This is a genomic window from Nocardia sp. NPDC005978 (assembly GCF_040614455.1).
GTDB lineage: Bacteria > Actinomycetota > Actinomycetes > Mycobacteriales > Mycobacteriaceae > Nocardia.
The window spans coordinates 1-56410 of record NZ_JBEXUS010000010.1; the positions used below are offsets into that span (position 1 = coordinate 1).

General features: G+C 69.1%; 52 protein-coding genes, 4 tRNA genes and 1 riboswitch (1 of these 57 cut by a window edge). Of the genes, 22 read left to right on the plus strand and 34 right to left on the minus strand.

Translation table 11 applies throughout. From position 1 onward, the window contains the following. Nucleotides 1-30: 30 nt before the first annotated feature. From ABZ319_RS06480 to ABZ319_RS06505, 6 genes are all read right to left on the minus strand, one after another. The gene (locus ABZ319_RS06480) at nt 31-1560 is read right to left on the minus strand and encodes an FAD-dependent monooxygenase (RefSeq protein WP_354985301.1); all 1530 of its coding nucleotides are present in this window, start codon (nt 1558-1560) and stop codon (nt 31-33) included. An 86-nt stretch (nt 1561-1646) separates the two neighbouring features. Continuing rightward, the gene (locus ABZ319_RS06485) at nt 1647-2342 is read right to left on the minus strand and encodes a (2Fe-2S) ferredoxin domain-containing protein (RefSeq protein ID WP_354985302.1); all 696 of its coding nucleotides are present in this window, start codon (nt 2340-2342) and stop codon (nt 1647-1649) included. Beyond that, entirely contained in the window at nt 2339-3127 is a 789-nt protein-coding gene (locus ABZ319_RS06490) for an ABC transporter ATP-binding protein (RefSeq protein WP_354985303.1), read from the minus strand. Before ABZ319_RS06490 ends, ABZ319_RS06485 begins: the two co-directional genes overlap by 4 nt. Beyond that, nucleotides 3124-4119 carry an iron chelate uptake ABC transporter family permease subunit gene (locus ABZ319_RS06495; protein WP_354985304.1) on the minus strand — a complete coding sequence of 332 codons (996 nt, stop codon included), beginning with the start codon at nt 4117-4119 and terminating at the stop codon, nt 3124-3126. The genes ABZ319_RS06490 and ABZ319_RS06495 overlap by 4 nt, the downstream gene beginning before the upstream one ends. A gap of 68 nt (nt 4120-4187) precedes the next feature. Beyond that, nucleotides 4188-5186, minus strand: a complete 999-nt coding sequence (locus ABZ319_RS06500) for an iron ABC transporter permease (protein WP_354985305.1) — start codon at nt 5184-5186, stop codon at nt 4188-4190. Then, the gene (locus tag ABZ319_RS06505; RefSeq protein ID WP_354985306.1) at nt 5183-6220 is read right to left on the minus strand and encodes an ABC transporter substrate-binding protein; all 1038 of its coding nucleotides are present in this window, start codon (nt 6218-6220) and stop codon (nt 5183-5185) included. Before ABZ319_RS06505 ends, ABZ319_RS06500 begins: the two co-directional genes overlap by 4 nt. A gap of 28 nt (nt 6221-6248) precedes the next feature. Then, a riboswitch (cobalamin riboswitch) is annotated at nt 6249-6443 on the minus strand. A 173-nt stretch (nt 6444-6616) separates the two neighbouring features. Between ABZ319_RS06505 and ABZ319_RS06510 the strand changes: the two genes are divergently transcribed. Then, nucleotides 6617-6988 carry a DUF4267 domain-containing protein gene (locus ABZ319_RS06510; protein WP_354985307.1) on the plus strand — a complete coding sequence of 124 codons (372 nt, stop codon included), beginning with the start codon at nt 6617-6619 and terminating at the stop codon, nt 6986-6988. A gap of 55 nt (nt 6989-7043) precedes the next feature. Here ABZ319_RS06510 and ABZ319_RS06515 read toward each other — a convergent pair whose 3' ends face one another. Then, nucleotides 7044-7667, minus strand: coding sequence for a MerR family transcriptional regulator (locus tag ABZ319_RS06515; protein ID WP_354985308.1), 624 nt, complete (start codon nt 7665-7667; stop codon nt 7044-7046). 115 nt (nt 7668-7782) lie between these two features. On the opposite strand from ABZ319_RS06515, the gene ABZ319_RS06520 reads away from it, so the two are divergent. After that, nucleotides 7783-8199, plus strand: coding sequence for a hypothetical protein (locus ABZ319_RS06520; protein WP_354985403.1), 417 nt, complete (start codon nt 7783-7785; stop codon nt 8197-8199). Nucleotides 8200-8393: 194 nt separating this feature from the next. Here ABZ319_RS06520 and ABZ319_RS06525 read toward each other — a convergent pair. The 7 genes from ABZ319_RS06525 to ABZ319_RS06555 all read right to left on the minus strand — a co-directional run bounded on the left by ABZ319_RS06525 (nt 8394) and on the right by ABZ319_RS06555 (nt 13572). Beyond that, nucleotides 8394-8466: transfer RNA gene (locus ABZ319_RS06525), tRNA-Glu, on the minus strand. Nucleotides 8467-8477: 11 nt separating this feature from the next. Next, nucleotides 8478-8553, minus strand: a tRNA-Glu gene (locus ABZ319_RS06530). Nucleotides 8554-8570: 17 nt separating this feature from the next. Next, nucleotides 8571-8643: transfer RNA gene (locus ABZ319_RS06535), tRNA-Pro, on the minus strand. Between the two features lie 281 nt (nt 8644-8924). Continuing rightward, on the minus strand, nt 8925-9725 hold the full coding sequence (locus ABZ319_RS06540) for an SDR family oxidoreductase (RefSeq protein ID WP_354985309.1): 801 nt from the start codon (nt 9723-9725) through the stop codon (nt 8925-8927). Between the two features lie 31 nt (nt 9726-9756). After that, nucleotides 9757-10788, minus strand: a complete 1032-nt coding sequence (locus ABZ319_RS06545; RefSeq protein WP_354985404.1) for an alpha/beta hydrolase fold domain-containing protein — start codon at nt 10786-10788, stop codon at nt 9757-9759. A gap of 213 nt (nt 10789-11001) precedes the next feature. Further along, on the minus strand, nt 11002-12186 hold the full coding sequence (locus tag ABZ319_RS06550; protein WP_354985310.1) for a helix-turn-helix domain-containing protein: 1185 nt from the start codon (nt 12184-12186) through the stop codon (nt 11002-11004). Between the two features lie 90 nt (nt 12187-12276). Further along, on the minus strand, nt 12277-13572 hold the full coding sequence (locus ABZ319_RS06555; protein ID WP_354985311.1) for a lipase family protein: 1296 nt from the start codon (nt 13570-13572) through the stop codon (nt 12277-12279). A 227-nt stretch (nt 13573-13799) separates the two neighbouring features. Between ABZ319_RS06555 and ABZ319_RS06560 the strand changes: the two genes are divergently transcribed. Further along, nucleotides 13800-14807, plus strand: a complete 1008-nt coding sequence (locus tag ABZ319_RS06560; protein ID WP_354985312.1) for an MsnO8 family LLM class oxidoreductase — start codon at nt 13800-13802, stop codon at nt 14805-14807. A gap of 242 nt (nt 14808-15049) precedes the next feature. Here ABZ319_RS06560 and ABZ319_RS06565 read toward each other — a convergent pair whose 3' ends face one another. The 3 genes from ABZ319_RS06565 to ABZ319_RS06575 form a co-directional block, all read right to left on the minus strand. Further along, complete coding sequence (locus ABZ319_RS06565) at nt 15050-15967, minus strand: nitroreductase/quinone reductase family protein (protein ID WP_354985313.1); 918 nt, start codon at nt 15965-15967, stop codon at nt 15050-15052. A gap of 360 nt (nt 15968-16327) precedes the next feature. After that, nucleotides 16328-18010: an ATP-binding cassette domain-containing protein gene (locus tag ABZ319_RS06570; protein WP_354985314.1), complete on the minus strand. Its 1683-nt coding sequence runs from the start codon at nt 18008-18010 to the stop codon at nt 16328-16330. Nucleotides 18011-18095: 85 nt separating this feature from the next. Continuing rightward, complete coding sequence (locus ABZ319_RS06575) at nt 18096-20237, minus strand: acyltransferase family protein (RefSeq protein ID WP_354985315.1); 2142 nt, start codon at nt 20235-20237, stop codon at nt 18096-18098. A 574-nt stretch (nt 20238-20811) separates the two neighbouring features. Between ABZ319_RS06575 and ABZ319_RS06580 the strand changes: the two genes are divergently transcribed. After that, the gene (locus ABZ319_RS06580) at nt 20812-21294 is read left to right on the plus strand and encodes a TrkA C-terminal domain-containing protein (RefSeq protein ID WP_354985316.1); all 483 of its coding nucleotides are present in this window, start codon (nt 20812-20814) and stop codon (nt 21292-21294) included. 7 nt (nt 21295-21301) lie between these two features. Then, nucleotides 21302-22483 carry a cation:proton antiporter gene (locus ABZ319_RS06585; protein ID WP_354985317.1) on the plus strand — a complete coding sequence of 394 codons (1182 nt, stop codon included), beginning with the start codon at nt 21302-21304 and terminating at the stop codon, nt 22481-22483. Between the two features lie 32 nt (nt 22484-22515). Here the strand turns inward: ABZ319_RS06585 and ABZ319_RS06590 are convergent, their stop codons facing one another. After that, nucleotides 22516-23400 (minus strand): RNA polymerase sigma factor SigF, encoded by an 885-nt coding sequence (locus ABZ319_RS06590; protein WP_354985318.1) that lies wholly within the window; start codon nt 23398-23400, stop codon nt 22516-22518. Between the two features lie 872 nt (nt 23401-24272). Between ABZ319_RS06590 and ABZ319_RS06595 the strand changes: the two genes are divergently transcribed. From ABZ319_RS06595 to ABZ319_RS06605, 3 genes are read left to right on the plus strand one after another with little or no spacing between them, the layout of a single operon-like run. Beyond that, on the plus strand, nt 24273-25445 hold the full coding sequence (locus ABZ319_RS06595) for a SpoIIE family protein phosphatase (RefSeq protein ID WP_354985405.1): 1173 nt from the start codon (nt 24273-24275) through the stop codon (nt 25443-25445). Beyond that, nucleotides 25442-27067 (plus strand): CHASE3 domain-containing protein, encoded by a 1626-nt coding sequence (locus tag ABZ319_RS06600; protein WP_354985319.1) that lies wholly within the window; start codon nt 25442-25444, stop codon nt 27065-27067. Before ABZ319_RS06595 ends, ABZ319_RS06600 begins: the two co-directional genes overlap by 4 nt. Continuing rightward, complete coding sequence (locus ABZ319_RS06605; RefSeq protein ID WP_354985320.1) at nt 27064-27507, plus strand: response regulator; 444 nt, start codon at nt 27064-27066, stop codon at nt 27505-27507. The genes ABZ319_RS06600 and ABZ319_RS06605 overlap by 4 nt, the downstream gene beginning before the upstream one ends. Before the next feature lie 50 nt (nt 27508-27557). On the opposite strand, the gene ABZ319_RS06610 is transcribed toward ABZ319_RS06605, so the two are convergent. Beyond that, nucleotides 27558-28397, minus strand: a complete 840-nt coding sequence (locus tag ABZ319_RS06610) for an RNA polymerase sigma factor SigF (protein WP_354985321.1) — start codon at nt 28395-28397, stop codon at nt 27558-27560. Between the two features lie 189 nt (nt 28398-28586). Between ABZ319_RS06610 and ABZ319_RS06615 the strand changes: the two genes are divergently transcribed. After that, the gene (locus tag ABZ319_RS06615; protein WP_354985322.1) at nt 28587-28994 is read left to right on the plus strand and encodes an anti-sigma factor; all 408 of its coding nucleotides are present in this window, start codon (nt 28587-28589) and stop codon (nt 28992-28994) included. A gap of 49 nt (nt 28995-29043) precedes the next feature. On the opposite strand, the gene ABZ319_RS06620 is transcribed toward ABZ319_RS06615, so the two are convergent. From ABZ319_RS06620 to ABZ319_RS06630, 3 genes are all read right to left on the minus strand, one after another. Continuing rightward, entirely contained in the window at nt 29044-29379 is a 336-nt protein-coding gene (locus ABZ319_RS06620; RefSeq protein ID WP_354985323.1) for an STAS domain-containing protein, read from the minus strand. 304 nt (nt 29380-29683) lie between these two features. Continuing rightward, the gene (locus ABZ319_RS06625; RefSeq protein WP_354985324.1) at nt 29684-30622 is read right to left on the minus strand and encodes a sensor histidine kinase; all 939 of its coding nucleotides are present in this window, start codon (nt 30620-30622) and stop codon (nt 29684-29686) included. Nucleotides 30623-30743: 121 nt separating this feature from the next. After that, nucleotides 30744-31277 (minus strand): anti-sigma factor, encoded by a 534-nt coding sequence (locus ABZ319_RS06630; protein ID WP_354985325.1) that lies wholly within the window; start codon nt 31275-31277, stop codon nt 30744-30746. 344 nt (nt 31278-31621) lie between these two features. On the opposite strand from ABZ319_RS06630, the gene ABZ319_RS06635 reads away from it, so the two are divergent. Genes ABZ319_RS06635 through ABZ319_RS06655 form a run of 5 tightly spaced genes read left to right on the plus strand, consistent with a single transcriptional unit; the run spans nt 31622 to nt 37362 of the window. After that, entirely contained in the window at nt 31622-32599 is a 978-nt protein-coding gene (locus ABZ319_RS06635; RefSeq protein ID WP_354985326.1) for an ornithine cyclodeaminase, read from the plus strand. After that, the gene (locus ABZ319_RS06640; protein ID WP_354985327.1) at nt 32596-33936 is read left to right on the plus strand and encodes an alanine racemase; all 1341 of its coding nucleotides are present in this window, start codon (nt 32596-32598) and stop codon (nt 33934-33936) included. Before ABZ319_RS06635 ends, ABZ319_RS06640 begins: the two co-directional genes overlap by 4 nt. Next, nucleotides 33933-35003, plus strand: a complete 1071-nt coding sequence (locus ABZ319_RS06645) for a cysteine synthase family protein (protein ID WP_354985328.1) — start codon at nt 33933-33935, stop codon at nt 35001-35003. Before ABZ319_RS06640 ends, ABZ319_RS06645 begins: the two co-directional genes overlap by 4 nt. Beyond that, nucleotides 35000-36394, plus strand: a complete 1395-nt coding sequence (locus ABZ319_RS06650) for an MATE family efflux transporter (RefSeq protein WP_354985329.1) — start codon at nt 35000-35002, stop codon at nt 36392-36394. The genes ABZ319_RS06645 and ABZ319_RS06650 overlap by 4 nt, the downstream gene beginning before the upstream one ends. Nucleotides 36395-36441: 47 nt before the next feature. Further along, nucleotides 36442-37362, plus strand: coding sequence for a carbon-nitrogen hydrolase family protein (locus ABZ319_RS06655; protein ID WP_354985330.1), 921 nt, complete (start codon nt 36442-36444; stop codon nt 37360-37362). Between the two features lie 111 nt (nt 37363-37473). Here the strand turns inward: ABZ319_RS06655 and ABZ319_RS06660 are convergent, their stop codons facing one another. The 3 genes from ABZ319_RS06660 to ABZ319_RS06670 form a co-directional block, all read right to left on the minus strand. Then, a complete protein-coding gene (locus ABZ319_RS06660; protein ID WP_354985331.1) occupies nt 37474-38766 on the minus strand; it encodes a family 1 glycosylhydrolase in 1293 nt (430 codons plus the stop codon). A 62-nt stretch (nt 38767-38828) separates the two neighbouring features. After that, the gene (locus ABZ319_RS06665; protein ID WP_354985332.1) at nt 38829-40163 is read right to left on the minus strand and encodes an MFS transporter; all 1335 of its coding nucleotides are present in this window, start codon (nt 40161-40163) and stop codon (nt 38829-38831) included. Between the two features lie 420 nt (nt 40164-40583). Continuing rightward, entirely contained in the window at nt 40584-41303 is a 720-nt protein-coding gene (locus tag ABZ319_RS06670) for a TetR/AcrR family transcriptional regulator C-terminal domain-containing protein (protein WP_354985333.1), read from the minus strand. A 122-nt stretch (nt 41304-41425) separates the two neighbouring features. On the opposite strand from ABZ319_RS06670, the gene ABZ319_RS06675 reads away from it, so the two are divergent. After that, on the plus strand, nt 41426-41986 hold the full coding sequence (locus tag ABZ319_RS06675) for an ester cyclase (RefSeq protein WP_354985334.1): 561 nt from the start codon (nt 41426-41428) through the stop codon (nt 41984-41986). Nucleotides 41987-41991: 5 nt separating this feature from the next. After that, nucleotides 41992-42804: an MBL fold metallo-hydrolase gene (locus ABZ319_RS06680; RefSeq protein ID WP_354985406.1), complete on the plus strand. Its 813-nt coding sequence runs from the start codon at nt 41992-41994 to the stop codon at nt 42802-42804. Nucleotides 42805-42854: 50 nt separating this feature from the next. Here ABZ319_RS06680 and ABZ319_RS06685 read toward each other — a convergent pair whose 3' ends face one another. Next, nucleotides 42855-43367, minus strand: coding sequence for a hypothetical protein (locus ABZ319_RS06685; RefSeq protein WP_354985335.1), 513 nt, complete (start codon nt 43365-43367; stop codon nt 42855-42857). A gap of 560 nt (nt 43368-43927) precedes the next feature. Here ABZ319_RS06685 and ABZ319_RS06690 point away from each other — a divergent pair. Next, the gene (locus ABZ319_RS06690; protein ID WP_354985336.1) at nt 43928-44905 is read left to right on the plus strand and encodes a helix-turn-helix domain-containing protein; all 978 of its coding nucleotides are present in this window, start codon (nt 43928-43930) and stop codon (nt 44903-44905) included. Nucleotides 44906-44996: 91 nt separating this feature from the next. Here the strand turns inward: ABZ319_RS06690 and ABZ319_RS06695 are convergent, their stop codons facing one another. Then, the gene (locus ABZ319_RS06695; protein ID WP_354985337.1) at nt 44997-45407 is read right to left on the minus strand and encodes a hypothetical protein; all 411 of its coding nucleotides are present in this window, start codon (nt 45405-45407) and stop codon (nt 44997-44999) included. A 509-nt stretch (nt 45408-45916) separates the two neighbouring features. Here ABZ319_RS06695 and ABZ319_RS06700 point away from each other — a divergent pair. Together ABZ319_RS06700 and ABZ319_RS06705 are read left to right on the plus strand one after the other, a co-directional pair. Further along, entirely contained in the window at nt 45917-47548 is a 1632-nt protein-coding gene (locus ABZ319_RS06700; RefSeq protein ID WP_354985338.1) for an ABC-F family ATP-binding cassette domain-containing protein, read from the plus strand. Nucleotides 47549-47860: 312 nt separating this feature from the next. Continuing rightward, on the plus strand, nt 47861-48124 hold the full coding sequence (locus ABZ319_RS06705; RefSeq protein ID WP_354985339.1) for a helix-turn-helix domain-containing protein: 264 nt from the start codon (nt 47861-47863) through the stop codon (nt 48122-48124). 60 nt (nt 48125-48184) lie between these two features. Here the strand turns inward: ABZ319_RS06705 and ABZ319_RS06710 are convergent, their stop codons facing one another. The 4 genes from ABZ319_RS06710 to ABZ319_RS06725 all read right to left on the minus strand — a co-directional run bounded on the left by ABZ319_RS06710 (nt 48185) and on the right by ABZ319_RS06725 (nt 50779). Further along, nucleotides 48185-49147, minus strand: a complete 963-nt coding sequence (locus ABZ319_RS06710) for a hypothetical protein (RefSeq protein ID WP_354985340.1) — start codon at nt 49145-49147, stop codon at nt 48185-48187. 15 nt (nt 49148-49162) lie between these two features. Next, nucleotides 49163-49624, minus strand: coding sequence for a hypothetical protein (locus ABZ319_RS06715; RefSeq protein ID WP_354985341.1), 462 nt, complete (start codon nt 49622-49624; stop codon nt 49163-49165). A 169-nt stretch (nt 49625-49793) separates the two neighbouring features. Then, the gene (locus ABZ319_RS06720) at nt 49794-50246 is read right to left on the minus strand and encodes an acyl-CoA thioesterase (RefSeq protein WP_354985342.1); all 453 of its coding nucleotides are present in this window, start codon (nt 50244-50246) and stop codon (nt 49794-49796) included. A 110-nt stretch (nt 50247-50356) separates the two neighbouring features. Next, entirely contained in the window at nt 50357-50779 is a 423-nt protein-coding gene (locus ABZ319_RS06725; RefSeq protein ID WP_354985407.1) for a cupin domain-containing protein, read from the minus strand. Between the two features lie 145 nt (nt 50780-50924). Between ABZ319_RS06725 and ABZ319_RS06730 the strand changes: the two genes are divergently transcribed. Then, the gene (locus tag ABZ319_RS06730) at nt 50925-51434 is read left to right on the plus strand and encodes a MarR family transcriptional regulator (protein ID WP_354985343.1); all 510 of its coding nucleotides are present in this window, start codon (nt 50925-50927) and stop codon (nt 51432-51434) included. Between the two features lie 42 nt (nt 51435-51476). Here ABZ319_RS06730 and ABZ319_RS06735 read toward each other — a convergent pair. The 3 genes from ABZ319_RS06735 to ABZ319_RS06745 form a co-directional block, all read right to left on the minus strand. Then, nucleotides 51477-51548: transfer RNA gene (locus ABZ319_RS06735), tRNA-Val, on the minus strand. 41 nt (nt 51549-51589) lie between these two features. Next, nucleotides 51590-52156: a helix-turn-helix domain-containing protein gene (locus ABZ319_RS06740; protein WP_354985344.1), complete on the minus strand. Its 567-nt coding sequence runs from the start codon at nt 52154-52156 to the stop codon at nt 51590-51592. Between the two features lie 243 nt (nt 52157-52399). Beyond that, complete coding sequence (locus tag ABZ319_RS06745) at nt 52400-55192, minus strand: aconitate hydratase (RefSeq protein WP_354985345.1); 2793 nt, start codon at nt 55190-55192, stop codon at nt 52400-52402. Between the two features lie 288 nt (nt 55193-55480). Here ABZ319_RS06745 and ABZ319_RS06750 point away from each other — a divergent pair, with 288 nt between their 5' ends. Beyond that, nucleotides 55481-56041, plus strand: coding sequence for a DUF6676 family protein (locus ABZ319_RS06750; protein WP_354985346.1), 561 nt, complete (start codon nt 55481-55483; stop codon nt 56039-56041). A gap of 345 nt (nt 56042-56386) precedes the next feature. After that, nucleotides 56387-56410 carry the 5' portion of an NlpC/P60 family protein gene (locus ABZ319_RS06755; RefSeq protein ID WP_354985347.1) on the plus strand. The gene runs 1392 nt beyond the window's last position, so only the first 24 of its 1416 coding nucleotides appear in the window; it begins with the start codon at nt 56387-56389; the stop codon falls past the right edge of the window.

Consider the following 56410-nt stretch of genomic DNA (forward strand, 5'->3'; position numbering starts at 1 on the left):
GGTCGGTGACCGGCGCACCACCGCATCGGGTCAGGGCGTGCCGAACCAGGCGGTCAGGGCAGCGCGCAGGGATTCGCCCGCGGTATCGGCGGATTCGTCGATGCGCGCGGCCCAGGCGACATGGGCGTCGGGGCGGATGAGCAGGGCGTCGGCGGGGCGATCCGCGGTCTTGCCGGTGCGGATCTCGACCCTTTCCCGCCAGTCGCTCGCGGCGGTGTGCAGGTCGGGGCGGTCGGTGAGGATGAGCAGGACCGGGCGGGCGGCGTGCATCAGGGTCGCGACGTCGGTGACGCCGTCCTCGGTGTGCAGGGTGAGGTCGGGGGCGAAGGCGCCGGCCAGGGGGTGGGGGTTCGCGCCGGGCATGGGGTAGCGAATGTCGTTGTGCCCGACCAGGTTGCCCAGGCGTTCGAGCGGCTGCTCGTCGGTCAGCAGTTCCTGGACCACGGTCCGCAGGGCGTCGGCGGCCGGATCGTGCCCGCGGCGCAGGGCCACCTGGGCGCGAGTTTGCAGGCGGGCCCGGGCGCCCGCGAGATGACGTTCGTCGTGGTAGGTGTTTACCAGACCGGCGGGGGCCCGGCCCTGTACGTCGGCGGCCAGTTTCCACGCGAGATTGACCGTGTCGAGCATGCCCACGTTCAGCGCGGTGCCGGTGGCCGGGAACAGGTGCGCGGCGTCGCCGGCCACCAGAATCCGCCCGGCGCTGTACCTTTCGGCCTGCCGGTCCTTGAAGGTGAAGCGCGAGAGCCGGGTCGAACCGGTCAGCGGCAGCTCCGCGCCCAGCACCCGCGTGATGCTCGCACCGAGTTCGGCCAGGGTCAGCGGTTCGTCATCGTCGTATTCGGCGGTCTCGTCCTCGGTGGTCATGAGCGAGAGCCCGCCGGGCGTGGCGGCGAACGCGAACGCGCCGCGCTCGGTGCGGGTGAAGCCCGCGTGCACCACGCCCAGCCCGGGGACCTCGATGTCGCCGTTCTCGAGCACGGTGACCGCGTCGGAGACCGTGACCGCGGCGAATCGGTTGACCTGCGGGTAGGTCGTGCCCGGGAAGTCGATTCCGGCCAGCTCGCGAATCCGGCTGCGGCCGCCGTCGCAGCCCACCAGGTAGCGGGCGCTGACCCGGTATTCGCCGTCGGGCCCGCGCACCTCGGCGGTCACCGTGCCGGGGTCCTGGCTCACCCCGATCACCTGATTGGCCCGCCGGATCTCCGCACCGAGGTCGCTCGCGTGCGCGTCCAGGATGCGCTCGATCTCCCGCTGCGGCAGCGGCAGCGCCCGCATGGGCGGCTCCGCCATGTTCGTGAGGTCCAGGTACACGTCGCCGAAGGGGAAGCGCGCCGCGACGTGCGGGTCACCGCTCGCCGCCTCGAAACGCTCGAGCAGTCCGCGGTAGCGCAGCAGATCCAGGATGCGCCCGCCGATGCCGCTGGCCTTGGGCACGTCCCGGATCGCGGGCTGACGTTCGAGCACCAGCGTCCGCACACCCGCGAGCCGCAGTTCACCGGCCAGCATCAGGCCGCTCGGTCCCGCGCCCACAATGATCACGTCGGTGTCCAGCACAGGCATTCTCAGTACTCCATTTCCGCCGGGTTTCGGCTACGGCGGATGATTCTGCGGTATCACCGGGGTCTTGCCGCAAGCCCCCGGGTGCGCTATATGTTGAGAGTGGGAAGGGGCTGCGGCCCTTCATTTCCGGCTATCGTCCACTTCGGACGGAAAATCTCCTCGCTTGTCCCGGCAGCGTCCGCCGGCTCGGATCGCGGCGCGCGCGAATGCCATTCGCCGCCGGGATAGGTGATGTACAGCGGCCCCAGGTTGCAGGGGTTGAGGCAGCCGGTCGGGGTGACCAGCGCGTCGGGGTTGTCGCGCCGCAACTCCCGGTAGAGCTCGCCCGCGCCGTAGACGGTGCAGCGCGGACCGCGGCAGACCAGGATGTGCGCATTGTGCTCGGGCAGCTGCGACCAGGCCGGACTGCGGAAGGCGCGCGGGCTCGCCGAGATCGGCGCGCCGTCCTCTTTCATGCGGACCCGGACCGCGTCGAGGAATTCCGCGGTGGTGTCGATGCCCGCGGTGAGTCGCACCTCCAGTTCGGCCCCGCGGCTCTCCCGCCAATTCGCCACCGCGCGTGCGATCCAGGTCTCCAGATAGCGGTCTCGGGGCACCGCCAGCGGAACGAGCGTGACCGGCACGCCGTCGCGCAGCGCGTCGTCGAGCACATCGTGGATCGTCGGCTCGTCCTGATCGAGGACCGCGTACCCGATTCCGCAGGCGTCGGCCAGGCGTTGCACGGCAACGAGATCCACCCCGGACGGCGTGGGGCGGGCGACGAGCACGTGCCTGCGGCTCATGCGGCGCGCCCCGGCCGCGGGGCCGGAATCACCAGCGGGGTTCCGGTCAGCGGATCCTCGATCACCGCGCACTCCAGATCGAAGACCTCGAACATGATCTCGGGCCGCACGATCCGCGCCGGAGCGCCCTGGGCGATCACCCGGCCGTCCTTCATGGCCACGATGTGGTCAGCGTAGCGGGCCGCCAGATTCACATCGTGCAGGACCGCGACGATGGTGCGGGGCAACAGGGTTCGCAGCACGTCGAGGATGTCGAGCTGATGAGCCAGGTCCAGGAAGGTGGTCGGCTCGTCCAGCAGCATCACCTCCGGATCCTGGGCGATGGCCAGCGCCAGCCAGACCCGCTGCCGTTGCCCGCCCGACAGCTCGTCCAGCGTCCGGTCGAGCAGCTCCAGGGTTCCGGTGGCGGACAACGCTTTCCGGACCGCCGCGTCATCGGCCGCCGACCACTGCCGGAACCAGCGCTGATGCGGATGCCGGCCCCGGCCGACGAGATCGCCCACCGTGATTCCGTCGGGTGCGACGGGCTGTTGCGGCAGCATGCCGAGGCGGCGCGCCAGTGTTCGAGCCGGCAAGCGGGCGATGTCGGCTCCGTCGAGCAGCACCGAGCCGGTGGCCGGTGGCAGCAGGCGGGCCAGCCCGCGCAGCAGCGTCGACTTTCCGCAGCCGTTGCGGCCGACGACGACGGTGAATTGCCCGGCGGGGAAATCCAGTTCGGCGTCGGTGACGACGGTGGCGCCGCGGTAGGCGAGGCCGAGTCCGGCGGTGGTCAGATGTGCGGTCATCCAGCGTGTCCGATCCGGGTTGCGCGGGCGAGGAGATAGACGAGAACGGGGGCGCCGAGAATCGCGGTGACCACCCCGACCGGGAGCTCGGCGGGGAACAGGCGGCGTGCGGCCAGATCGGCGGCGACCACCAGCAGCGCGCCCGCGGCCGCGGCGGGGGCGAGCCCGGCGCCGCGTTCGGCGAGCAGCCTGCGCGCGATCTGTGGGGCGACCAGGGCTACGAAGGCGATCGGTCCGGCCGCCGCGGTGGCCAGGGCGGCGGCCAGCGCGGCGAGCACGATCAGAATCGTGCGCCGCGGTCCGCGCCGGCCGGTGAGGGAATGGGCGAGTTCGTCGCCCAGTTCGAGCAGCGGCAGCGAGCGCGCGCACACGATCAGCGGCGGCACCACCGCGAGCAGCGCCGCGGCCGCGAATCCCACGTGCGGCCAAGCACGTCCGGCCAGACTGCCGGTGAGCCACATGGCCGCGGTGTGCGCCTGATAGATGTTCGCGCGGGTCAGGATGAACGCGATGGCCGCGGACAGCATGGCGGTCACGCCGATGCCGACCAGGACCAGGCGGTACCCGTCGAGGCCGTCCTTGGTCGCGACCGCCAGGATCAGCGCCATGGCCAGGAACGCGCCGGCGAGTGCGCCGCCGACCACGCCGAGCCCCGAACCGCCGAGAATGACGGTCACCACCAGCGCGCCCAGCGACGCACCGGTATTGATGCCGATGATCTCCGGACTGACCAGGGGATTGGTCGCGATGCGCTGCAGAATCGCGCCGGAGATCGCGAACGCCGCGCCGGTGCCCAGACCGGTCAGCACGCGCGGCAGTCGATCGGCCACGACCACGTCGTATTCGATGAGCGTGCCGCCGCCGCCCAGTACCCGCAGCACGTCGGCGACGGTCAGCGGGTAGTGCCCGACGGTGAGCGACCACGCCGCCACCAGCAGGGCCGCCGCGGTGAGCGCCAGGGTGATCAGGGCGGAGCGGCGTTGGACGCGCACGACCAGTCTCCGGCTCGGTGAGCGCAACAGCACTGTGCCCCCGGGCAATACGCTCGACTCGCGGGCGGTCACAGGGTCGCCACCTTCCGGTTGCGGACGAGGAAGAGGAAGAACGGCGATCCGGCGAAGGCGGTGATGATGCCGACCTGGATCTCCTGCGGCTGAGCCAGCACCCGGCCCGCGATGTCGGCGACCAGCAGCAGCGTGGGTCCGAGCAGCGCGCACCAGAGCAGCACCCGGCGATAGTCGTGCCCGGCGAACGCGCGGGCGATGTGCGGAATCACCAGGCCGATGAACGCGATCGGCCCGGCGATGGCCACCGCGGAACCCGCCAGCAGCACCACGCTCAGCGCACCCAGCCCGCGAACCACGAGCAGGCGGGTGCCCAGGGTGCGCGCCAGGTCGTCCCCGATGGCCAGCGCGTCGAGCGAACTCGCCACCGCGACTGCGAGCGTGGCCCCGATGGCCAGGAAAGGCACGACGGCCCACAGGGATTCGAGGCTCGCGCGGGTGAGCGAACCGACCACCCAGAAGCGGAAATTCTCGAAGGTGGTGCGATCGAGCAGGGTGATCGCGGTCGTGATCGAGCCGCACAGGGCGGTGAACGCGGCCCCCGCGAGCACCAGTTTCACCGGGGTCGCGCCGCCGAATCCCAAGGAGCCCAGCGCATAGACGACAACGGCCGCCACCGCCGCGCCCAGGAACGCGAACCACACCAGACCCGCGGCCGAGCCGAGTCCGAACACCGCCATGGCCAGCACGATCGCCAGTGACGCGCCGGCGTTGATGCCCAGCAGGCTCGGACCGGCGAGCGGATTGCGGGTCAGGCCCTGCATGACGGCCCCGGCCAGGGCGAGCGCGAGCCCCGCCAGCAGTCCGGCCACGGTGCGCGGCAGGCGGATGTAGCGCACGATCCGATCGGTATCGCCGCCCTGGAAGTCGGTGAATGCCGCGACCACGTCGGCGAAGGCGACGGGGTGCGTGCCGATCAGCAGGGACGCCACGCAGATCGCGGCGAGCGCGGCCGCGGCCAGGACCGGGCCCGCGCCGCGCACGGTGCCGGTCACTTCGGGAACAGACCCGGATGCAGCAGTCCGGCAACGAGTTCGGTGGCGTGCGCGATGCGAACCCCGGCGGCGCGATCGGCGAACAGGAACGGGTGCACCGTTTTCGCGCGCACGGCGGTCAGATTGGCGAAGGCCGGATTGCCGGTGATCTTGTCCACCTGCGGTTGCGCGTCGGCGCGGACGTAGGTCGCTTTGCAGCACAGGCTGGTCAGGATGATGTCGGGATCGCGGGCGATGAGCTGTTCCGCGCCGATCTGCACGTTGCGGCGCTCGGTGAGATCGCCGAAGGCGTTGACCCCGCCGGCGGCCTCGATGATCCGGGAGATGAAATCGATACCGCCCGCGACGGTGTAGGAGCCGTCGTCCTTGGGCGTGAGGACGGCGACCCTGGGCTTGGGCGCGCCGGCAACCTTGGCGCGGACCGCCTCGATGCGCGAACTCAGGTCGGCGACCACCGTGTCGGCGCGATCGGCCACACCCCACAGCGCGCCCAGATCCCGCAGATCGGCGTAGACGTTGTCGAAGCGCACCGTCGCCGGATCGATCGCCTCGTCGGCCAGACCGTCCGCGCTCGGGCACAGCGGGCTCAGCACCCAGGTCTCCACACCCAGATCGTGCAGACTCGCCCGCGTGCCCACGCTGCTCTGCGACGAGGTGGCGAACACGCCGTTGAAGCCGGACAGCACGAAATCCGGTCGCTGCGCGAGCAATTCGTCGCGGCTCGGTAGTTTCTCGACGTAGGGGGATCTCGCCTGCGCCGCCTGATACTCCGGCAGCACCGCCGAATCCAGGAACGCGGTCCCCGCCAGGCGATCGGTGACGCCGAGTGCGTGCGCGATCTCGATGGAGGGCTGGTACGCGGCGTAGATGCGCTGCGGGGGAGCGGGCACCGCGACGTCGATGCCGCAATTGGCGCGGGCGACGGCGTTCGCGCCGTCGGCGGCGGGCCCGGCCTGCACCCCGCAACCGGTGAGCAATAGTGCGCTGGCCAGCAGCGCGCCGGTACGCAGGCGCGCGAAAACAGATGGGGTCACCGAGACCGCCTTCCAGGTCCTCGTGGAATCGGGTGTTGCCTGCCGTGGCCGGTCTCCTGGCTGACGGGATACCACGTGAAAGATCAGCCTTCCCAGGGCGCGAGCACCCCAGTGGCCCCGAACGGATCACTCCGTCCGGATCGATCTTCACTCCCGATCACAGTGGCGAGGGCCGCACCGGCATCACACCGGTTTCCCGAACACCACGGCGGGGGGACTGTACCAAGATCACCCGTGCGCCCGGGAACCCCGCCCGCGCCGCCGCGCTCGCGCGGGGGCCGACATGGTTGAGTCCTGCTTCACGAGCCTTGGGAGATTGCGTCTTGTTCCCGTTGTCCGGCCGCTTTTACGGTGGGGCCGTTCGATTCCGTACATTTCCGAGGAGTTCCACCGCTCATGCTCACCCCGATCGCCTACGGCCTCGCCGTGTTCCTGGTCGTGTTCATCATCGTCATCGGCGCTCGGTTCCTGGTGTCACCGCGGGTCGCCGCGGACGGGTTCGGTGTACCCGCGAAACCTGACGGCGACGCCGCCTACCTGGATGTGAAAGGCCTGCGGGACATCACCTCCGGTGTCATTGGCCTGGCGCTCATCCTGTTCGCGGACGCCGACGCGGTCGGCTGGTACATGCTGGCCGTCTCGCTGACCCCCTTCGGGGACACGCTGATCGTGCTGCGCCACGGCGGCACCCGGGCGGCGGCGTTCGGTATCCATTTCGCGACCGCCGTCATCGTCTGGATCAGCGCCGCACTGCTTTTCGCGGCGTGACGCGTCCGGTCCGGCCGGCCGCCCGAGCTCGATGTTGCTCGGGTCCGTACGGACCTCAGCGGGTGGGCTCGTCGGCGCCGAGGCGGCGGGCGGAGAGCTCGGCGTGGGCGACCCGGCGCAGGGCGGCGATCACCGGTTCGTAGAGGGCCGTGCCCAGAACCGCGTATTCGATTGCGCGGGACGGGGGTTCCAGGGGCATCTCGTCGATGTCGTAGGCGGCGATGGCCAGGACGGCGGGACCGTAGGCGCGGAGCCGATCCTCCGTCATCGGCATCCCGGCGGCCTCGGCGGCGGCGAGGGCGTGCTCGAGCTGGGCCACGGCCGGGTAGTCGTCGGGGACGCCGATGTGCAGCGCGGTGAGCGCGGCGCGGGCGCGGGGGTAGTCGGCGGGGGCCGCGGCATCGACGGCGGGCGGCAGCAGCGCGGTGGCCGTGGCCAGGGTGTCGAGCAGGGTGCGGCCGGGCTCGTCGATCAGCGTGACGATCGCCCGGATCTGCGCCATGGACAGGCCGAGCTGGGACAGCGCCCTGATCAGTGCGACCCGCCGGATGTGCGTCTCGTCGTAGGTCGCGCGCGTGGCGCTGGTGGCCCGGCCCGGCATCAGCACGCCTTCGCGCAGGTAGAACTTCACGGTCGGGATCGGCACGCCGGTCCGTGCCGCCAACTCCGACATCAGCACGCGGGTCTCCTTCGCTGCACGTATTGACATTGGGTACCGCAACTATCCAATATTAGGTACTGGAAGTATCCAATCAAGTGTACGAACCGCGGGAGCCATCGTGTACACCACCCTGATCGACCCCCTGATCAGCATTGTTCTCGGCGCCACCATCATCTCGGTCGCCACCATCGCCTTCGGCGGAACGTTCCTGCTGCGCGTCGTCACCGGCGGCCAGGAAGCGAACGACCTGCAGAAATCCTTCTTCCGCGCCGGGCACGCGCACGCCGGCGTGCTGGTCGTGCTCGGCCTGCTGCTGGCGGTGCTGGGCAATGCCGCCGGCGCCAGCCCCGGCTGGGCGAACGGTGGCGCGATCGCGGTGCTCGCGGCGGCCATCCTGATGCCCGCCGGGTTCTTCCTGTCCGTGCTGGGCGTCGATCCCGCCCGGCCCAACCGGATGATCACCGCGGTTTGGCTCGGCGCGGCCGTCCTTGTCACGGGCGTGGTCCTGGTGGGAGTGACCGTCTTGCTCGCGGGCATCGACAGGATGTGATCCGGCCGTCGCGGGCGCTCGGGGTGCGGTACCCGCATCGCGAGCGGGCCTGTGCCGCAGTCGAATCGATAGAGCGCCGACTGCGGCGGAAAGGCGAGGGCACGATCCCCAAGGCGCTGCGGCCTCGACCCGTGTAGCAAACGGTCCCGGGCCCCGCCCGGTTGCCAATCCCCGCCCCGGCGAACCGGGGGTCGTGACCTCGGCGGGAGTCGAACCCGCGTAGTCCTGAATGAGAATCAGGGTGCCCGACCGGCGGAGCACGAGGCCGTGTGAAGTTGTGGTGACGCAGGTCGGGATCGAACCGACGTGGTCCTGAGTGAAAATCAGGGTGCCGAACCAGCACAGCACTGCGCCGTGAAACATCGCGATCGTCGGGACGGCGAGAGTCGAACTCGCACCCTCCTGCACCCAAGGCAGGCGCTCTATCCGTTGAGCTACGTCCCGCGGCGGGAGGGCATGAAAAAGGGCCGCTCCCTTGGCATATGCGCCCGGTGCGGCCCTCGGCGGGGAAGTTACCCGGCTACGGGTGACTCACCGCGAGGGTGGCGGCGGGCGCGGCGCTCGGTTCCGGCGGCACGGTGGTACCGGCGCCGAAAGTCGCTGCGGGACTGGGGATGTTGCACTCGGTCATCGTCGCGTTCCTTTCTCGCCGGTGTGTGTGCGGTCAACGCTAACAGCGAATCGCCAAGCGCGGTACTTATTTTCAGGGGAGCGGTTCGCGCAGCTCAGAGCGTATCGGACTTGCTGAGCCAGCCGACGAACGCGCGCGTGAAAGCGGTGGGGGACAGGCGAACCGCGGCGGCGGTGGCCTTGGTCTGGATGCCCACGAGCACGTGCGGGCCGCGCAGGCGCGCGGATTTGGTGGCCGTGTTCCAGACCGAATCGGCGATATCGGCGGCGGTCAGATGGACGCCCAGGGTCGCCGAGGTCCTGGAGCCGCGCTCGACCTCGTCCATCATCGCGGTGGCCACGAACAGCGGCAGCAGATCGTGCACCTTGATCCCGTACCGCTGCCACTCCAGATCGAGCGCCTCGGTCAGGCTGCGCACCGCGGCCTTGGTCGCCGCGTAGGTCGCGAGCCCCGGCTGGCCGTACAGCGCCGAGGCCGACGCCAGGTTGATCACCTGGCTGCCCGGCGTACGGCGCAGGTGTGCGAGCGCGGCGTAACAGCCGGTCAGCACGCCCTTCACGTTCACGTCGACCACGCGCAGCTGACGCTCGAGCGGGATGTCGCCGAACGCGCCGGAGCAGAGGATCCCGGCGTTGTTGACCAGTAGATCGAGCCGCCCGGTGGCCTCGGTGAACTCCTTCAGCGCCTGTTCCCAGCCCGCGGCGTCGGTGACGTCGAACGCCCCCGTGATCGTCTCGCCGCCGATCTCGGCCGCGGTCTGCCGCACGGCGTCGGCGTCGATGTCGTACAGCCCGACCGTCCAGCCCGCCCCGGCGAACCGCGCCGCGATCGCGCGGCCGATCCCGGCGGCAGCGCCCGTGATCAGAACGGCGGGCCGGGAGGAGGTGGCGGTCACGTTCGTGCCTTTCGGTCGGGGCGCGCCGATATCAGGCGGCGGTGCGACCGGTATCGGCCGCCGCGAGAATCGTACGGTGGAATTCGGCCGCGTCGGCGGCGGCGTCGCGGCCGTCGGCGAGCAGGCCCGCACCCAGGTGAATCAGCGTGTGCGGCGCGCTCTCCCGAATCTGCAGTCGCAGCGGAACCTGCGCCTCGTCACAGCGTTTCGCGACCTCGAGCGCGTCGGAGAGCAGCATCTCCCGCGAACCCACCTGGACCAGCATCGGCGGCAGCCCGGTGAAATTGTGATTGACCACCGACCAGCTCGGATCCAGTACGCCGTCGATGGCGATGCCCCGGCGCACGACCATGTCGGGACCGGCTGCGGGCAGCACCGCGTCCAGCTTGGCGTTGGGGTGCGCCATGCGCGCGGTCGAATCGAAGTCGGCCCACGGCGAGGTCACCGAAATGCCCGCGGGCAGCGGCAATCCGCGATCGCGCACGGTCAGCGCCAGCCGCAGCGCCAGGCCGCCGCCGGCCGAATCGCCGGAGAACACGATCTTCTCCGGGGCGAAACCGTGATCCAGCAGGTACTGGTACGCCTCGAGCGCGTCGTCCAGGCTCTCGTTGGGGTGCGCGTCCGGCAGCTGCCGGTAGTCCACGCTGAACACCGGCAGCTCGCTCAGGGCGCCCAGCCGCGCGGTGTGCCTGCGGTAGCTGTGCAGCCCGCCCGCGATGAACGCGCCGCCGTGGAAGTACAGGATCGCCGAATCGCGGGCGATGCGCGGATCGGAAACCGGCTCGGACCACAGCCATTCGGCGTCGAAGCTGTCGAAGAACACCGGATGCCTGCGCACGCCGCGCGGCGCGCCCAGGACCCGGGCGGGCGCTTCGGACAGGCGGGTCACCCGGAAGATCAGGTCCGCCGGACCGGGTCCGCGATCGGCCACCCAGGCGCCCGCCCGCAGGAACTGCTGCAGCGTGGTGCGCAGCACCGGATGTGCGATGCGGGTGCCGATGCGGGCCGATCCGGACTGCTCGACGATCACGGACGAAACGGAATGCGGGGACTGCGGCGACATTGCCACGGCTTCTCCTGTCCGCGCCGCGATGGCCGAAGCGCTGAACTGTGTACAACGGTGTCTATTCTGCGGCCTGGGCCTCGATCATCTTGACGTCTGAAACCCGGATTGTCATGCCCCAGAGCGAAATTCCCGTCGAATCGACATCTGTCTCACGTCCTGTGAGGCCGCGCGGTGAACGGGGTTCACACAGCGAGGATTCGGAACGAAACCTCACCCGCGCGCGGCCGCCGGTTTCAGCCTGCGGGCGGTGCGCGCGGCCATGAGCGTGGAGATGCCGGTGGCCAGCAGCGGGTCGTAGCCGGTGAGATCGGCGATGCGGGCCAGCCGGTAGGTCACCGTGTTGCGATGGATGAACAGCGCCCGCGCCACCGCGTTGTGATTGAACTCGTTGTCGATGAACGCTTCCAAGGTCTGGATCAGCATCGGCTGATCGTCCAGTGGAGCGAGCACCGCGGCCAGCGTCATACGGGTGGAACCCGTTGTGGCGATGGCGTATTCGAACATCATGTCCTGCTGGCGGCACAGCACCTCCGGCAGTTCCAGACTGCGCGCCACCTCCGCGACCACCTGGGCCTCGGCGTAGGCGGCGGGAACGGCGGCGTGCGAGGTCGCGGCCGCGACGCCGATCCAGTACCGCGGATGCGGGGCGTTCTCGGGCAGGGCGAGCGCGGCGCTCAGCACCCGCACCGGATCGCCGCCGTCCGCCGCCATCGGCACCAGGGCGGTCCAGCCGCCGCTGTCCCGATGCAGCAGCGTGCCGGGCAGATGCGCCAGGCGACTGCGCAATTGAGTCAGGGTGCCGGGCGTCGGATCGCCCAGGCGCACCGCCGCGATGAGGAAGGCCGGCGGCACGGTGGTTTCCGGATCCAGGGCCCAGCTGCCCGGATCACGGCCCGCGAGCAGGGCGTCGGCGAGTTCGTGCTGGCGCTCGAGCAGATCCCAGCGCGGCTGGCGGGCGTCCTCGACCAGGGCGCCGGCGATCCGGCCCATGATGAGCCCGATGTAGTCGGTCAGGCGCAGACTCACCTGCGGAATCAGCCGGTAGTCCGCGTCCTCGACCAGCGGCACCAGCGCCGACCAGAAGAACGCCGTGCCCGCGCGGTAGTTGTGCCACACCTCCGCCACCGGCATGCCGTCGTGTACCAGGGTCATCGCGCGGTCGATGAGCGGCTGGGTGTCGACGACAGTGGGTTCCACGCCGTCGATCAGGTAGCGGAAGAAGAGCTCGAGGTTCACCCGCGCGCTGGGCACGAAGTCCGCGTCCCGCATCGAATGCGGTAGCGCCCCGTTGGCGGGCAGCTCCACGCTGAACGAGGCCGCCAGGGCGGTCGCGCGTTCTCGCAGGAGATCGAACACGGCCGCGGTGTCCGTTGTCGTACCGGTGTGCTCGGTCATAGCCACCTCCTGGTTCGGGCAACCCTGCACCGAACACACTATGCGATACGCGCTGTAACAGACAGGATCCGCGGCCGTGCCACGCCGAACTCAGCGACCCGGGAAGCCCTCGGGCAGCAACTGGTAGTCGGCCTTGAACTTGGGCCCGGGTCCCAGACCGCGCAGCAACGCGCTGGTCCAGGCCACCGCGGGGGGCCAGCCGGTGACGGCGTTCGTGATGTGCTCGGGCACCGGCACGGTGTAGAACCGCAGGTCGGCGCCGCGATCCCAGTACGACTGCACGGTCGGCAGCACGGTGGAGGGCGGGATCAGCTCATCCCAGAAGCCGTGCCACCACAGTACCGGGGTGTCCGGGATGTGCTTGCCGAGGCTGTTGTCGCTGAGCACTTTCAAGACCTCGGGGGAGGTCTCCAGGGTTTTGCCGGGCTGGAAGTACTCGCTGATCGGGCGGTACACGCCCTCGAGCGCGATGGTCGCGTAGCAGCGGTTCTGGAAGTCGGCCAGCAGGCCCTGGCCCTCGGGGGTGAGGAACTCCTCGGGCTTGAACACGTCCGGGTATTCGCGTGCGAGCGAGGCGAATCCGAGCCACATCGTGAAATTGCTGGTGCCCGCCAGGCCCGGCTGCGGCTCGGAGGCGTACTTGGCGATGCCCACCAGATCGCCGGGGGTGCCGCCGATCGCGGTGCCCAGCAGCCGGACGTCGGGCGCGTAGCTCTGGCGCAATTCCGCGGCGCGAATCGATCCGGAGCCGCCGCCGGAATAGCCGTAGAGCGCGATGCCGGAATCGGTGAGCCCGAGGCTGTTGTCGTTCTTCATCGCGCGCAGGCTGTCGAGGACCATTTTGCCCTCGTCGTAGGTGTTGAACGTATTGAACTTGCCGTCGAAGTCCGGGACGTTGATGGCGAAACCCTGCATCAGCCAGTAGATGACGAGGGCGGATTCCTTCATCGTGCCGGTCTGCAGCGTGTAGGAGGGATTGCAGCTCGAACTGGTCGAGTCGATGGCCTCCTGGAACGACACCACCGGGCGCGCGCTGCCCTGCCAGGGGATGCCCGGGGTGATGACCGAGGTCGCGGTGACGATCGGCTCGCCGTGCACGTTCTCCGAGCGGAACAGCAGCTGCCGTGTCGAGACCGGGAAGGGAATTCCGAGCACCCGGGTCTGCACTTCGCGCGAGCGCACGATATCGCCGGGCGCGTAATCGGCCAGATTCGGCGGATCGCTGTACCAGGGATCCTCACTCGGGGTGAGGATCGGCAATTGGTCGTAAAGCCAGGGCTCCGACGGCAATTGCGGGACCTGATTCTGATCCGGCGGGAAAGTGTGCGGATATTCCGGCTGCGCCGCAGCCGTAGCGGTTGCCCCCGCCGCCAAACATGCCGACATGGTCAAGACCATGAGACGGCGTCGACGAGACCTGTTCACCGAGCCTCCAAACTCCATTGTTCGGCCGATTTTCGCGGATCGGCCCATGCGACTCAGCTCACACCATGGCAATGGCGTGCGCAATCGACGGTGCGCCGAGGGCTGGATCACGTTTTTGTGCAATTGCACGAACGGCGGCGTCGCGACCTGCCCGGAATCAACGAGCGGCGCGAACGTTGCCATGCAACATGACCTCCGCGCTATCGGACACCCGTTTCTCGATCCTGGACCGTTCGCGGGTGCGCGCCGGGCAGCAGCCCGCCGCGGCACTGCGCGAGACGGTGGAGTTCGCGCGGCTCGCCGAGCAGTGGGGCTACCACCGGTTCTGGGTCGCCGAGCATCACAGCGTGCCCGGGGTGGCCGGTTCCGCGCCGACGGTGCTGGCGGCCGCGGTCGCCGCGGCCACCGATCGGATCCGGGTCGGCACCGGCGGGGTGATGCTGCCCAACCATCAGCCGCTGGTGGTCGCCGAGCAGTTCGGCACGCTCGCGGCGCTGTTCCCGGACCGCGTGGACATGGGCGTCGGCCGTTCGGTCGGCTTCACCGACGGTGTGCGCCGCGCGCTCGGGCACGGCCGGGACGACGCCGCGGATTTCGACGGGCAGCTCACCGAGCTTCTGGAGTACTTCGTGCGGGGTCGCGCCGGCGTGCACGCCTGGCCCGCCGAAGGGCTGCGCGTCCCCGCGTATCTGCTGGCTACCGGATCGGGCGCCGAACGCGCGGCCCGCTTCGGCCTGCCGCTGGTCATCGCCCCGATAGCGGGGGAGGACCGGATGATCGAGGCGATCACCAACTACCGCAACACTTTCCGGCCCACCGAATGGGGATCCGCGCCCTACGTGATCGTCTCGGCCTCGGTGGTCGTCGCCGATACGGCGGAGCAGGCCCACCGCCTGTTGCTCCCCGAGGCGTGGTCCGCCGCCTACTCCCGCACCCGAGGTGAGTTCCCGCCCCTGCTCTCCCCGGAGGCGGTCGCCCGCGAGCCCATGACCGACCGCCAGCGCCGCCTCTTCGAGGAGTCCCTGACCGGCCACATCCACGGCCCCGAGTCGACGGTCCTCCCCGAACTGACCCGCCTGATAAAAGCCACGACCGCCGACGAAATCCTGGTCCACACAAGCACATACGACCGCGCGGCCCGCCTGGACTCCCACCGCCGCCTGGCCGCCGCTGTCGCGGCCCCCGCCCTGACCTGAGTCGGGGGCCGCGCCTGACCTGAACTGCGAGCCGCACCGCCCTGAACTGGGGGCACCCGCTCTCGTAGGATGCGAACCCGACTCCCGGGAGTTGGCAGCGCAAACCTGTTCCCGCGCTGCCTTTTTCGCTGATCGACGGCAGACCACGACGGCCAACGCCCGGGCGATCACGCCGGACGATGGTGATCTACATTCCTATACCCGGATATGCGCATCTAAACATGAGTCCCGGGCGTGGTTCGCTACGGCACATGCGGCGCCGGGCCGAGAACATTGAGCGCCGCGACGATAGAGCGCTCCTCGTACTCGAAGTGGGATTCGAGTTGAGTTGCGAGACTGTCGAGTTCGGCGAGGAGCGCGGCCGGGTCGGTCACGCCGGGGACGTAGGACTCGACGAGGTGCTCGATCGTGGATTGCAGTCGAGACACGGTGTCGTGTTCGGCGGCGAGCCGGCTGAGGACGGGCTCGAGGCCGGGGAAGCGCTGGGCGAGCATGGGGAAGGCGCCGAACGATTCGCCGGTGTGGTGTTGGCGCAGGGCGCCACAGAAGTCCAGGCAATGGGTGCGCAGCTGCTGGGCGAGCGGGGGTTTCGGTGCGCGGAGGGGGTCGGTGCCGCCCGCGGCGAGCTCGCGCACGTTCTCCCGCACGGTGGCGAGCTCCGCGCGCAACCAGTCGTGGCTTTCGACGATGAAATCGCCCAGGCCGCGGACGCGGTCGGTGCCGTCGGCGGGGGCGATCCGGTGCAGCACGACCACGGGGATGACGCGGGCTGTCCTTTTCTGGTATTCGGCGTAACCGGGTTCGAGTGCTGTTACGCGCTCGAAGAGTCGATCGCGTTCCGAGGCTTCGGGAATCTCGGCGATCGCTTCGAACGTCTCGGGTCCGAGCTCGACGGTGACCTGTGGATTTCGTCGAATGTTGTGGTACCAGGCGGGATTGGTGTGGGAGCCGTTGGCGGAGGCGACGACCAGCGGCCGGCCCTCGACCTCCAGGTAGCCGAGCGGGCAGGTGTGTGGTCGGCCGGTGGGTGCGCCGACGGTGGTCAGCAGTGCGAGGGTGGAACCGGCGAACATGCCGCCGACCAGGCCGGCATTGGCACGGAACTCGGTGATCACCCGCTGCTGGAACAGGTGCGCGGCGGTGGGGGAGTAGTCATTCATGAGAATCCTTCCGATCAATGGAATTCGATCGGAGGCGCGGAACACCACAAACGTCGGACGGGTGGAATATCGAGCTTCGGCGCAGCGCGGAACAGCGGTGCGCGAGAAGAGCACGGAGGCACAATTCATTTCGGACAGCGATGGACGCCGGAAAATGAAAAGCGAGATTCGCGTCGAGATGTCGAACGCTCGGGTGGCTGAGTTAGCCGCTACCTCCGTGAGTAGGCCCATCCGGGGCTCGTCACGAACCTAACATCGCCGTCGCGGGAGAATCAAGCCGGGAAGCGTCGAATTGCGCAGGGCGGCGGCCGCTTCGGGGCCGAGTTCGCCCACCCGAACGGGATCGGGTGGGCGAAGGGGTCAGCGGGTGCGTTGGACCCGGGACTCGTCCCAGACCGGGGTGTCGGACTCGTAGACGACGCCGTCGGAGCCGAAGACCAGGAACCGGTCGAACTCCCGGGCGAACCAGCGGTCGTGGGTCACGGTGACCACCGTGCCCTGGAACTCGGCTATCGCCTCCTCCAGGGCGTCGGCGGAGTGGAGGTCGAGGTTGTCGGTGGGCTCGTCCAGTAGGAGCATCGTCGCGCCGGACAGCTCCAGCAGCAGGATCTGCAGGCGCGCCTGCTGGCCGCCGGACAGGTGGGCGAAGCGTTGCTCGGCGGCCTTCACCAGGCCGTAGCGGTCCAGGACGCGGCTGGCGGCCTCGCGGCCCATGCCGTCGCGGTGCTCGTCGCCGGTGTGCAGGATCTCCAGCAGGGTGCGATCGGCCAGATCGGGGCGGGAGTGGGTCTGGGCGAAGTAGCCCGGGCGCACGCGCGCGCCCAGCGCGGCGATCCCGGTGTGCGGCACCGGGGTCAGGTCCAGATCGCTCACGGGTCGGTGCTCGTGGTCGGGGTCGGTGCCGCCGGTCGCGAGCAGGCGCAGGAAGTGCGATTTGCCGGAACCGTTGGCGCCCAGCACCGCGACGCGGTCCCCGTACCAGATCTCGGCGTCGAAGGGCCGCATCAGACCGGTCAACTCCAGTTGCGTGCACACCAGCGCCCGTTTGCCGGTCCGCCCGCCGCGCAGCCGCACCGAGACGTTCTGGCGCAGCGGCACCGCCTCGGGCGGCCCGGCTTCCACGAACTTGGCCAGGCGGGTCTGTGCGGCGTGATAGCGGGCGGCGACACCGTCGTTGAACTTCGCCTTCTCACGCAGTCGCAGCACCAGGGCCTTGAGTTTGGCGTGGTCCTCGTCCCAGCGGCGCAGCAGTTCGGCCAGGCGGGCGCTGCGGTCCTCGCGGGCCTGCTGGTAGGTCGCGAAGCCGCTGCCGTGAATCCAGTTCGTCGCGCCGCTGACCCCGGGCTCGAGGGTGATGATGCGGGTGGCGGCGTTGGCGATCAGTTCGCGGTCGTGGCTGATGAACAGCACCGATTTGCTCGACTGCGCGATGGTGCGTTCCAGCCACTGCTTGCCGGGCACGTCCAGGTAGTTGTCCGGCTCGTCCAGCAGCAGGACCTCGTCGGGTCCGGCGAACAGCGCCTCGAGCACGACGCGCTTCTGCTCGCCGCCGCTCAGTGTCGCGGTGGCACGCCATTTGGCCCGGTCGTAGTCGATGCCGAGCGCGGTGACGGTGACGTTGTCCCAGAACGTCTCCAGTTCGTAGCCGCCGACATCGCCCCAGGTGGCCAGGGCGTGCGCGTACGCCAATTGGGTTGGTTCGTCGTCGGTTTCGATGAGCGCGTTCTCGGCGTCGTCCAGCGCACGGGCGGCCGCGCGCACGGGCGGTGCGGCCACCGACAGCAGCAGGTCGCGCACGGTGGACTCGTCGTCGATCTGGCCGATGAACTGGCGCATGATGCCGAGCGATCCGGATCTGGTGACCGCGCCGCCCTCGGGCGCGAGGTCACCGGCGATGATCTTGACCAGGGTGGTCTTGCCCGTCCCGTTCGGCCCGATCAGCGCGGCTTTGACGCCTTCGCCGATCCGGAAACTCACCCCGTCCAGGAGCTGTCGTCCGTCGGGGAGGAAGAACTCGACATCGGATACGTCTACGTGGGCCACGGGGGACCAGAGAACCGCACCCGCGCGCGAACCGCAACCGAATTGGCGGTCCGCGCCCTCCGATAGCCCGAAGTTGCCTGCCGGCTCACCACCATTGGGTGATGGCGCCGATCTGCCGGCCGAGTTCGGGCGCCAGCGAACGGGAGTAACTGGCGGTGAGGTGGTGCTCGTCCCGGTAGATCAGGATGTTGCCCTCGCTGACCCGGCAGCGCTCGGGACGGCACACCGCGTTGGAGAGATCGAGCGGGAACACCGACGGATATGACGCCGCGGCCGCCCCGGCAGGGTCGACCGGATCGAGCGCGATGCTGCGGTTCATGCCGCAACTGTCGTAATTGCCGTGGTAGGCAAGACAATCGACGGCCTTGTAGAAGACCCCGTCCCGGCGCAGGCGCGGGGTGTCGCGCAGCGCGAGGATCTTGAGCCCGCGATCGGCCAGCGCCGACCAGACCTCGGGGAACTCCACCGGGACCTCGTCACCGTCGCTGTAGGGGCGGAAGCGGGTCGAGATGGTGAACACCCAGTCCGGCCGCTCGAGCGCGAGCTGATCGATGACCGCGACGGACCATTCCCGGCATTCGGGGAACGGGGTCTCGGAGTAGGACGGCTGATCGACCAGGGTCAGCGCGCACCCCTGCTTCAGATAGGTGACGATGCGGAAACCCTGCTGCTGGGCGAGCACCTCGAGCGCGGGAATCCAATGCTCGGAATGGGATCCGCCGACCACCGCGATGGTGCGCTCGCCGTTCGGATTGCCGTAGACGCAGCGTTTGACCTCGCTGTCCGGCACGATGCAGCCGTCCTGGGTGGGCGGCGGGGCGTCGGCGAACCCCTGGAACAGCGAGGGCCGCAAGGGTTCCGGCAGCGGAATCACCCCGCTGGTCAGCGCGCCCGCACCGGGATAGGCGGGGGACGCCGCGACCGCGGGTTCGGGCGAGGCGGCGGGACCGATGATGATCTGCCAGCCGACGGTCGCCACCAGCACCGCGACACCCACAGCGCTGACGAACACCCCGACCACGCGCCGGTACACCGCGGTGGACAGCACCGGGGTCGTGCCGATCCCGGCGTGCCGGCGCAGCGGGGTCTCGACCAGCTGCGCGGTGATCACCGCGAGCAGCAGCGACACCCCGATCACCACCATGCCGTCGCCCAGTCCGGCGTGCACGCGGCCGCTCTCGGCCAGATAGAAGATCAGAATCGGCCAGTGCCACAGGTAGAACGGGTACGCCAGGGTGCCCAGCTCGGTGCACAGCCGACTCGCCAGCACCCGGTTGGCCCACGGCCGATGCGTGGCGGGCAGGCCCATGCCGGACAGGATGAGCAGCACGGTCGCCAGCACCGGGTACAGCGCGGCGGGCCCGGGGAATTCGCGGGCGCCGTCGAAGATCAGCCCGCAGGACAGCACCATGGCCAGGCCCGCGGTGGCCGCGATGGCGCGCGCCCACTTGGGCACCCGGATCCACGGTGTGATGACCGCGATACACGCGCCGACGAGCAGCTCCCAGGCGCGCGCGCCGGAGTCGTAGTAGGTCCACGACTGATGCTGTCCCGCACCGATGGTCGCGTACGCGAACGAGGCGCCCGCCCCGGCGAGCAGCGGGATCAGCAGCAGGACACGATTGGCGCGCGGACTGCGGATCAGCCGGCGCACCAGCGACCACACCGCGACCACCGCCAGGATCACCAGGTAGAACTGCCCCTGCACCGCCATCGACCACAGGTGCTGCAGCGGGCTCACCGAGGGATCGGGCGCGAGGTAATCCAGTTCGGCGGTGGCGAGATACCAGTTCTGGCTGTAGATCATCGAGGCGATGATCTGGCGGCCGATGTCCTCCCACTGGGTGTAGGGCCGCAGCAGGACCGTGGCGACGGTGATGGCGCCGAGCACCACCAGCAGCGCGGGCAGCAGCCGGCGGCCGGTGCGGCGCAGCGCGCGCACGGTGCCGGCCTTGCCCGTTGCCTCGGTGTGCCGCAACACCATCGCGGTGAAGAAGAAACCGGACAGCACCAGAAAGACGTCCACCCCGCCCGACACGCGACCCATCCACACGTGGAACGCCACGACCAGTGCGATCGCGACTCCGCGCAGCCCGTCCAGGTCCAGTCGGTAGTCCGGCCGGACGATGGGCAGGAAGTCGGTGTCGTGTTGAGAGATCTGCGAGGGCAGGCGGTTTCGCTCGACCGGCACAGTGAACGTCGCTGTGTCGGAGGTACGAATGCGCACGATCAACTCCCACTACCGGTTGGCCCCGGCCCGGAGTGCGGCGCGGGGATGCCGATGAGATTCTCGGCACAACGGCTCCCAAGATGCCCGATCACTTACGGCCCAGGCAAACTCGGACCGGAGCGGCGGCCGGGCGTGGCCGAGAAGTCGCTGGCCGCCAAGCCGATTCGCGCCGGATGGCACCCGGATCGGGTGGCTCTCGATTTGCCAATCCTGCACCTTTACGGAATCATTACCATGTAAGAGGGGCCGGGCGAAGCTGGTCGGCACGTGGCTCACGAGCCATGGTGATGTTGTATCGACCCGAGAGGAGCTGCCCGTGGCATTCACGCGACCTGCGTACTCAACAATGCTCTACCTCTTTCCCCAGCTCGATCGGCCGTAGCCGAAACTCCGCACACCCGCTCCGCCTCGCGCGCCGGTGAATTCCTGTCCTGGCGACTACCCCCGCGGCTCCGTTGTAAACGCGTCGAAGATCTCGATCGCGCATTGCATCACCGCAGGCGGCAAGGGTTTTCCCGATTGTTCCGACTTCCATATGAAGCACGCGGTCGTTTCCCGCTAGTGTGGATTTGTGAACGTCGAGGTTACACAGTTGCCCGGAATCGGGGTACGCAAGGACTTTTCGCTGACGGGCTCGCGCCGCCGGATCGGAATCATCGATCACAAGGACGGCACGATCGATCTGATCGTGAGCAAGCCGGGCAATCCCGATGCGATGGACCAGATTTCACTGTCCTCCCACGAGGCGGCGGTGCTGGCCAATCTGCTCGGCGCACCGCAGCTGGTGGCGCAATTGCAGGAGGAGCACCGCGAGTTCGGCGACATCGTGACCAGGCAGCTCACCATCGGCGCGCGGTCGCCCTACGACGGCAGGCTGCTGGGCGATACCCAGATGCGTTCGCGCACATCGGTGTCGATCGTCGCGGTCATGCGAGCCGGCCACGCGATTCCGTCCCCTAGCCCGGATTTCCTGTTCACCGCCGGTGATGTCCTCGTAGTTGTAGGTACCGCGGAAAGCCTAGGGGCTGCCGCCAGAATTTTGACGGATGGCTGAAAAGTAGATGGTGGCACACGAAACCGCGCTCGCGCTGATACAGCTGGGCGCGGTCTTTTTTGGTCTGGGATTGCTGGGAAGGGTCGCCGCGCGCATCGGAATGTCGCCGATTCCGCTGTACCTGCTCGGTGGTCTGATATTCGGTACCGGCGGTTTGATCGAGCTGAACCACGTGGACGAGTTCATTCACCTGGCCAGTGAGATCGGCGTCGTACTGCTGCTGTTGCTCCTGGGCCTGGAGTACACGGCCAATGAACTCGTCACCGGCCTGCGCAGTTCGTGGGCGGCCGGCGTGCTCGATCTGGTACTGAACGCGACGCCCGGGGTAATCGTCGCGCTCATGCTCGGCTGGGGCCTGACCGGAGCGGTCGCGATGGCGGGCGTCACCTACATCTCCTCCTCGGGCATCGTGGCGAAGGTGCTCGGCGATCTGGGCCGGCTCGGCAACCGCGAGACCCCGACGATTCTGTCGATCCTGGTCTTCGAGGATCTGGTCATGGCCGCGTACCTGCCGGTGCTGACGGCGGTACTGGCCGGGGTGGGGTTCGCGGCCGGGCTCAAGACGCTCGGCATCGCGCTGGCGGCGGTGACGATCGTGCTCGTGGTCGCACTGCGCTACGGCAGGTACGTCTCGATGATCGTGGACAGCAAGGATCGCGAGATCTTCCTGCTCAAGCTGCTCGGCTCGGCGCTGCTGGTCGCGGGTGTGGCCTCGGCGCTGCAGGTGTCGGCGGCGGTGGGGGCGTTCCTGCTCGGCATCGCCATCTCCGGCTCGACCGCGCACACCGCCACCAAGATTCTGGAGCCGCTGCGGGATCTGTTCGCGGCCATGTTCTTCGTGCTGTTCGGGCTGAGCACCGATCCGCGCAGCATCCCGCCGGTGCTGGGCTGGGCGGTGGTGCTGGCGGTGGTGACGGTCGCGACCAAGATGGCCACCGGCTGGTGGGCGGCCAAACGGGCGGGCGCTTCGAGGTACGGCCGGGCGCGCGCGGGCACGGCCCTGGTCGCGCACGGCGAATTCTCCATCGTCATCGCGGGATTGGCGGTCACGGCCGGTGCGGTACCCGCGTCCTTCGCGGCCATGGCCACGACCTACGTGCTGATCATGGCGGTGCTGGGCCCGATCGCGGCGCGCGTGGTGGAACCGGTGCTGCATCGCTTCGACGGGCGGGCCCCGGCGGTCGCCTGAGCGGACCCATGACCGAGAAGGGGGCAGGCGCTTCAGTCGCGCAGGGCCTGCTCCCGGAGGGCGCCCAGGACGCGGGTGAGCATGCGCGAGATCTGCATCTGCGAGACGCCCAGGTGCGCGGCGATCTCGCTCTGGGTGCGATTCTCGAAGAACCGCATGACGAGCAGATTCCGGTCGCCTTCGGCCAGGGCCTCGATGAGGGGCTTCACCGCGATGAAGTTCTCCACCAGGGTGTAGTCGGGTTCCTCGGCGCCGAGCGCGTCCAGCAGCGACAGCGCGGGATTCTCGTTCTCCGGATCCAGGGTGCTGTCGATCGAGGAGGTCCGATAGGCGTTGGCCGCGATGAGCGCCTGGGTGACCTCGATCGGATCGACCCCGAGCTCGGCGGCGAGCTCGCCGGCTTTGGGCATGCGGCCCAGGCGCTGTGCCAGCGCTTCGGTCGCGGGTCCGATGGTCTGCTGAATCTCCTTGAGCCGGCGGGGAACTCGTACCGACCAGGTGTAGTCGCGGAAGTGCCTGCGCACCTCGCCCATCACGGTGGGGACCGCGAAGGCCAGGAAGGACGAACCGTACTCGGGATCGAAGCGGTCGACCGCGTGCAGCAGCCCGACCCGGGCGATCTGCAGCAGGTCGTCGAAGTTCTCCCCGCGACCGGCGAAGCGGCGGGCGATGTGCTCGGCCAGCGGCAGGCAGCGCCGGATGAGTTCCTCGCGCAGGACCGGCCGGCGGGGGTCGGTGGCGGCGAGTGCGGCCAATTCGACGAAGCGGGGTTCGATGTCGTCGTAGCTGTCGGGGCGGTCGCGGCGGTGGCGGGGCGGGGTCGTCGGTGTCGGTGGTGTCGCCCCGGCCGTCGCGGGGGTGGGTACGTCCTCTGCCGCTGTCTCGGCGATGAGGGTGCCGCTGCTGGACTTGCGCATTGCGTCTCCTGGAATCAGGTTGCTGCGCAGGCGTACAGGCGAGGCAGGTGGATTCGACCTCTTACTTGTGTGCGCCACCGGGTTGTCGATGGCGTCGCCCGCCGTGGTGTGGCTGGACCCGCTGCCGGAGACGGTCGGACCGCGTTCGAGGCGGCAGGTGGAAGTGGTTGCGGAACAGGCGAATCAGCCGATTCTCTGCAGCCGTTCGCCGTGCTGGTGGAACTGTGCTCTCGCCCCCGGGTCTAACAGTCGCGCGGGGGCGCGGTTCTCGCGATGCGGGGCACTGCCCGGCCGTGGAGAACAAAAGACGTGGTACGCATGTCGACCCTTCGTCGCCGTGCCGAGACGGAATCGACTGCCGGGGTCTGGGACAGCAAAGTCTGCCGTTGCACACAATTCTACGGTGGAACTGTGTTGATGGTTCCAGGCTAGCAGGCACGACGACACGGCGACACCGATTGGGTCCCGCCCCCGGGTCGCCAGGGGACGGCCGGAACGTGCCACTGTCCCATACTGTTCACCGGCGTTCGCGGGAGTCGTTGTGATGCACCGGGCTTCGGCCGGCGCCGGTCCCGATCGAGGGATCCGGACCGTTAGGCGCACCGACCCGGGGTCGGCGAAACGATCTTGACTGTGACAGGGTTGGCGGCGGTCGGGCCGGGCGTGCCGTGCTGTGCGCGCGGTCGCCGGGCGAGGCAGTATTCTCTCGTCCCAGCATGCTCCGGCAGCGCGGCGCCGCGCCGTACCGGAAGGAAGGAGCGCGACCGATGTCCTTCTGGCAGCCGGTGAGCCCCGCGGGCCATCCCGCGGATCCACGCGCCGAGGCCGATCCGGCCACCCTGCCGCTCGGCCCCGAGCGCAACGGCAAGGACATGGTCATCCTGCTGGTGGAGGACGACCCGGGAGACGCGCTGCTGGTCCAGGAGCTGGTCGCCGACGCGGCACCGGGCGTCACCCTGGAATGGGTGCGGACCGTGACCCTGGCGAGCCAGTGGCTCGGCACCCAGGTCCCCGACTGCGTCCTGCTGGATCTGCATCTGCCCGATGCCCGCGGACTCGAGGCGCTCGAGCGCATTCGCAGCGCCGCCGACGTGGCCGTGGTGGTGCTGACCGGGCTGGACGAGGAAGGGATCGGCCTGGCCGCGGTGGCCGCGGGCGCACAGGACTACCTGGTCAAGGGCCGCGTCGAACCCGAGCTGTTCGGACGGGCCGTGCGGTACGCGGTACAGCGCAAGCAGGCCGAGCGCGCGGCCGCGGCACTGCGCGTGGGCCGGATGCAGGCCCGGGAGAACGCGCGCCTGGAACGCGGGCTGCTGCCCACCCCGCTGCTGCGCGGGGAGCCGGTGGTGGACGTGGTGTCCCGCTATCGCCCCGGCAGCGCACACTCGCTGCTCGGCGGCGACTTCTACGACGTGGTGCAGGACGCCGACGGCGTGGTGCACGTGGTGATCGGCGATGTGTCCGGGCACGGCCCCGACGAGGCGGCCACCGGCGTTGCCCTGCGATTGGCCTGGCGCACACTGGTACTCAGCGGGATCACCGGAACTCGGCAGTTGCAGCTGCTGGAACAGGTGCTGCTGGCCGAGCGCACTGGCAAACACACCTTCGTCACCGTGACCACCCTGGTGCTGCGCCCGCGCCGGCACGCGGTGCAGGTCATGCGGGCCGGGCATCCGGGCATGCTGGTGCGCACGGCGGCGGGTGTGGACTGGCTCGAGGTATCCGGTGGACCCGCCCTGGGTTTCGCGCCGGGACAGGCCGATTGGCCCATCAGTGAACTCATCGTGCCGCCCGGCACCGGGCTGGTGCTGTTCACCGACGGGCTGTACGAGGGCCACAGCGGCGCCGGTGACGACCGCCTGGGCGAAGAGGGCCTGCTGGCGCTGGCGGGCGAAGTGGACGCGCGCGAACCCGCGGTGTTCGTGGACGAACTCATCGGCCGCGCCGAAGCCCTGGCCGAACGGCACGGGGGGCTGGACGACGATATCGCGGTCCTGTATCTGCGCTGGAACGACGATCTCCGAGAGCGGGACCACCGAGCATGAGCACACCCGAGCCACCTCGTAACTGGACCCAGCGGCTGACCGTGCGGGCCTGGTTCCAACTGGTCCTGGCGGTGATGGTGCTGGTGGTGGTCGTCGGCGCGGGCCTGTCGGCGCTGGCCACCGCCAAGACCACCCGCGTCTCGGACAGATTCGGCAAGCAGATCCAGCCCGCGGTCACCCAGGCGTACCGGCTGCAGGGCGCGCTGGCCAATCAGGAGACCGGGGTGCGCGGGTACGCCCTCACCGCCGACCCGCAATTCCTGGTGCCCTTCGACGAGGGTCGGCGGGAGGAGAACCTGGCGAGCACGCAACTGCGCACGCTGCTGCACGATCGCCCGGATCTGCTCGCGGACGTCGATGAGCTCGAGAACGCGGCCGGACTCTGGCGCAGCACCTACGCGGACCCGCTGATCGCCTCGGTGGCGAACGGCGGCACCCGCATCCTGGACCCGGCGGCCACCGCGCGCGGCAAGGCCGCCTTCGACCGGCTGCGCGCGCATTTCACGACCCAGAACTCCAATCTCGATGCCGCCGCGGCCCGCGATCGCGCCGACCTGGCGCGCACCCGCAGTGTGCGCGACGCGGCCCTGATCGGCATGGTCGCGGCGTTCCTGGTCACCGGCCTGGCGCTGACGGTCCTGGTCCGGCGATTGATCGCCCGGCCGCTGCAGGCCCTGGAAACGGCCTCGGCGCGCGTGGCGGGCGGCGATTTCGGGCATCACATCACCGTGCACGGCCCCGCGGATCTGATGACCGTGGCCGCCGCGGTCGAGGCCATGCGCGTGCGGATCGTCACCGAGCTCGAGTCCTCCCGGATCACCGAGACCAGACTCGCCGAACAGGCCGCCGACCTGGATGCGCAATCGGCCGAATTGCGCCGCTCCAACGCCGAACTGGAGCAGTTCGCCTATGTGGCCTCGCACGATCTGCAGGAACCGCTGCGCAAGGTGGCCTCGTTCTGTCAGCTGCTGGAGAAGCGCTACGGCGACCAGCTCGACGACCGGGCCAAGCAGTACATCGAATTCGCGGTCGACGGCGCCAAGCGCATGCAGGTGCTGATCAACGATCTGCTCACCTTCTCGCGGGTGGGCCGGGTCAACGATCACACCGCCAGCGTCGGACTGGACCACACCCTGGACAAGGCGCTGTCGAACCTCGGTGCGGCGGTGGAGGATTCGGGTGCGCAGATCGAACGCCCGGAGCGGTTGCCCGAGGTGACCGGCGATTCGACCCTGCTGGTCATGCTGTGGCAGAACCTCATCGGCAACGCCATCAAGTTCCAGCGGCCCGGTGAGCCCCCGCGGGTGCGCATCGAGTGCGAGGCCGAACCGGGACCCGACGGCGGCCGGCGCTTCTCGGTCACCGACAACGGCATCGGCATCGCCCCCGAGTTCGCGGACAAGGTCTTCGTCATCTTCCAGCGCCTGCACAGCCGTGACGAGTACACCGGCACGGGCATAGGATTGGCGCTGAGCAAGAAGATCGTGGAGTTCCACGGCGGGCGCATCTGGATCGACACCGACTACACCGGCGGCACCCGGTTCTGTTTCACCCTTGCCGAACCCGCACCGCGAGCGGTGGCCCCCGAACACCCCACCACAGAACCAGGAGTCCCCGCGTGACCGATTTCGTCCAGCCGATTGTCATCCTGCTCGTCGAGGACGATCCGGGGGACGAGCTCATGACGCGGGAAGCCTTCGAGCACAACCGGATCGGCAACACGCTGCTGGTGGTCCGGGACGGCGAGGAAGCCCTGGACTTCCTGTACCAGCGCGGCGCGCACACCGGCGCGCCCCGCCCCGATCTCATCCTGCTCGACCTCAATCTGCCCAAATACGATGGGCGGCAGGTGCTCGAGCAGATCAAGTCGGATTCGGACCTGGCGCACATCCCGGTGGTGGTGCTCACCACCTCAGCCGCCGAGGAAGACATCCTGCGCAGCTACCGGCTGCACGCCAACGCGTACGTGACGAAGCCGGTCGACCTGGATCAGTTCATCTCCGCTATCAAGCAGATCGACGATTTCTTCGTCCAGGTCGTCCGGCTGCCACGATTGTCCTGAGCCGAAGAACTCACCGCCCCGCGAGACGGTGAGTTCGGGCTCGTGTTCGGCTAGGCGATGCGCAGCACGCGTTCGCTCTCCGCAGGGCCCAGCGCCTTCTCGCGCAGGGTGCTCAGCGTCTTGTTGAGGATCCGGGACACCTGCATCTGCGAGACGCCCAGGCGTTCACCGATCTGCGCCTGGGACTGGTTCTCGAAGAACCGCCAGATGAGCACCTGGCGCTCGCGCTGCGGCAGCGCGGCCAGCAGCGGGCGCACCGACATGGCGTCCTCGAGCAGCCGGTAGCTGGGCTCCTCCGCGCCGAGGGTCTCCACGACCGGAGCCGGGGCGAATTCGTCGTCGGTGCGGGAGCTGTCGAGCGAGCTGGCCTGGTAGGCGTTGCGCGCGATCATGGCCTGGGTGACCTCGACCAGATCCACGTCGAGTTCGGCGGCGATCTCGCGCGCGGTCGGCAGTCGGCCCAGCCGGTGCGAGAGGGTCTCGGTCACCTGACCGAGCTGCTGCTGCAATTCCTTGGTGCGCCGCGGCACGCGCACGGCCCAGGTGCGGTCGCGGAAGTGCCTGCGCACCTCGCCCATGATGGTGGGAACGGCGAAGGAGAGGAAGGTGGTGCCCCGCGCGGCGTCGAAGCGGTCCACGGACTGTACAAGACCCACGCGGGCGATCTGGAGCAGGTCGTCGAACGTCTCACCGCGACCGCTGAAGCGCTGCGCGATGTGCTCGGCCAGTGGCAGGCAGTCCCGGATGATCTCTTCCCGCAGCGCGGCGTGCCGGGCAACGTCGCCCGCACAGTCCGCCAGCTGCTCGAACCGCGGCTCGATGTCGTCGTAGCTGTTGCCGGCCGTGCGCGCCGGCCGACCCTTCTGGGTGCGAAGTTGCGCCTCGGACATGAGGTTTCCTAACTCCCGTTCCATTCCGACTGTGGTGGCGGTTTACCCGGGTCCGCGTTACTCAAACGTGATCGGTCGCAATATATCCGACGGGACCGTGGATAAGGACCGGCCGCCGTGAGAGTGAACCCGGGCAGGGTACTCTGCCCGGACCGGGCGATGGGGAAGCACGCGGGAACGGAGAATGCCATGGGGACGACGGTTGGACTGCGGGTACCCGCGACACCGGACCATTTGACGATGCTGCGGGCGCTCGCCGAAACCGTCACGCTGGTGGCCGATTTCGGCCTGGGTGAGGTGAACGACATCCGGCTGGCGCTGGACGAGGTGGCGACCCTGCTGATGCTGGCCGCGGTGCCCGGGTCGATGCTCGACTGCGAGCTGACCTATGACGAGCAGGAACTGGCCGTGCGGGTCGCCGGCGTCGCCGGGTCCGAGGACGCGCTGGACGAGCACGGGCTCAGCTGGCACATCGTGCGCTCGCTGACCGATTCCCTGGTCACCGACCAGGGCGTGTACGCGATTCCGGCCGGGGGCTACCCGACCGTGGTGGAGTTCCGGCGACTACGGGACGCGCGCCGCAACAGCACGCGCTGAACCCGCCGCCCGAAGGCGGCGGGTTCAGGGATTGTTCGAGCGGGCGCCGTCAGGCGTCCGCGGCGAGCGCTTCTTCCAGCGTGCCGTAGACCGCGAGCAGGTCGCCGAGTCCGGTGAGTTCCACCGGCCGGCGCACGGGGGCCGAGGCCACCACGCGGAACTGCCGGCCCGCGGTGACCTCGAGGGCCTCCACCAGCACGCTCAAACCAGCCGAGCCGAAGAATCCGACCTCGGTCAGGTCCATGACGAGTACGGGGGATTCACCGGCCACGGCCTCGGCCACCGCGGCCGAGAGCTTGGGCGCGGAGACCATGTCCACCTCGCCCGAGGCGGACAGCACCATCGCGGACTCGACCGCGTGCATCCGGACGATCAGTTCCCTCATCGCACGGCCCGCCCGTCGGTTCCGGCGGCACACATGAAGAGCCCGGCACACCGGCCGGGATGTTGCCCAATACGTCCGATTCCGTCCATCGACACCGTTAGCTACCTCCGGATACATGGCGTCGGCAGGAGTCCACTGCGCGCGCTCACCGCCACCCTATTCGAGTGATGATGGCGGCGGCAAAAGTTGCGGTATTCGACTCGTTCCGGTTACTGGAACCGAACCCGGCGGTCACCGTCGCGCCCTGCGGGCGACGGGGGAACATGCCCCGCGCCCAATCCTTTTCGTGCATCGTGGCCGGCTGCTACCGGCCCAGCGGGAGCCGGATGTACAGCGTGGTGCCGCCCGGTCCGGTGTGTCGTCGTACCAGGTCCGCGACCTGATTGACGATCAGCAGGCCGCGTCCGCCGGGGCGGTGGGCCGGTGCGGGCAGCCGACCGGCCAAGGGGTCGGCGATATGGCCCGCGTCGCGCACCTGGCAGCACAGGTGCGGGCCCTGCGACCAGAGCGCGAGGGTGCCCTTGCCGCCGCCGTGCACCACCGAATTGGTGGTGGTCTCGCCGATGACCAGTTCGGCGTCCAGCAGATTGTCGGCGCTCATGCCCGCCTGTGTGGCGTACTCCACCGCCGCGTGCCGGACCTCGGACAGGGTCGTGGCGTCGAACGCGTAGGTGGTCGCGGTCGCGGGCGGATCGGCCAGCGGCTGATTGTAGATCGCCACGATGTGGTCGGGATCATATGCGGTACTGACACTCTCGCCCGCGCCGTCGATCAGTGTGGGGTGGGTCGCGTACGCGTCGGCGACCATGTGCGCGGGCAGCGTGCTCAGGTCGTACGGGCACAGAATGGTGGCCGCACGTCCGGCGAAGGCGGAGTTGACCAGGGCCTCGTGCAACGCACAGGCCGGGTATTCGGCCTCGGAGCGTTCGGCCCAGACCGGTTCGCCGATGATGCGCACGCGGTCGGCCGGGTGCGCGTCGGTGAAGGCCCGCAGCACCCCGGGGATGATGCGCCCGGGATTGCGGCCCTCGATCGTCATGTCGAGTAGTCGAACCCGATCGGCGTCCTCGCCCAGCGCCGTGCGCAGCAGCGCCAATTTGGCCGTGGGCACCGACACCGCGACAGGTTCGCCGAGGGTCAGGCCCTCCCTGATGAAACGCAATGTGCCCGAAAGGTATTCATCGCTGTCACGGTAGAAGAGCGCCGGGTGCACGAAGGGATTCGTAGTCGCGGCTGTGGTCATCGGCAAGCGGCCCCGATCGTCGGTTGCCCGGAGAACGCTGCCGCCTGGCGCCACGCCGCGCGCGGTCTCCGGGAGGGGAAACTAAACGCATATGCTACGCGTCGTTCCGGAGGGTGGAAGTTCAGCTCCGGCCGGCTTCGCCCCGGGTGGTCCACGGCCCCGGCGCCTGGTCGGCTAATTGTCCGCGTGTGCGGGAGAAGCGGACCGCGATCGGGAACCCGGACAGCGCGCGGTCGAACGGTTCGGTGGTGACGTGCACGCCGTCGGTGAGCGAGCGCAGCATGTGCCAGCCCACCCCGTCGGTCTCGAATCCGGAGAGCGCGTCGATGACCCCGTGTATGTGGACGCCCATGCTGTAGTCGTCGCAGTGGAACCGGCAGTCGATCTCGGTGCCCGGCACCGCCGCCCGGACCAGCGCCGAAGCCACTTCGTCCACCGCTATGCGCAGGTCAACCGCGGTGTCTATGCCGAAGTCGGCTATCAGGCATACGGTCTCGGCCAGCGCGCGCAGCGTGCCGAGTTGCCCGGCCACCGCCGGGGTGCGCACCGCGACCTCGGTGTAGTTCGGCGTGGGCGGCGGCGCGGGCTGCGGCGGCTCGGGTGCGACCCTGAGGTGCGCACCGGCCGTTCCGCGCCGTGACCTGCTATTTCCCATGTCCCGTGTTCTGAATTGCCCCGTCATCTCACATCGCCCCTGGCATCCGATAGGCAGTGTTGTCGTCCGATCTGCACGTTGTTCTGCTACTGGCCTACCCGGGGATGTGCGAGCGAAAACGTAGCGATTCGGAGAGCCGTTTCACTCCGGTCGATCTTGCGCGGTCGGGGGTGCGATTGTGAGCGAGACCACCTCGGACATTAATGAAAACGGTTGCCATTATGGTTAAGCTACCGAAGTCATTGCGGCGCACGCCGTAATCCGCACCGCGACAACGTCGTTCGGTGGCCGAGTGTTTGCGTGCGCTGTGCCCCACGGCAATCGGTAGTGAAAACGGAGTTTTCTTGACCACGGCAATGCACATTCTGACCCGCACCGATCTCGCGGATGTCGAGCTGACCCCGGCCGAGGCGATCGCACTCGTCGAAGAGGGGTACCGGGCCTTCGCACACGGCGTCTCGGCCTGTCCGGTCAAACTCATGATGCCGGTCCCGGCGGCGGAGCGGGACGCGGTCGCGTACTCGATGCTGGGCTACGACGGCTGGCTGGACCAGGTCGGGTTCAAGACGTCCTATCGGCAGGGCAGCGAGAGCGCCGAGAAGTACTACACCACCATCAGCCTGTACGACGACACCACCGGCAGGCCCTTCGCGCTGATGGACTGCCAGCGCATCGGCGCCACCCGCACCCCGGCGACCACCGCGATCATCGCGAAACTCTGCGCCCGCCCAGGCGCGACGAGCGCGCTCATGATCGGCACCGGGATCCAGGGCCGAAACACCCTGCCGTATCTGCTGACCGCGCTGCCCGGACTGGAACGCCTGCGACTGTTCGGAACCCATCCGGACGGCATCGCCGAGAGCCTGCGGGTCATGCGGCGCTGGTTCCCCGATCGCGAGATCGAACTGGTCGGCGACGTGCCCGCGGCCGTGGCCGAGTCCGACATCGTCGTGGTCGCCTCGGGTCGCGCCGCCCATCCCCGGGTGCGCACCGATGGGCTGCCGCCCGGCGGGCTGCTGATCTCGGTGGCGTCCAAGGGAATCGAGAGCGGTGCGCTCGGGCAGGCCGACTATGTGATCGCCACCAGTTCGGGCCAATTGGGCGTCACCGGTGCGCGTTTGGCCGGACACGGTGGTTTCGCCGGCGTCGACGCCGAACTGCCGGAGGTGGTGGCCGGGCGGATCCCGGGGCGGCGCGCGGACACCGAGCGGGTGTTCGTGTTCTCCTCCGGAATGATCATCACCGATATCCCGGTCGCCCACGCCCTGGCCACCCGCGCGGTGGCGGCCGGACGCGGACAGCGGGTGGAACTGTGGACGTGAACACCTCCGAGGCCCTGGCCGGTTTGCCCGCCCTGCCCGCGCTCGAGCGCGACTGGCAGCTCGCGGCCCGTGCCGATCCGTGGCTGCTGCACGACATCCGGCACGCGGTCGGCGGGCCGTTCCACCTGCTGTACCCCGAACAATTCGCGGACAACCTGCGCGCGTTCCAGCGGGTGCTGGCCGATCACGAGGTTCGCGGGCAGGTGTACTTCGGCAAGAAGGCCAACAAGGCCGGCTGCTGGCTGCCCGAGGTCGCCGCGCTGGACGCGGGCGTGGACGTGGCCAGCGTTCCGGAGTTGGTGCACGCGCTGGCCGCGGGCGTTCGCGGGTGCGACATCGGCGTGACCGGCGCCGCCAAGAGCGATGAGCTGCTGCGCCTGGCCGTCCGGCACGGGAGCGTCATCGCGGTGGACGCGCTCGACGAGCTGGAACGGCTCGCCGCCGTCGCCACCGCGCCGGTTCGCGTCCTGCTGCGCCGCCTGCCCCCGGGCGCACCGCACAGTCGATTCGGGCTGTCGGACAGCGAATTACGGTCCGCGCTCGAACGCTGCCTCGGGCTGCCGCAGCTGCGGATGATCGGTTTCTCCTTCCACCTCGACGGTTACGAGGCGGCCCCGCGCGCCGAACTGGCCTACGAATCGATCCGGATGAGCGTGGCCGCCCGGCGCGCGGGCCTGCCGATCACCGCGCTGTCCATCGGCGGCGGCTTCGCGTGCCGCTACGTGTCCGACGCCGACTGGACCGAGTTCGAGGACCGGCGCACCGGCGAATGGTTCCACGCCGGAAAGCATTTCGAGAAGTTCTACCCCTACGCCCAGGGGCCGGCCGGGCCGGACATGCTCGCGGCCATCCTGGCCGCGGAGTTCGACGGCCGCACCCTCGCCGCGCACCTGCGGCGCCACGAGCTCGAGGTGTTCCTCGAACCGGGCCGGGCCCTGCTCATCGACGCCGGATTCACGGTGTTCCCGGTCCTGGGCTTCAAACAGCACGACGCGCACGGCATCACCACCGTGCAGGGCCTGAGCATGAGCCTGTCCGAACAGTGGAAGGGCAGCGAGTTCCTGCCCGATCCGATCCTGGTGCCCGCCACCGCCGACCGCGAACCCCGGCCGGTGTACTCGTGCGTGGGCGGGTCGAGCTGCATGGAGTACGACGTGCTCACCTGGCGCAAGGTGCGGATGAGTCAGCGGCCCGCGCACGGTGACCTGCTGCTGTACCCCAATACCGCCGGCTATCAGATGGACAAGAACGAAAGCGAATTCCACCAATTACCGCTACCGCCGAAAATCGTGCTCAGCCACCGGGACGGCCGGCCGCGCTGGAGGCTGGATCGATGACCGCCACCCACCTGCCCTGGCATCGGGAGAACGTGGTCACCCACGCCTCGGAACTGATCGGCTCCACCCCGATGCTCGAACTCGTGCGCACCGGTGCGGGCAGCAGGCTGCTGCTCAAACTCGAGCAGTTCAATCCGACCGGGTCGGCGAAGGTCCGCATGGCCCGGGAGATGGTGCTGCAGGCCGAGCTCGACGGCCGGCTCGCGCCCGGCGGGCACATCGTGGAACCCACCTCGGGCAACACCGGCGCGGGCCTGGCGCTGATCGCGCTCGAACGCGGCTACACCTTCACCGCGGTCGTGGACTCGCATGCGGCGCGGGACAAGCTGCGGGCCATGCGGGCCATGGGCGCGCAGCTGGTGCACGTGGAATGCGACGGCGACGGGCCCGGGACGGTCGAACGCCGCCGGGTCGCGGGCGAGATCGCCGAGCGAACCGGGGCGTACCGGCCCGATCAGCACAACAATCCGAGCAACAACGCGGGCTATCGGGCACTGGCGGGGGAACTGCTCGCCGATCTCGACACCGATGTCGACCAGCTGATCGGCGCGGTCGGCACCGGCGGATCCCTCTGCGGCACAGTCGAAGAGCTGCGCCGGCTCGGCTCGCGCGTGCACGCCATCGGGGTCGAACCGGCGGGGTCGACCATCTTCGGCGGACCGGCCGGGACCTACTGGCAGAGCGGTGCGGGCAGTCCGGGCGGCTTCCCGATCGGCGACAACGTGCGTCGCGAACTCATCGACGAGAGCTACCGGGTCGGTGACGCGGCGGCCTTCGCGACCGCGCGGGTGGTGGCCCGGCGCACCGGCATTCTGATCGGCGGCACCGGCGGCGCGGCGGTGCACGTCGCGCTGCGCCAGCTGGTGCATCTCGCACCCGGCAGCACCGCGGTCGTGCTGGTCTGTGACGCGGGGGAGAAGTACCTCGACACCGTGTACGACGATCAGTGGCTGGCCGCGCGCGGGCTGCTGGACGAGGCGCTGGGACAACGCATCACGCGCTGGTGCCGGGCCTACGACGAATCGGTTCGACTGGCCGGGGCGGCCGGGAGCGGCGTGGGCGCATGAACACACGCGAGTATCGCGCGATCGTCGCGATGGCCGCGCCCATCGCCGGACTGCAGGTGGCCCAGGTCGCCTTGACCACGGTCGATCTGGCGATGATGGGCCTGCTGGGCGTGACCGCGGTCGCGGCCGGCGGGCTGGCGCTGCTGCTGTACAACCAGCTGCGCACCATGTGCGTGGGCATGGTGACCGGGGTCGGCAACATGATCGCCGCGGCCGCGGGCAGCGGGGAGAAGCGCACCGGCACAGCGGCATTGGACGAACAGGCGCGGGCGGAAATCCGCGGCTACGTGCGGGCCGCGCTCGCGGTCGCCACCGGCACCGCCGGCGCGGGCGCGCTGGCGCTGATCGGGCTCGCGTCCGCGCTGGGCAGGCTCGGCCAGGATCCCGAGGTGCTGCGCCTGGCGCGGCCGATCCTGTGGACCCTGGCCCCGGGACTGGTGCCCATGCTCTGGCTGAACGTGTTGCGCCAGTTCGCGGTCGGCCTGCGCCGGGCCGGATCGCTGCTGCGGGTCACCCTGATCTCGATCGGGGTCAACGCACTGCTGAACGCGCTGTTCATCTTCGGCTGGTTCGGACTGCCGAAGCTCGGCCCGGCCGGAATCGGGCTGGCCACCACCCTGGTGCTGTGCTGGACGTGCGCGACCTACCTGGTGACGGTGCGCCGCGATCCGGTGCTCGGGGAGCTGCTGTCGGTGCGGGCGTGGCGGGCCGAACCCGCGACGGTGCGCCGCATCGTCCGCCTGGGCACGCCGATCGCCCTGACCTACGGCGCCGAAGCGGCGATCACCTCGATCGCCACCCTGCTCATCGGTGCGTTCGGGCCGGTCGCGCTGGCCGCGAGCACCATCGTCAATCAGCTGGCCTACATCGTCTACCAGGTGAACATCGGTCTGTCCCAGGGCTCTTCGATTCTGGTCAGCCGCACGGTGGGCCGTGGCGAGTGGTCGCTGGTGCGCGGCATCGCGCGGCGCACCTTCGTGCTGGGCTTCGCGTTCATGACGGTGATCGGCGGGGTGTACCTGCTGTTCCCGGACGCGGTGCTGGCTCCGTTCTTCGGCGCGGACCGCGACAACGCCGACGTGGTGGCCGCGGCTTCGGCCCTCCTGTGGTTCGCCATCGTGCAGCAGTACTGCAAGGGTTCGCAGAACCTGTGCATCGGGCTGCTGCGCGGCATCGGCCGGACCGCGGCGGGCCTGCGCGACACCCTCGTCGGCTACTTCGCGCTGGGCGTGCCCGCGATGGTGGTGTTCGGCCCGGTTCTGGGGTGGGGCGCGCCGGGCGTCTGGGCGGGGCTGTGCCTGGGCTTCGCCGCCACCGCGGCGCTGGTGTGGCGCAGTTTCGCGCGGCACTCGGCCGATATCGCCGGGCGGGAGGTGACGACGGTGGCCTGAACGCCGATCCGCCCGTGCCGGTCGCAGATCCGGAGTACCGTTTTTCCATGGTCCGGGTGGCGGCGATTCAGCTCGAGCCGGTGCTCGCGGACATCGACGCCAATCTCCAGGCGTGCGAACGGCTCGCGACAGCGGCCGGCGTGGCCGGGGCCGAGATCATCGCCCTGCCCGAGTTCTTCTCCACCGGTATCGGATTCAGCGAACGGCTGATCGATGCGGTCCTGCCGCCGAACGGGCCGGCCACCACGCTGCTGCAGTCGATCGCGAGCCGGTTCGGCGCGCTGGTGGGCGGGTCGTTCCTGTGCCGCGACGACGACGGCCAGGTCCGCAACGCCTACCTGCTGGCCGGCCCCGACGGGGTGCTGGGCAGGCACGACAAGGACCTGCCGACGCTGTGGGAGAACGCCTTCTACATCGGCGGGAGCGATCCGGGCATCATCGAGGCCGGGAACTACCGGGTCGGCGCCGCGGTGTGCTGGGAACTCATGCGCACCGGCACCGTCCGGCGGTTGCGCGGCAACATCGACTTCCTGATGAGCGGATCGGGCTGGTGGTCCATGCCCGACTGGCCGCCCGCCGCGCTGTTCGAGCGCATGGAACGGGCCAACGCCGCGACCGCGCATCGCGCCGCGACGACCTTCGCCCGCTTCATCGGCGCGCCGGTCATCCACGCGGCGCACACCGGACCCCTCGACTGCGGGCTGCCCTGGATGCCCGGCGATTACCACGGTCGTTTCGAGGGGCTGGCCGTGATCACCGATGCCACCGGCGCGATCGTCGCCGCGCGGGAGCCGGGGGCGGGCGCGGGCATGGCGCTGGGCGACATCACCCCGGGTTCGACCGCGCCGCTCCAGGATTCGCCGGACCGGTTCTGGCTGCACCGCCGCGGCGCGCTCCCCGCGTTCGCCTGGCACTACCACCGCTGGCACGGCCGACGCTGGTATCGGCGGCACATGCTCACCGGGTAGGCCCGCGCACCGGCCACCCGGCACAGCGCACCGAGCACCGCCGGCACGGGGAGCGAATTGACAGGAGCCTTTCCCGGGCAGTCGCGTAAAGCCTGTGCCCGGGAACCCTTCTCAGCGCGCGGGGGCGAAGCAGCTCGTGGGGAGGTCTACCAGGGAGCAGAGGGCGGGGGCGCGGACCGGGGCATAGTTCGGGGGGACGCCGCCGGTCGTGGTGATGTCGCGGTAGGCCCAGACCGCCTCGGTGGGGCGGCGGGTCAGGGACGGGTCGGAGGTCACGTCGACCGTGTAGAGGCCGAAACGGGGGGAGTAGCTGCCCCATTCGTAGTTGTCGGTGATGCTCCAGTAGTTGTAGCCGATCACGTTCATGCCGTCGGCCTTCGCGCGCTGGACCCAATAGACGGTGTCGCGCAGGTGGTCGGCGCGGGTCATGCCGTCGGTCGTGGGGGAGCCGTTGTCGCTGGGGATCCCGTTCTCCACGATGTAGAGGGGGCGGCCGGGGAACTTCTGGGAGTAGCGGCGCAGGACGTAGTAGATGCCCTCGGGCTCGATGATCAGGCTGGTGGGCTGATTGGTCAGCAGGGCGGCCACATTCGGCGGATCGGACAGGGAGCCACCGTAGTAGTAGTCGATGCCGACGTAGTCGAGTTTGTCGGCGACGCGGTCCACGAACAACGCGTCGTCCTGGGCGGCGGTCATGGCGGAGTAGCCGATGTTGCTGGTCACCAGCGCACCGGGCTGACGTGCGTGGATGTGGTCGTATATCGCGCGGTGCGCGGCGACCATGCGATCGATCATCGCGGTGACGTCGATCGCGCCGATGCCGCCGATCCGCTGTTCCTGCGACACGTAGGCCAGCGGCTCGTTGAAGGTCACCCACAGCGGATCATCGCCCGCGTACCGGTCTACCACCGCGCGCGCGTTGCCCAGCCAGTCCTCGACCATGCCGGGATTGCGCCAGCCGCCGCGATCGACCGCCCAGCCCGGGAACACCCAGTGATCGAGGGTGATCATGGGCCGCAAACCCGCCGCGCGGACCCGCGAGATCAGGCCGTCGTAGAACGAGAAATCCCACTGTCCCGGATTCTGCTGCACCCGAGCCCATTCCACGCTGATCCGGAAGACCCCGACGCCCATGTCGGCGGCGTGCTGAATGTCCTCGCCGTAGCGGTTCAGGAAGTCCACGGAATTGCGATAGTCCTGGGCCTGCCCGGAGGCGGCGTAGCGCCGCCAGTTGCTGTCGGGCGCCGAGCCCTCGCTCTGGAAGCCGGAACTCGATACGCCCCACAGGAAATTGCCGCCGACCGGGGGCGGCCCCGGATCGGCGACGGCGCTCCCGGGCGTGGTGAGCGCGCCCGAAACCGCCAGAACGATGCATGCCAGGATGAACACTGCACGTTGTCCCATCGCATCGAGGGTACTTACCCCCGAGCGGGTTTCGCGGCGGTCCGATCAGATTGGGCGGCAGTTCATCCGGCCGCTGCCGCCGCCACCCGCGTCGAGTCCGATTCGTGCGGTTCGGCTTCGGGAATCTCGGTGCCGCGCAACGAACATCCCGCGGTCTCGCGCAGGAAAGCGCACGCGACCAGGCCGATCAGGGACGCGCCGACCATGTACACCGCCGGGAACAGATTCCAGCCGGTGTTCTCGATCACCGCCTCGTTGACCAGCGGCGCGGTACCGCCGAACGCCGCCGTGGACACGTTGTAGCCGAAAGCGAAACCGGCATAACGCACATGGGTGGGGAAGATGGCCGGGAAGGTCGAACTGATGGTCGCCAGCTGCGGCACGTACAGCAGCCCGATCACCACGAACCCCACCACCGCCCAGACCGGGCCCAGCGCCATCAGCGCGTACATCGGCACCGCCAGCACCGTGAGTCCGATCAGCGAGAACCGCCACATCGGCCGCCGCCCCACCCGATCGGACAACCGCCCGAAGAACGGCAGCGACACCATCATGACCAGCTGGCCGATGAGCATCATCGCGGTGGTCGTCGACTCGCCCAGCCCGATCGTCTTCTGCAGGTACGTCGGCTGATACGTGAGCAGCGTGTAGTTCACCACGTTGAGCGCGATCACCAGCCCGATCAGGGTCAGCGTCTCGCGCCGGTACGTGGTCAGCACCTCGCGCAGCCCGGCCGGCGGCGTGTCCTGCTCGGCGACCTCGACGAACACCGGCGACTCGTCGAGCTTCGCACGCAGGTACCAGCCGATCAGGCCCAGCGGCAAGGCGATCAGGAACGGAATCCGCCAGCCCCAGTCGTACATGGTCTCCGAGCCCAGCACGAGCTGGCAGGCCAGCACCACCGCCGAGCCGCCGACGAAGCCCGCCATGGTGCCGAACTCCAGGAAGCTGCCCAGGAATCCGCGTTTGCGGTCGGTCGCGCACTCGGCGAGATAGGTTGCCGCGCCGCCGTATTCACCACCGGTCGAGAACCCCTGCACCACGCGCAGCGCGATGAGCAGCAGCGGCGCCCACCAGCCCACCGTGTCGTGGGTCGGCAGCAGGCCGATCGCGCCCGTGGCCGCGGCCATCAGCAGGATGGTGGTGGCCAGCACGACCTTGCGGCCCACCCGGTCGCCGAGCGGGCCCCACACCATGCCGCCGAGCGGGCGCAGCAGGAACGATATGGCGAAGCCCAGCATCGTGCCGAGCGTCCCGAGTTCGCCGGGGAAGAAGGCGGCGGTCAAATAGGTTGCGGTGGCGGCGTATACGCCGTAGTCGAACCATTCGGTCGCGTTGCCCATCGCGGACGCGGCGACCGATCTTCGCAGCGGGTTCGCCGCGGTTGTGCTCCTCATCGTGCCTGCCTTCCCAGCCCGCACCACGGACCTTCCTCGGTACCGCCGCGGCGCAGAGAACGCCGAAGCTTTCGCACGGTAAGAACCGTTACCCGGGCTCACGGTTTCTCAAACCACGGCGGTCGCCGGGTGTTCGCCCGAGACATGCCCCGACCGGGAGCGGGTACCGGGTTTGTGACACCGGTCACGCCGGGTGGATTTCGCGGGCGGGGCGAGGTTGTGCGGCCGGGCGCTGTCCTGGATTTCGACCGGGCGCTACCCCCGGAATTCATCCGGCACCCGGCCGGTCGATCGGGCCCGGCTCTTCGGTGGGGCTCGTGACCCGGCCGGTCGGCCGGATCCAGCTGTTCGGTCGAATCCGGCTGTTCGGTGAGGCTCGTGACCCCGCTGGTCGGTCGGGCCCGGCTGGTCGGTGAGGTGTTACTCGGTTCCGGCCGATCGAGCCCGAACCGGGCGGGACAGCGCGATATCCACGATCAGTTCCAGGGTGTACTCGAATTCGCGCTCGCGATCGAACCGCGCCAGCTGCCCGGCCGCGGCCGCGACCTCGGGCAGGCCCGAATTCCGCAGTGTGCGTTCACGTTCGGCGATGCCGTCCGGATCGGTGGTGCCGAACGTGGGACCCGCCGACACCTCGCGCAGCAGCGTCCCGACGAGGGTGGCCATCACGGTGCGCAGCAGGTGCACCGCCGCACGGGGCTCCCGTCCGGTGCGCCGCAGCACGGCCAGGATGCTCTCGATCGGCGCGAGCCCGGTCAGCGAGGACAGCTGCCTGGTGAGCACGAGCGTCGCGGCCTCGGGATGAGCGAGGGTGACGCGCCGGAACTCGTGCGCCATCGCGCGCAGGTCGTGCTCGATCGAATCGGTCGGCCGGGGGATCCGCAGCTGCGCCAGCAGGTGTTCGGCGACCGCGTCGAGCAGATCGTCCTTGCTTTCCACATGGTGGTAGAGGCTTTTGGCATCCACCCCCAGGACCCGGCTCACCGACCGCATGCCGACCCCGGCGATGCCGTCGGCGTCGATGACCGTGAGCGCCGCCGCCTGGATCGCCCCGCGCGAGAGCTGGGCCTGCGCCTTGGGCGGCCGCCCGCGGCGCGGTGCGCCTGCGGGTCGCGACGTCGGGGCAACCGGTTCGGTCATGGCACCCATCCTGCACCACCCTTGCTTAATTCCACGTTGTGGGTTTAGTCTACCGAATATACCCACGACGTGGAATTAATGGATTCGCGGGTCGTCCCCGATCGAACGTTCAGGAGATCGCCATGGCCGATCGTTTCGCCATACCGTCCGCCGAGGTCCTGCGGGCACGCGAACGACTGGTGCTCGACCACTTCCACGACGAGGTCCGCCAGGCCTGGGACGACGTGCTGGCCACCTTCCCGCACCCGCACTACGAGATCATCCCGACCCTCACCGTGCACGACGGTGACGCCCAGGTGCGCGGTTACTACCGTGATACCCGCGTGGCCTTCCCCGATCAGGACCACGAGATCATCGCGCTGCGGCACAGCGCCGACGCCGTGATCGTCGAATTCTGGCTGCTCGGAACGCATTCCGGACCCCTGGGCAGGATCCCCGCGACCGGTGCGCGCCATCGCACGCGGATGAGCGCCTACTTCGTGTTCGACGACGCCGAGAACCTGATCATCGAACGCATCTATTTCGACACGCTCACCATGCTCAAGCAGTTGGTCGGCGGGCTGAACCTGCGTGATCCCCGCACCTGGCCGCTGGTGGTGCGCGCGGTGCGCGGTCTGCTGGCGATGTCGAGCGAACCGGATCAGCGCCTGGTCCGGACCCCGCCCGCGGATCTGGCGGTGTGACGCTCGTGCGAGTGCATCACCTCAATTGCGGCACCATGCACCCGATCGGCACGCCCGGCGGTCTGGTCTGCCACGTGCTGCTGCTCGAAACCGCGCGCGGGCTGGCGCTGGTGGATTCGGGTCTGGGCCTGCGGGACAGCCGCACGCCGGGCCCGCGCTTCGGACCGGGCCGGTTCTATGTGCGGCCCGTCTTCGATCCGGCCGAGGCCGCGATCACCCGGGTGCGCGAGCTCGGATTCGAGCCGCGCGACGTGCGCGACATCGTGCTCACCCATTTCGATGCCGACCATATCGGCGGGCTGGCCGATTTTCCCTGGGCGCGGGTGCATCTCACCGCGACCGAAGCGGATGCCGCCCGCCGGCCGCGGACCTTCGTAGAACGCGGCCGGTACCTGCCCGCGGGGTCGGCGCACGGTCCGATACTGGTGGAACACGAACCGGGGGACGGGGATTCGTGGCGCGGGTTCACCCGTGCGCTGGAACTGTCCGACATCGCCCCCGGTCTCGTGCTGATCGGCCTGCCCGGGCACAGTCGCGGCCACGCCGCGGTCGCCGTGGACGCCGGGGAGCGCTGGATCCTGCACGCCGGCGACGCCTTCTACCACCGCGGGCAGATCGACGGCAGCGGCGCGGCACCCCTGGCGCTGACCGGCATGGAACGCTTCATGGCCTGGGACCGCACCCGGGTTCGCGCGAATCACGAACGGCTGGCCGAACTCTGGGCGGCCGCGGATCCGGATCTGCTGCTGGTCAACGCGCACGACCCGGTGCTGCTGGATCGAGCGCGCACCGCGGCGGCGGACTTGCGGGGACTGTGACCCTCGGCCGTCCACGTGGTGTTCGGCCGAAGGCCTGTCCGTTCGACCGTCTACCGGCCTGTCCGTTCGTCTCGTAACGACCGCGCGGCCAGCCCCATCAACCGCAGCCCGTTCGGGGTGAAGGCGCCCGTGCCGAAGATCGTTGTCCCGGCCAGGGCGCAATACGCCGCCGCGGTGTGCAACAGCAGCAGATCACCGGTGTCACCGGGACCGAACGGGCAGCCGTCGCCGACGCCGGTGGTGATCGCCTCCAGGGCGCGGGCTATCGCGAACTCGTGGTGCAGCGGCACGGCCCGCGAAACCAGCTGCACCAGCTCGTCCTGGAGGTCGGCGATGTGGACCGTCTGACCCGCGCAGAAGGCGACAGTGTGCAGATGCGCTATCAGCGTGCCCGCCTCCTGCATGGTCCCGTCCAGCGCGGGTCTCCCCGCGTCGCGAATGTCCGTCGCCGTCGCGGCGACGCGGGTGTGGTCGTGTTCGAGGTAGCCGGCGACCAGGTCCAGCAGCAGCGGCAGGTACGGGGTCGGGCCCGTCGATGGGGGCACGTCATGATGTTCGGTCACGCCGGGCCTCCGGATGGGCGGGCCCCCGGCGGTGTCCGGTTCGCGCGTTCGTGTGCGGGCCTGTCCGGTTCGTCGGCATGGGCGCAGCTCCCTCGCACTCGGGGCGCGGGTGCGCACCACCTCGCGGACGATCGCGCCTGATCCGGATGTGAACCGTCGCGGCGGGGCAGCGGAGGCCCGGGTGGGGGTGAATCTCCGGGCCTCCGAGCCCGTTCCGCTGGTGCAGCGAACCTGCGCGGAAGCCGGCTTGCCACAGGACGGAGCCGCGCAGACGAAACGGAGAACAAATTCGTTTCGCGAACAGCACCCTAGACGCCGCGTCGTGCCCCGCGCGGGGTTAGCGCGAGCTTTCGTTTTCGGTATATCGAGTCGCGAAAGAGCTGGTCCGGCAGCCGGATCCGACCCGGACCCGCGGCCCCGCGGCCGATGAGATCCGCGGCCGCCGCTGCCGCGGGCGGTCGCCGCGGCCCGATTGCGGGTGAATCTCGGATTCCGAACCGCTCGAAAGGGCATGCTGTGGAACAGGTTCAGCGGGGGCGGGGATGACGCAAGGGGATGACATGGCCGATCCGGGGTTCGTGGAGATCCGTCGCGCGCAGTTGCACACGCGGGAGGCCGAGGAGACCGTCGAGTACGTGTCGAAGCTGTACACCGGCAACATCATCCAATTCCAGCGGGCCGCGCCCGGGGCGAGCGTGCGCAACTCCGTCACCGCGGCCGGATCGGTGATGGCCACCGAAATCCGCAGCACGGTCGGCTATATCGGGCATCTCGCCCCGATCGCGGGCAGCGTCTACTTCCAGCGCACCCTGGCCGGCAACATCCGGCTACGCGGGGACGGCCACGACATCTGGCAGCAGCGCGAGGAGTTCTCGGTCTACCCGATGGACGTGCCGATCCGCGCGGACTGCGAGAACCACGACGTCGACATGCTGCACATCCCCGACGCGGTCCTGGCCGACCTGGTCGCCGCGCAGGGCGTCGACCCCGCCGCCTTCCGCTTCGAGTCGCTGGTCCCGGTCGACCGCGCCCGGGAACGGTTCTGGGGCAAACTCTTCGAACTGGTCCACCACGAGATCGCCCTGGCCGACCCCACCGTCATGACCGACCTGGTCGTCGCGAACCTGGCCCGCACCCTGGCCGCGGCCGCCCTCACGGTCTTCCCCAACCCCACCATGGACCAGCACCGCAGCACCGACCCTGCCGCGATCAGCCATACGGCGCTACAGCGCGCGGTCGACTACCTGCACGCCCATCCCACCCGCCAGGTCACCGTGGGCGATCTCGCCGCCCACACCGGTATCGGCCCCCGCGCCCTGCAATACGCCTTCCGCAAGCGGTACAACGCGACGCCCATGGAGTACCTGCGCCGGCTCCGGCTCGAACAGGCCCACCAGGACCTGCTCTCGGCCACCCCCGGCGACGGGCGGACGGTGGCGGCCGTGGCCGCTCGCTGGGGCTTCCCCCAACCCGGTCGCTTCGCCCAGCTCTACACCCGCACCTACGGGCACCCGCCGAGCCAGACGTTGCGGCACTAGCCGCCGAGGCGTACCGGTCGCGGCTCACCACGCCCGGTACGCCGATCCGCTTCGAGCCGCGTGCCCCTCGTCACCCTCATCTCGTGGCGCGTCACCCCCTCGCCCCGGACCCGGCCTCGATCCGGTGGAACTCGAGGTCCTCGACGCGGATACCCAGCGTGGCCAGGTTCGTGTAGTGGACCGGATTGTGATTGCCCGGCCAGACGGCGGGCACGCTGACCAGCGCGTACTCGCTGAACTCGATCTTCCACCGGCCCGGGATCGCGTCGGGCGCGGTCGAGGGACCGACGCCGGTGATCCGGGCGAGCAGGAAGGCGCTGCCGTGCGGTTCGCTGCCGTCGGCGTAGGGCTCGTCGTTGTGGGCGTTCTGGGTGCACACGAGCCATTCGCACCGCTCGACGTGGGCGGGACTGAGCTTCCAGGCCTGGGATCCGCCCTCGGTGACGATCTTCCCGGGGCTCTTGGCGGTGAATACGACAACGGTGTCTTCGATTTCGCTCATGGACCGATGATGTGGACCGCCACGCGGGCTGTCTCGGTTTTCGCGACGTTCGGAACCCCTGTGCGCGAGGTTGATTCGAGCCGCGCGGCCAGCCGCCCACGGTGCTATGGACACGTACGGCCGGTCGCCAGCCCGAGGGCGATCGCGGCCGGGGACAGCGGCCGGAAGCGGGCCCGCGGCAACCTTCGGGACACCGGGACTGTGGCGGGTCCGCCGCTCGGCCCAACCCTTCGCCGTGCGGTGGGATCCGCACCCGATCGCGGCGCGTGCATCGCGACTCGCCGCCGCGACGATCGATGCACGTGGCGGTGCGCGAAATGCCCCCGCCGACCCGATCTCGGGCGGCCGACGTGCGCGAACGGCGGTATTTCGGCAGGTCGGCGCGGGCGAGGGTGCCCCTGACCTGGGGGTCTCCATCGACTGAGATAAAATCGGTGGTTCTTGTGTGTCGAGGCGACGCACAGTCGGGCAGCAATCCACCAGCACGCACACGTAACTAGGAGACGCTTGTGATCACCGCGACCGACCTGGAGGTCCGGGCCGGAGTCCGCACCCTGCTGACGGCGCCGGGCTCGGCGCTGCGGGTGCAGGCCGGCGACCGGATCGGCCTCGTCGGCCGCAACGGCGCCGGGAAGACGACGACGCTGCGCATTCTGGCCGGTGAGGGCGAGCCCTACGCCGGCAAGGTCATCCGTTCGGGCGATCTGGGATACCTGCCGCAGGACCCGCGGGAAGGCAATCTCGACGTGCTGGGCAAGGACCGGGTGCTCTCCGCGCGCGGCCTCGACAAGCTCATCCGCGACATGGAGAAGCAGCAGGCGCTGATGGCCGAGGTCGCCGACGAGAAGGAACGTGACAAAGCGGTCCGCAAGTACGGTCAGCTCGAAGACCGCTTCTCCTCGCTCGGCGGCTACGTCGCCGAGAGCGAGGCGGCCCGCATCTGCAGCAGCCTCGGTCTGCCCGATCGCGTGTTGGCCCAGCCGCTGCGCACCCTGTCCGGTGGTCAGCGCCGCCGAATCGAGTTGGCGCGCATCCTGTTCGCGGCCTCGGACGGCAGCGGCGGCAAGTCCGACACCACCCTGCTGCTGGACGAGCCCACGAACCACCTCGACGCCGACTCCATCACCTGGCTGCGCGGGTTCCTGCAGAACCACGACGGCGGGCTCATCGTGATCTCCCACGATGTGGAACTGCTCGGCGATGTGGTGAACAAGGTGTGGTTCCTGGACGCCGTGCGCGGCGAGGCCGACATCTACAACATGGGCTGGAAGAAGTACCTCGACGCCCGCGCGACCGACGAACAGCGCCGCGTCCGCGAGCGCGCCAACGCCGAGAAGAAGGCCTCCGCGCTCAAGCAGCAGGCCGCCAAGCTCGGCGCCAAGGCCACCAAAGCCGCTGCGGCACACCAGATGGTCAAGCGGGCCGAGCGCATGCTGTCCGAGGTCGACGATGTGCGCGTGGCGGATCGCGTGGCGCGCATCAAGTTCCCGAATCCCTCGGCCTGCGGCAAGACCCCGCTCATGGCCGAGAACCTCACCAAGCTCTACGGCTCGCTGGAGATCTTCACCGGCGTCGACCTCGCCATCGACCGGGGCAGCCGCGTGGTGGTGCTCGGGCTCAACGGTGCGGGCAAGACCACGCTGCTGCGCATGCTGGCCGGCGTCGAGACCCCGACCGCGGGGCAGCTGGTGCCCGGATTCGGTTTGAAGGTCGGGTATTTCGCGCAGGAGCACGACACCCTCGACGATCAGGCCACGGTGTGGGAGAACATCCGGCACGCGGCTCCCGATGCGGGAGAACAGGATCTGCGCGGTCTGCTGGGCGCGTTCATGTTCTCCGGCCCGCAGCTGGAGCAGCCCGCGGGCACGCTGTCCGGCGGTGAGAAGACCCGTCTGGCCCTGGCCGGGCTGGTGTCCTCGGCCGCGAACGTGCTGCTGCTGGACGAGCCGACCAACAACCTGGACCCGATCTCGCGCGAGCAGGTCCTGGACGCGCTGCGCAGCTACGCCGGCGCGGTCGTGCTGGTGACGCACGACCCGGGCGCGGCCGAGGCCCTGAACCCCGAGCGCGTCATCATGCTGCCCGACGGCACCGAAGATCATTGGTCACAGGAGTATCTGGAGCTCATCCAGCTCGCCTGAGTCCATTTCGTCCGATCCCGGACGAGAATTTTTTTGCCGCCCTGCCCGGTCGTCCCTCGGACGGCCGGGCAGTGTGCGTCGAAACCCTTGCTGGCGTGCGGGTTTCGTGTGAACGGACCGACCCGTATCCGGCTGATCTTGCTGTCGGCGCGGCGGCCGCGCACCTCGAAATCTGGGCTGTTCGCCCGATTTTCACGCGTTTCGACACGCGGGCGTTGCTCACTACGTGATACCGATCACAGCGTTTCATTGATCACGGCCTCTCGAGCCCCTAACCTGGAATGAGGCGCCCACGGCGACTCGGAGGAAGTCATGAGTGACAGGCCCGCACAGGGTAAAGCCGTATTGGGTAAAGGCACACGCGTGACGGGAAAGTCGCGAGACCGCCTGCAAACCCAGCTCAAGAAGCAGTACGAGGCGGGGGCAAGTATCCGCTCGCTAGCCCGGGAGACCGGGCGGTCGTACGGCTTCATTCACAATGTGCTCGTGGAGTCGCATGTGCAACTCCGCAGCCGCGGCGGGGCGAACCGCCGCAAAGCCGTCGGTAAGGCGAGTGCCAGAGCCGGTAGCAAGTAGCCGAGGGTATCGACGCGGCCGAACGGAGAAATCCGTTCGACCGCTTGCGATATCGCACGTCTACCTACCGGTGACGGTCCCGTCGCCGAACACCAGCAGGTTCGCCAGGCTCTCGAAGATCGGTAGCCCGGTCTTGATCTCGAGATAGGCGAACTGGCCCTGCGGGTTCACCTCGAGGAACCAGAATTCGCCATCGAGGCCGACCCGCAGATCCAGTACGCCGAATGCCAGTCCGAGCGCGCCCATCAGCGTGCTCAGCGATTTGCTGACCGAGGCGGGCAATCGGTCCGCGGTGAAGGCCACCGAGGTGTCCAGCCGCGAATCCACCCGCCCCACACCGGCTTGCGAGTCGATCCGCACCACCCACTCGATGCCGTCGACCCAGACGATGCGCAGATCGCATTCGGCCTGCACGTAGTCCTGGAAGATGGTGGGGGAGTTGCGGATCGTCGGCAGCCGGTGCAGGTCGCCCGCGGTGACGATGCGGGTCTCGGTGAACGCGCCGCGGCCGGTGCCGGTGCGCTTGTACACCACCGGCCCGGGCCGCGACTCGATGAAGGCGCGCGCTTCGTCGTCGTCATTGGTGATCAGGGTCTCCGGCACGGCGAACCCGGCGCGGTAGGCCGTCTCCAACTGCACGATCTTGCGATTGGCGGTGCGGTCGGCGCCGGGGTCGTTGACCCACAGCGCCGGGATCGACCAGAGCATGCCCTGCAGGAACCCGTCGCATTCGGCCTGCCGATAGGTGTCGTCTTCGGTGCGCAGGCTGGCCGGCACCGCGGTGGGCTGGGGTCTTCGCCACCAGACCGAGTTGACTCCGTCCAAACCCATGATGTGCGACAGGGATCGGGACGTACCGTCCCGGGCGAGGCGGAAAGTTCCGTTCTCGCGCGGGAAGTCGCGCATGTCGAGCCGAATCGGGCTGAGGGCGTGGTGCTTTCGCAGCGTGGCGGCGAGCGCGTCGCCGTGCAGATCATCGGCTTCGGTGACCACTAGCACCGAACCCGTTGTGCGGGTGGTCATGCGGGTGAGCCCTGTTCAGTCGAGGCTGTCGCAGGCCGCGCCGTCGTCACTGCCGTTGTGTGAGCGGGTCTGGCAACAGGTCATGGTGGCGCCGCCGATGCCGGGCCGGGTGCCGATCTCGAGGCCCCGGGCCCACGCCTCGGTGAGCGCCTGAAGTTCGTCGTCACCGCGCGCGGGGGTGTGATCCTGCGGCAGGGTCAGCGGGCGGTCGGTGAGTTCGATGCGGCGGCGTTGCGTGAAATCCGCTGTGGCGCCTGCGCGCACCCGCACCAGCACCGGGCGCCCCTCGCAGAATCCCTGCGCCGCCGCAACTTCCCAATCGGTGAGATCGAGAATGTCGGCGCGCCGCAGGGTCCAGGTGCCGTCGGTGACGCGCACCGTGAGGTGGCGATCCGTGGCGCCGATGAGGTAACCCGATAGCGGCGGCGCGGTGCTTGCGACGATGGTTGACGCGGGCGGGCGGAGGGCGCCGGTCATGCTGATCTCCGATCTGCTCGGGATTTGCTGCGGAGCCGAGCGTGACCTGAATCATAGCCCGTCAGGGCCCTCGTTCGGTTCGCAACGCAAGATTTCACGGGCCGCTGGCAAACTCTGCCGCAGACCCGGAAACCCCTCCAGCCGTATGTTTTTCGCCTCCGGCGCGAAGCTAACGAAGTCCGAGCACCTCGGGCGCGTCGGCGATCTCCAGCAGCCGTTCGCGCGGGTCCGCAATGAGCTTGCGGGCACGCAAATCGAGGATTCCGCTGACTACGTCGACCTGGGCTGATACGGTGCCGTCCAGTTTCGTGATGAACTGGCGCATGGTGAACACTTTGCCGCCACTCCACTCGAATTCGCAGCTCACGGTGACTTCGTCACCCAAATGCAACTCGCGCAGATACTTGATGGTGGTCTCCAGGACGACCGGGCCGATGCCCGCCGCGACCATCTTCTCGCCCGGAACGCCGCCCTCCCGCAGCAGTTCCCAGCGCGCGTGCTCGGCGTACTGCAGATACACCGCCTGATTCAGGTGCCCGTTGATATCGAGCTCGTAGCCGCGGACGGTAATGGGAACGGAGAAGGCCATGGAACCTTCAACCTGCTCCGGGAGTGTGCGCATTCCCCGTTCCGCGTGGTCCGGCGCACAGTTCGGGCGATTGCGGGGCTATCGCCGGGCGGTGTGGCCGGCGGCGATTTCCGGGGGCGGCGGGCAACTGCCGCGCGAATCGCTCAGCGGCGATGGGCATTGCGCTCGGCCCACCACGCGGGTGCGTCCACGAAGTGGTTGTCGAATTCCTCCTGCGCCGCGGCGAGCTCGGCGAAATCGGATTCACCCTTGGCGATGCGGTCCAGCACGCGGAAGTATTCGAACCGTTCGACGCCCGGCATCAGCGCGATGAGAATGCGCGCCGAGCTGTCCGGGGTGGCGCCGAAGGCGTGCGGCATCAATTTGGGAACGATGACGGATCCGCCGGCGCCCACCGTCACGATCCGGTCACCGGCAAGTAGCTGGAGCTCGCCCTCGGCCACGAAGAAGAGTTCGTCGGAGCGGGTGTGGAAGTGCGGTGCGGCCCCGTCCGCGCCCTGCGCCATGGTGACCTCCAGGCTGCTGACCGCTCCGCCCGCGGCCTCGGAGTCGATGAGCAGGCGCATGGTGACGGTGTCGGTGCCGAGGGTTTCGGCCTCGTGCGGCTGGCGGATGACGGCCTGGCGGTCGGTGGTGTTCATGCGGTTCTCCAAGTGATTCGATGCCATATAGTTCGCTATCGAACTATATGGCATCGAATAGAGTGTGTCCATGGGTGAGACGAATGCGGACGCGGTCGATGTCATCACCGCGCAGTGGCGGCGCGAGCGGCCCGATCTGGAACTGGAGGCCATGGCGATCATCGGCCGCCTGGGCCGGCTCGCCGCGGTGGCCGGAAAGCGGATAGACGCTGTCTTCGGCGCACACGGCCTGCAGCGCGGGGAGTTCGATGTGCTTGCGGCGCTGCGTCGTTCGGGGAAGCCGTACCGCCTCAACCCCTCGGTCCTCGCGGACACGATGATGCTGTCGCGCGCCGGAATGACGAGCAGGCTGGACCGCCTGGAGAAGGCGGGCCTGGTGCGCCGCATCGCGGACGCGGAGGATCGGCGCGCGATCCGGGTCGGGCTGACCGAGCAGGGCCTGACGGTCGTGGACGCGGCCGTCACCGACCACGTGGCGAACGAAACGCGCCTGCTCGCGGCACTGACGGACCGCGATCGCGAAGAACTCGACCGTCTCGTCCGGCTGCTGCTCACCAGCGTGGAGCGCGAGGAAGCGTAGCGGCCGAGAAGGCGGGGATCAATCCCGCGATGAGCCGGACGGCCACGGGGGCGGGGATCGAACCCGCGCCCTCCGACGTGTCGTGACGGTGTTCTACCGCTGAACTACCCCGTGGCCGCGATCGAGCATAGTGAGCGTCCCCCCGGCCCCGCAGCTCAATTCTTGCGGCGCACAGAGGCTTCCACGAGATCGAGCACGGCGGAGAGATTGTCGTTGGCGTGCCCGGAGGCTATGCGGGCGATGAGGCCGTCCAGGATCAGATCCAGGTAGCCCAGCAGCACCGTGGTGGGCACGTCGTCGCGTAGCGCGCCTTCGGCCTTGCGGCGTTCGAGGCGGGCGACCGTGGCCGCGGTGAGCTCTTCCGAGCGCTCTTCCCAATTGGCGCGGAACTCGGGATCGTTGCGCAGCCGGCGCGCGATCTCCAAACGTGTTCCCAGCCAGTCGAAGTCCTCGGGCCGCGCGAGCATGTCGCGCATGACCTGGACCAGGCCCTGGGTGGCCGCGACCTCGGCCATGCGGGCGGCGTCCTCGTGGGCCAGGGCGAGGAAGAGGGCGTCCTTGTCTCGGAAGTGGTGGAAGATCGCGCCCCGGGACAGACCGGTCGCTTCCTCCAGGCGACGCACGGTGGCGCCCTCGTAGCCGTACTCGGCGAAGCAGCTGCGCGCTCCGTCGAGGATCTGACCGCGACGGGCGGCGAGGTGGTCGTCACTGACCTTGGGCATGGACTCCTCCGAAACGGGGTGTGCGGGATCCGCGCACCGGCGAACCGGAGCGCGGATCCCGCACTAGCGACGAGCGAAACGATCCCAGCGGGATCGTGTGGCGGGCGCGAAATCGTGCCCACCACCGAACTCGGCTGCGAAACAGCCCTTCTCAGCCGAGTGTCGAGCCCGTCCCGCCGCGGCGGGACAGGTCTTTCAGCCGCGAATCATCGGCTCATCCCCGCACGATGTGCGGGGAGTGCATCAGCCGCGAATCATGTTGCGCAGCACGAACTGCAGGATGCCACCGTTGCGGTAGTAGTCCGCCTCACCGGGGGTATCGATGCGCACGACCGCGTCGAACTCGACCTTCGAACCATCCGCCTTGGTGGCGGTCACCTGCATGGTCTTCGGAGTCACACCCTCGTTCAGCTTGGTGATGCCCGAGATGTCGAAGACCTCGGTGCCGTCCAGGCCCAGCGACGCGGCGGACTCGCCGGCCGGGAACTGCAGCGGCACGACGCCCATGCCGATGAGGTTGGAGCGGTGGATGCGCTCGAACGACTCGGTGATGACGGCCTTCACGCCCAGCAGGCTGGTGCCCTTGGCGGCCCAGTCACGCGAGGAACCCGAGCCGTACTCCTTGCCGCCCAGCACGACCAGCGGGATGCCCGCGGCCTGGTAGTTCTGCGAGGCGTCGTAGATGAAGGCCTGGGGCGCGCCTTCCTGGGTGAAGTCGCGGGTGTAACCGCCCGAGACATCGTCCAGGAGCTGGTTGCGCAGGCGGATGTTCGCGAAGGTGCCGCGAATCATGACCTCGTGGTTACCGCGACGCGAGCCCAGGGAGTTGTAGTCCTTGCGCTCCACACCGTGCGAGTCCAGGTACTGCGCGGCCGGGGTGCCCGGCTTGATCGGACCGGCGGGGGAGATGTGGTCGGTGGTGACCGAATCGCCGAGCAGCGCGAGGACGCGGGCGCCCTTGATGTCGGTGACGGGGCTCGGGTCCATCGACATGCCGTCGAAGTACGGGGCCTTGCGCACGTAGGTCGAGTTCTCGTCCCACGCGAAGGTATCGCCCTCGGGGGTGTTCAGGCCCTGCCAGCGCTCGTCACCGTCGAAGACGGTGGCGTAGGACTTGGTGAACATGTCCCGGCTGATCGCCGACTTGATGGTGTCGTCGATCTCCTGCGGGGACGGCCAGATGTCCTTCAGGAAGACGTCGTTGCCATCGGTGTCCTGACCCAGGGCGTCGGTCTCGAAGTCGAAGTCCATGGTGCCGGCCAGGGCGTACGCGATGACCAGCGGCGGGGAGGCCAGGTAGTTCATCTTGACGTCCGGGGAGATACGGCCTTCGAAGTTACGGTTGCCCGAGAGCACCGCGGTCACCGAGAGGTCGTTGTCGTTGATCGCCTTGGAGATCTCCTCCGGCAGCGGACCGGTGTTGCCGATGCAGGTGGTGCAGCCGAAGCCGCCCACGTAGAAGCCGAGCTTCTCGAGGTACGGCCACAGGCCGGCCTTCTCGTAGTAGTCGGCGACGACCTGCGAGCCCGGGGCCATGTTGGTCTTGACCCACGGCTTGGAGGACAGGCCCTTCTCGACCGCGTTGCGGGCCAGCAGGGCCGCGCCCAGCATGACCGACGGGTTCGAGGTGTTGGTGCAGGAGGTGATGCCCGCGACCACGACGGCGCCGTGATCGAGCACGAAGTCACCGCGCTCGGGGTCCGAGACCTTGACCGGCTTGGACGGGCGGCCCGCATTGCCGTTGGCGGCGTTGGGAACCGGGGTGTCGTCGAACGCGGTGCCGGAGGCGACCGGATCGCTGGCCGGGAAGGACTCCTCGATCGCCTCGTCCAGCGCGGTGTGCGGGACCGGATCGTTGGTGTAGGTGGTGATGTCCTTGCGGAACGCGTTCTTGCTGTCCGACAGCAGGATTCGGTCCTGCGGGCGCTTCGGGCCGGCGATGGACGGCACCACGGTGCCCAGGTCCAGCTCCAGGTACTCCGAGTAGGCCGGCTCGTTGTCGGCGTCGTGCCACAGGCCCTGTTCCTTGGCGTACGCCTCGACGAGCGCGAGCTGCTCGTCGCTGCGGCCGGTGAGGCGCAGGTAGTTGATGGTCTCGCCGTCGATCGGGAAGATCGCCGCGGTGGAACCGAACTCGGGGCTCATGTTGCCCAGGGTGGCGCGGTTGGCCAGGGGAACCTCGGCCACACCCTTGCCGTAGAACTCCACGAACTTGCCGACGACGCCGTGCTTGCGCAGCATGTCGGTGACGGTGAGCACCACGTCGGTGGCGGTCACGCCGGGCTTGATCTCACCGGTCAGCTTGAAGCCGACGACGCGCGGGATCAGCATGGAGACCGGCTGGCCCAGCATGGCGGCCTCGGCCTCGATGCCGCCGACGCCCCAGCCCAGCACGCCCAGGCCGTTGACCATGGTGGTGTGCGAGTCGGTGCCGACACAAGTGTCGGGATAGGCCTGGCCGTTGCGGACCATGACCGTGGGGGCCAGGTATTCGATGTTCACCTGGTGCACGATGCCGACGCCCGGCGGGACGACCTTGAAGTCGTCGAAGGCGCCCTGGCCCCAACGCAGGAACTGGTAACGCTCGCCGTTGCGCTCGTACTCGAGGTCGACGTTGCGCTCGAGGGCGTCGGCGCGGCCGAAGACGTCGAGGATGACCGAGTGGTCGATGACCATGTCGGCGGGGGACAGCGGGTTGACCTTGCTCGGGTCGCCGCCGAGGGTGGTCACGGCCTCACGCATGGTGGCGAGGTCGACGATGCAGGGGACACCGGTGAAGTCCTGCATGATCACGCGGGCGGGCGTGAACTGGATCTCGGTGTCGGGCTCGGCGCTCGGGTCCCAGTTCGCGAGGGCGCGAACGTGGTCGGCGGTGATGTTCGCGCCGTCTTCGGTGCGCAGCAGGTTCTCTGCCAGGACCTTGAGGGCGTAGGGCAGCTTCTCGGTGCCGGGTACGGCCGCGAGGCGGAAGATCTCGTAAGAGTTGCTTCCGACCTCGAGGGTGCCCTTGGCGCCGAAGGAATCGATACTCGTCACTGTCAGCTCCACTCGTCTGTGAATGGGAGGGCCACCGGCGGGGCTGTGCCGATGGCTCGTCGAGGCGCTGGGCCTCGTCCGTGCTTCACCCTAACAGTACGCTTGTCCTGTGAGCGCAACCGGCCCCCGAGCGGGCGGTGTCCGAGCCCGGCGAGGGTGCGGGAGTCTCTCATGACAAGCGCTTCGAGGTGCTCGCGTTGGCTGCGCGAACCTCATCCAACGGGACAGCAGCAGCTTACGGCGTGCCGTGGTGAGGTGATCTGACACGCCTTGCCGTACTCTCCGTTCGTGACCGTCTCGCGCGCCTCGGTTTTCACGCCTATGAAGGCGGAACTACCGCCCAACACCAACCTGGATGCGATCGAGCTCGACCTGGCCGACAATCACGTCGCCGCCCCGAAGGGGCGTGAACAGGACGGGCTCGCCGCCATCGCCGCCGACGCGCGCGCACATGGCATCGATCTCAATATCGTGGTGGTGCAGGGTAATCCGGGCATCGAGGCAACGCTGCGTGATCTCGCGACCGAGGTCGGCAAGCAGACCGGCGGCACCGTGGTGGTCTTCAGCGACGACTGGGTGGGCACCTCGAGCGACGCGTTCACGCGCGGCCGGCTGGAGTGGGCCGAGGACAAGGCCAAGTACCGCGGGCCCGAGCGCACCGAAGAGGCGGCGCGGACCTTCGTCGATCGGCTCGAGCAGCCGGAGACGGTGTCGTGGACGCTGGTCGCGCTGGTCGCGGTCATCGCGCTGGTGAGCGTGATCGCCGGGCTGGCGGTCGCCAAGGCGCGCCGGGCGCCCGAGCAGCAGCCGCCGGTCGAGCACGAGCGGCCGCGCACGCCGGTCGCCTGACCCGCGCGCGTCGTTCGGGACCGTTCCGCGGCCCGGCCGACCCGATTCTCGCTTTCTTCCCCTCGAGCTGACCCCGTAGCAGGTTTTCTGCGGGGTGGCCGTCCATCGATCTGGAATTCTGCGCGCAAACCCGCAAACCACCGGCAACGAGTGAATTACGGCTCGGCGCTGCCCGCGTGGCGGCCTCGTCGCGCCCCGGATGTGTCGTACGGTTCCCGATGACACTGGTGGGGAAGAAGTGTCGAAAGGGTCTTGTGAGTCCCGTGACGTGGATGTTTCGGGTGGGACCCCGGTGTTCGGAGTCGACCGTTCCTTCCCCTGGCCAGAGCGAACCAGGGAGGTGCGATGCGGCAAGCGAACACGCGGCGA

Excerpts from the sequence above, each read along its gene's own strand:
- ABZ319_RS06620 (WP_354985323.1), bottom strand. The coding sequence starts at position 29,379 with ATGAGGGAACTGATCGTCCGGATGCACGCGGTCGAGTCCGCGATGGTG.
- ABZ319_RS06695 (WP_354985337.1), bottom strand. The coding sequence starts at position 45,407 with ATGAGCGAAATCGAAGACACCGTTGTCGTATTCACCGCCAAGAGCCCC.
- ABZ319_RS06555 (WP_354985311.1), bottom strand. The coding sequence starts at position 13,572 with ATGTCGGCATGTTTGGCGGCGGGGGCAACCGCTACGGCTGCGGCGCAG.
- ABZ319_RS06675 (WP_354985334.1), top strand. The coding sequence starts at position 41,426 with ATGGCCGATCGTTTCGCCATACCGTCCGCCGAGGTCCTGCGGGCACGC.
- ABZ319_RS06660 (WP_354985331.1), bottom strand. The coding sequence starts at position 38,766 with ATGGGACAACGTGCAGTGTTCATCCTGGCATGCATCGTTCTGGCGGTT.
- ABZ319_RS06600 (WP_354985319.1), top strand. The coding sequence starts at position 25,442 with ATGAGCACACCCGAGCCACCTCGTAACTGGACCCAGCGGCTGACCGTG.
- ABZ319_RS06670 (WP_354985333.1), bottom strand. The coding sequence starts at position 41,303 with ATGACCGAACCGGTTGCCCCGACGTCGCGACCCGCAGGCGCACCGCGC.
- ABZ319_RS06480 (WP_354985301.1), bottom strand. The coding sequence starts at position 1,560 with ATGCCTGTGCTGGACACCGACGTGATCATTGTGGGCGCGGGACCGAGC.
- ABZ319_RS06550 (WP_354985310.1), bottom strand. The coding sequence starts at position 12,186 with ATGACCGAGCACACCGGTACGACAACGGACACCGCGGCCGTGTTCGAT.
- ABZ319_RS06740 (WP_354985344.1), bottom strand. The coding sequence starts at position 52,156 with ATGCCCAAGGTCAGTGACGACCACCTCGCCGCCCGTCGCGGTCAGATC.
- ABZ319_RS06565 (WP_354985313.1), bottom strand. The coding sequence starts at position 15,967 with ATGAATGACTACTCCCCCACCGCCGCGCACCTGTTCCAGCAGCGGGTG.
- ABZ319_RS06690 (WP_354985336.1), top strand. The coding sequence starts at position 43,928 with ATGGCCGATCCGGGGTTCGTGGAGATCCGTCGCGCGCAGTTGCACACG.
- ABZ319_RS06615 (WP_354985322.1), top strand. The coding sequence starts at position 28,587 with ATGGGGACGACGGTTGGACTGCGGGTACCCGCGACACCGGACCATTTG.
- ABZ319_RS06655 (WP_354985330.1), top strand. The coding sequence starts at position 36,442 with ATGGTCCGGGTGGCGGCGATTCAGCTCGAGCCGGTGCTCGCGGACATC.
- ABZ319_RS06630 (WP_354985325.1), bottom strand. The coding sequence starts at position 31,277 with ATGGGAAATAGCAGGTCACGGCGCGGAACGGCCGGTGCGCACCTCAGG.
- ABZ319_RS06625 (WP_354985324.1), bottom strand. The coding sequence starts at position 30,622 with ATGACCACAGCCGCGACTACGAATCCCTTCGTGCACCCGGCGCTCTTC.
- ABZ319_RS06545 (WP_354985404.1), bottom strand. The coding sequence starts at position 10,788 with ATGTCGCCGCAGTCCCCGCATTCCGTTTCGTCCGTGATCGTCGAGCAG.
- ABZ319_RS06485 (WP_354985302.1), bottom strand. The coding sequence starts at position 2,342 with ATGAGCCGCAGGCACGTGCTCGTCGCCCGCCCCACGCCGTCCGGGGTG.
- ABZ319_RS06705 (WP_354985339.1), top strand. The coding sequence starts at position 47,861 with ATGAGTGACAGGCCCGCACAGGGTAAAGCCGTATTGGGTAAAGGCACA.
- ABZ319_RS06720 (WP_354985342.1), bottom strand. The coding sequence starts at position 50,246 with ATGCGCACACTCCCGGAGCAGGTTGAAGGTTCCATGGCCTTCTCCGTT.
- ABZ319_RS06710 (WP_354985340.1), bottom strand. The coding sequence starts at position 49,147 with ATGACCACCCGCACAACGGGTTCGGTGCTAGTGGTCACCGAAGCCGAT.
- ABZ319_RS06610 (WP_354985321.1), bottom strand. The coding sequence starts at position 28,397 with ATGTCCGAGGCGCAACTTCGCACCCAGAAGGGTCGGCCGGCGCGCACG.
- ABZ319_RS06650 (WP_354985329.1), top strand. The coding sequence starts at position 35,000 with ATGAACACACGCGAGTATCGCGCGATCGTCGCGATGGCCGCGCCCATC.
- ABZ319_RS06665 (WP_354985332.1), bottom strand. The coding sequence starts at position 40,163 with ATGAGGAGCACAACCGCGGCGAACCCGCTGCGAAGATCGGTCGCCGCG.
- ABZ319_RS06560 (WP_354985312.1), top strand. The coding sequence starts at position 13,800 with ATGACCTCCGCGCTATCGGACACCCGTTTCTCGATCCTGGACCGTTCG.
- ABZ319_RS06595 (WP_354985405.1), top strand. The coding sequence starts at position 24,273 with ATGGTCATCCTGCTGGTGGAGGACGACCCGGGAGACGCGCTGCTGGTC.
- ABZ319_RS06590 (WP_354985318.1), bottom strand. The coding sequence starts at position 23,400 with ATGCGCAAGTCCAGCAGCGGCACCCTCATCGCCGAGACAGCGGCAGAG.
- ABZ319_RS06585 (WP_354985317.1), top strand. The coding sequence starts at position 21,302 with ATGGTGGCACACGAAACCGCGCTCGCGCTGATACAGCTGGGCGCGGTC.
- ABZ319_RS06730 (WP_354985343.1), top strand. The coding sequence starts at position 50,925 with ATGGGTGAGACGAATGCGGACGCGGTCGATGTCATCACCGCGCAGTGG.
- ABZ319_RS06490 (WP_354985303.1), bottom strand. The coding sequence starts at position 3,127 with ATGACCGCACATCTGACCACCGCCGGACTCGGCCTCGCCTACCGCGGC.
- ABZ319_RS06645 (WP_354985328.1), top strand. The coding sequence starts at position 33,933 with ATGACCGCCACCCACCTGCCCTGGCATCGGGAGAACGTGGTCACCCAC.
- ABZ319_RS06715 (WP_354985341.1), bottom strand. The coding sequence starts at position 49,624 with ATGACCGGCGCCCTCCGCCCGCCCGCGTCAACCATCGTCGCAAGCACC.
- ABZ319_RS06725 (WP_354985407.1), bottom strand. The coding sequence starts at position 50,779 with ATGCGCCTGCTCATCGACTCCGAGGCCGCGGGCGGAGCGGTCAGCAGC.
- ABZ319_RS06510 (WP_354985307.1), top strand. The coding sequence starts at position 6,617 with ATGCTCACCCCGATCGCCTACGGCCTCGCCGTGTTCCTGGTCGTGTTC.